The sequence below is a fragment of the Flammeovirgaceae bacterium SG7u.111 genome (assembly GCA_034044135.1).
Taxonomy (GTDB): domain Bacteria; phylum Bacteroidota; class Bacteroidia; order Cytophagales; family Flammeovirgaceae.
On the sequence record CP139021.1, the window covers coordinates 2,285,658 to 2,343,328 of the forward strand.

Here is a 57,671-nt window from a genome sequence, read left to right on the forward strand (position 1 = left end):
CCAAAAGTAGCTTTAGAATCGTTTTCTTTGTTCACTTTGTCTACTGTCTTACCAGAACCTTTAGCTCCACCAGCTTTCTTAGCTTGTGGCTTGCTAGTTGGTGCTTCTTCTTTGTAAGTATGTAGGTGAGATAATACGATACGCTTGTCATCTTTAGAGAACTCAAGTACTTTGCACTCGATTGCTTCTCCTATTTCAGGAATAGAACCGTCTTCTTTCTTAATGTTTTTATTGGTGCAGAATCCTTCGATACCATAAGGTAACTCAAGTACCACGCCTTTGTCATTTTTAGAAAGAACAGTACACTTGTGAGTTGAGCCTTGAGTAAATACATCTTCAAATGCATTCCAAGGGTTCTCTTCAAGTTGTTTGTGACCCAAAGCAAGACGTTTTTGGTCTACATCAAGCTCTAATACTACAACTTCCAACTCTTCGCTTACCTTGATAAACTCAGAAGGGTGTTTGATTTTCTTAGTCCAGCTCAAGTCAGAAACGTGAACTAATCCGTCGATACCTTCTTCAAGCTCCAAGAACAGACCGAAGTTGGTCAAGTTCCTTACGATACCTTTGTGCTGAGTGCCTACAGCGTATTTAACCAACAGATCTGAACGAGTCCAAGGATCTTCAGTCAATTGCTTGATGCCTAATGACATTTTTCTGTTGTCACGGTCGATAGTAAGAACTACCGCATCAACGTTATCGCTCACTTTCAAGAAGTCTTGTGGGTTACGCAAGTGCTGCGACCAAGACATTTCTGAAACGTGGATAAGACCTTCCACACCAGGAACGATTTCCAAGAATGCTCCGTAATCAGCTACATTTACGATACGTCCAGAAACTTTCGTTCCAACATCGATAGCTGTATCCAAAGAATCCCATGGGTGAGGCGTCAATTGCTTCATACCCAAAGAGATACGTTTCTTGTCATCGTCAAAGTCAAGAACTACGACTTTCACTGTTTGGTCAAGGTTAAGCAACTCTTCTGGGTGGCTGATACGACCCCAAGAAATATCTGTAATGTGAAGTAGACCATCTACACCACCAAGGTCGATGAATACACCGAAATTGGTCATGTTCTTGATCACACCTTCCAATACTTGCCCTCTTTCGAGGTTGTTCAAGATTTCTGCTTTTTGCTTTTCGAGATCTTTCTCGATAAGTACTTTGTGTGAAACTACTACGTTGTCGTTGGCATAGTTGATTTTTACTACTTTCAACTCCATTTTCTTGCCTACGAATACGTCGAAGTCACGGATAGGCTTCACATCAATTTGTGAACCTGGTAAGAATGACTCGATGCTGAAGATATCTACGATCAAACCACCTTTGGTTCTTCTCTTAACTACACCTTCAATTACCTCGTCATTTTCGAAAGCTGACTGGATATTCTCCCAAGCTCTAACTATTTTCGCCTTTCTTCTAGAAAGAACGAGTTGTCCGTTGGCATCCTCTTGGTCTTCGATGTATACTTCAAAAGTATCGCCGATGTTCAAGTCCTCAACGTCCCTGAATTCGTTACGAGAAACCAATCCATCCGATTTGAAACCGATGTTCAATACCACCTCACGATCGGTTACACTTACAACAGTGCCCTCGATCACCTCTTTTTCACTGATCTCGGTCAATGTATTGTCATACATTGCCAACATCCTGTCTTTTTCCTCTTGCGAATAGTCGGCTCCGAAGCCTTTTGGGTCTAGATCATCCCAATTGAAATCCTGCTCGCTGCTTTGTGATTTTAATTCTTCTGACATATAAATATGAAGCACTTATTACGCCCCGATCGTAGTGCCATCTGACCAGAGATTAGTTAAAAATGAAATTGATTGATTATTAAATAGTTAAATACCTTTAATGAAAAGGTGTGCAAAGGTAAGAATATCCTCAATGCTAGTCAATTAGCTATGCAAATATTTTGGCTGTTTTGGGAAAATAATTCCAGAATGGAGGGGGTTATCATCGTGTTTAGTTTTAAAACCTCAAAATAAGCTCTTTTTCGCCCAGCTTTCGCATTTGTTTTAAGAAATTGAAGGAAGTATTATCTTTTTAATAACTCAAGGACATTAGTTTTATAGAGCTTTCCTATTGGAATGGTATAAGCAGCTATCAATATTCTGCTGCCCTCGATACTGCTTATGTGTTTTTTTGCGACAAAAAAAGATTTATGAACCCTTATAAAACACTCTGGGGCGAGTTTCTTAGATATATCTGAAATTTTCTCTCTTACCACGATGGAATTATCTTTTAAAACCACCTTAGCATAATTTCCTGCCGCTTCTATATAAAGGATGTCATCTAACTTTACCTGAACATGTTTTTTATCGCTATAAAGAAAGACATGGTCAGAATTGCTATTTTCTATATGTTGGGTAGTTGATTGCGTAGTGTCGTTTACCTGAACAGCTTTGTTGACGGCTTTTAAAAACCGCTCAAAACTAAAAGGCTTCAACAGGTAATCGGTGATTTCTAACTCATAACCTTCCAGTGCATATTCTTTGTAAGCGGTAGTGACTATTACTTTGGGTTTGTTGGGTAATGTTTTCAAAAAATCAAACCCCTTGAGTTTTGGCATGTTCAAATCTAAAAACAGTAAATCTACTGTGTTTTCCCTTAAATAATCCAAGGCTTCAAAAGCATCGTAACAGTGCTTCATTAACTTCATGTTGGGTAGCATATCACAATACCCTTTGATTATCTCATGAGCCATGTGCTCATCGTCTATGATAAGATACCTAACCATTTCGCAGTTGCAATTGAGCCTTAAAAACCGATTTGTTAGTAGTAAATATAAGGGTATGTTTTTTAGGGTAAGCTAACTCTAGCCTGCGTTTTAAGTTTTTTAATCCAATCCCTTTTTCCTCGGCAAGCTCGTTTGCTTCAAAGTTGTTTTCTATTTCAAAATCAACAGTCCCATTTTTTTCCTGCAACTTAATGGAAATAAAGGCATTTTCACGCAAGTTTTCAACTCCATGTTTGAAAGCGTTCTCCAAAAGGATAATGAATATCAGGGGCATTATTTTGGCATCATCATTTATATTAGTATTGAATTGTATATCAATGTTTTTGTGATAGCGCATTTTATGTAATTCAATATAGTTTTTCAGGTAGGCTATTTCCTCTTCTAGGGGCACAAGTTTCTTTTCACCTTCATAGATACTATAGCGCATTAAGTCAGACAGCTTTAAAATGAGCGCTTTTGATCGTTCGGTATCTTTATCAACCATGCCGTATAAATTGTTAAGCATGTTAAAAAAGAAATGTGGGTTTACTTGACTTTGCAGGTGCAGCAACTCATTTTTTGTGTTCTCATTTTTCAGCCTCATGAAAGACTGTAACTGCATGATAATCCAGATGATTCCTGCTACCAGAAGAAGGGCGTAATAGATCACAACTATAATTCCGACCGCTGATGGATAATCTGCTAGAAATACGACGGATTCATTTCCGAGTATAATTGCTTCGTAGGCGGTTAGCCCTAAGGGAATAGCAATTGAAATGAAGACGAAACTTTTGGCTAGTAACCAGTTGTTTTTTTGTAAAGTAGAAATCATTCTGAAAGGTAATCTTTTTAAATAGGAGGCTGCTATAAAAAGTGATGAACGACTTCTGTTGAGGTTCATAAACCCTTCCAAAGGTGATGAAATAACTTCCAATGCACTGTAGGTAGTTGTGTCACTGTACCATCTCTGCTCATCACTAAAATTTACATCCCACCCTTCTTTGATGGACATTTGTTTTGATCAAAAAAACATCAATTAAAAATAAATAAAGATGAAAAAAAGAGTTTTCCGCTATGTAAAACATATAGTTGTCACCTTCGTCATTCTTGCTAGTATTGTTGTTCCAATTGGGCTTTACCACGGAGCAAGAGCCAGCTATGGGCATAATCCTTTGCGTTTGGTATTTGATGGTGAGGGACCGTATGTTTTCTATAAAAATGATAGTACGTTAAGCGTCAATTATATAAAAGGTAATAAAGACGAGGGTTTCTATTTGACTAAGATGGAGTACACCACTTCTGAACCAATTCCTGCTCATTGCTTTTTCCCTTTAGATTCTACCCATTTTGACTTTGCTATTCATACCAGCTTTGAAATACCTCAAGCTGTTTATACTGACAACAACAAAGTATTAGCCATCTCTGACATTGAAAGTGGGTATAAAACATTCCGAGATTTTCTGATTGGAAATAAGGTGATAGATCAAAAGCTAAATTGGATATTTGGGAAAGGGCATTTAGTGTTGGTTGGCGATTTTGTCGATAGAGGTTTTTCAACTACACAAGTGCTTTGGTTTATTTATAAATTGGAGCAAGAAGCTAAGTCACATGGGGGGATGGTGCATTTCATTATTGGCAACCATGAACTGAAAAACATGTATGGCGATTATCAAGCTTCGGCACTTAAATACACTTTTGTGGCAGGTATGTTGGGGAAGGCGCAAGCGAATTTGTATGATTCAGCTTCGGTGTTAGGGAATTGGTTGGCAAGCAAAAATGTGATTGAACGTATCAATGGGAACCTATTTATGCATGGAGGTTTGCATCCAGGTGTTGCCAATCTCGACATGTCTCTAGAGGAGGTCAATAATTTCTTGAGAAGTAGTTATTATACATCCCCTTACCCGAAGCCTGACAAAAGCGAGACAGAAATATTATTATCGTCAAAAACGGGGATTTGCTGGTACCGAGGCTATTTCAAAGATGGCTTGACACAGGAAGAAGTGGAGAAACCTTTGGAGAAGTTCGGCGCAAAGGCTGTAATAGTTGGACATACGCTCCAGTCAAAAGTAAAGAGTCATTATGAGGGAAAAGTAATTGGGATTGATGTGAAGCATTCCAAAGATTACCACAAAGAATGGCCAAGCCAAAAGTCTGAAGGTTTGCTCATAGAAAATGGTTTGTATTATCGAGTTTTTGATGATGGGGGGAAAGAAGAGTTATAAACCTTTCCTTGGTTAAACAAGCCAAAATGACCTACAAGCCCTTCTTAGTGAAAACAAGAAAGGTTTGTAGGTTATAAAAAAGGTGGGTTTCAAGAAATCATCACCTTACTCCTCCCACAAAACAGCATTGATTTTCTTTAGTTTGGCGGGTTCGATTTTTATGACTTTCCTATCATAGGTCATCAAGCCATTTATTTCCACTTCTACATCGGTAGTTTGGGTGTAAATAGCCCCAGAAAGTCCTTTGCTAATTAGTCTTTTTAGTTCTAGTACATATTCTGCGTAGCGTTCGGTGAGTGCTTCGGCACTTTTGAAACTGCGGTAGCCCCAGTTGTCTTTTTCCTGCCAAAGGTGACCTGTTACAGGCAAGCCGAGTCCGCCGTATTCCCCCATAACTATGGCTTGGTCTTTTCCAAAAATATCGGCTCGAGGCATTAGCGGGTCAGGGTAATTGTGCTTGTCCATAATGTCGCCTACCAAAAAATAATTGCCGCCACTGGCACTGTTTACCAGCCTGCTAGGGTCAAGCTTCTTGGTCCATTCGGTAATTTCCACGGTTTTGAACTGTCCCCATGCTTCGTTGAACGGCACCCAAACGACAATGCTAGGGAAGAAGCCAAAATCGCTTATAATTTCTTTCCACTCAGTGCGATAAATTTCTTCCGATTCGGGTGAACGTTCCTTGTCCCTTCCTTCAAATGAAGGATTGCCTAGCCACCTCGGGGATTCGCCTCCGTTGGGCATATCTTGCCAAACAAGCATCCCCATCTTATCGCAGTGGTAGTACCAGCGGGCAGGCTCTACTTTTACATGCTTCCTTATCATGTTGAAACCCATTTCCTTGGTTTTTGCGATGTCGAACTTAAGTGCTTCATCGGTAGGGGCGGTGTAGAGGCCGTCGGGCCACCAGCCCTGGTCCAGTGTTCCGAACTGGAAGAGGAATTCGTTGTTGAACATCAGTCGTTGCACGCCATCCTTGTCCGCAGCCATCGAGATTTTGCGCATACCAAAGTAGCTTTTTACCACATCTTTCACCTTCCCTTTTTGCAGTAGGGAAACTTCCAAATCGTACAAAAAAGGGGTATCAGGTGACCAAAGCTTCATGTCTTCCAAAGTCAATATTGCTTCTTTTCCTGCGTCTACTTCCGCCTCCGCAACCACTTGCCTTTCATTTATGGTTTTAATCTTTACTTTGTCACCGTCTTGAGCATTCTCCACCACTGCGTTGATGGTTATGGTTTTCTCATCTATATTAGGCAGGGTGTTTACGGATGAAATGTACGTGCTGGGAACGACCTCTAACCAAACAGTTTGCCAAATTCCTGTAACCGAAGTGTACCAAATACCTTTCGGATTGTTTACCTGCTTGCCTCTTGGGTTGGCGCCATCGTCGGTCGGATCCCATACTTTCAATACGAGGTCCTGCTTTTTACCACCAATAAGTTTATCAGTTATATCAAAACTAAACGGGGCGTATCCACCTCGGTGCTTACCGAGAGAAAGCCCATTTACATAAACTTCAACTTCCCAGTCAACCGCACCAAAATGCAGTAGCAAGCGTTCTTTTTTCTTTTTTTTAGGAACCTTAATACTGGTTTTGTACCAAAGGTTGTTTCCTTTCCCTACCGTTTTCCCTACACCCGAAAGAGCAGATTCAATAGGGTAGGGAACTAAGATTTTTCCATCGAAATTATCGGGTTCAAACCCTCCAACAGGAACTACAGCATAGTTCCACAGACCGTTGAGATTTGTCCAGTTTTCACGGGTCATTTGTGGGCGGGGATAAACGTTGAGTGGCATCTCAGAATTTAGCTTCCCAGCCCATTCACTCATGATTTTTCCTTCTACTGGTTTCCATTCCGTTTGGGCCAATAGGAGTTGGTGGAGGCTAAGAGCTAAAAGAAGAAGTAAAAAGGGTTTGTAGGGTTTTGTGACGCTCATGTTAAGGTTTTTGAGGTGAGAGAAAGGGAGTTGGTAAAAACAAGCGGGTGAAAAGGTAAGATAGAAAAGAAATCTCTTCTTTAAAAAGGACGGAGGGGATAGATAAAGAAGAAGTATAAAAAATGTTTGTTTAGATGTACAGGTCCCGTGTAGAAATATCATGATTTCCACACGGGGTCAGCTATTATAAATACTGGGCTTCTTGGTATTCCGATACTTATTTATTTACAGGCTTTGGCTTGGCTTACTATACTGAGCATTTCCCTGTCTATAAGGTTTCTCAAGAGTTTTTCATCTCCTTTGTTGAGCTGCCTTACTCTTTTCACTTTTGAGCAATATGCTTCGCAATTTGAGTTTTCGATATTAAGAAGGATGGAGCCTTTGGCTTGTGGCACGTAAACCGAAACCAAATCTTCGTCAAAAATCACTTTTACTTTTTTTAGGTCTTCTTCAGAAGTATGGGCTGTTGCCTGCATATACCTGTCATTTAGTACTTTGATGTTTATTTGACAGTTTGAGCTAGGAGTGTTTTGGCTAAATGCAGTGTAAGAAATAAGTATACTAATTGTCAGGAGAAATATTTTTTTCATGTTATTTCAATTAAAAGTTGAGATACAATTGTGTTGTGTGATTCGACTAGCTAACCGAAGCTTTTTTTGAATGGTTCATAAAATTGGAGTGCTTTTTAATTCATTAACACATCGATTGAAGCTAAATTGTTTGAGCTTTAATATAAGCATGGTTTTATAATTTCTTCACGAGGTTAAATAGGTGTGTTTTTTATGGTTAAAATTTAAGAGTAAATTAATTCAATCCAATATTTAAAACGTTTTACTAAGTTTGGTATACTTGATAAGTACAATTTATATTGTTTTGGTAATAAAAAAACACCCCTGTTTATTTAAGATAAAACACCCCTTTATTTTTTATGAAAGTTTGAAAAAACCGCATTTGGTTCTATTTAATTCAAAAAAAGGTTTGTTTAAAAATATAGTAGTTATACTTAAAAAGTACAATTATAGTCTGTGTGTGGCTTATGAACTTATTGTGAAAACCTTTGCACAGAATTACTGCCGTAATTATTAGCATTAGTTGTATAGAAAGCCATATCTTCAATTCATCGAATTAGTACCTGTCGACAATTTTACTAACTAGATCATCAGTTTTGTTCAGTGGGATTTTTATCAAATCTCAAGGGTGTTTGAATGGGATGGTCGTCCCATATTTTAAGAATAAAGTCATTAGTAAATCAGAAAGAAAAATGAAAAGACTATACCATTTTCTATTGGTGTTCTTCTTCCTATTGCCAGCTTCGGCTTTTGCCCAGGGCGGTATAGTAAAAGGAAAGATTATTTCATCAGACAATAGTGAGCCTCTCCCAGGGGCGGCTATAATTATAAAAGGTACTAGCAAAGGTGCTACTACCGATATAGACGGCAATTTCTCGCTAGAAGCTTCTTCATCAGATGTATTAGTTATTAGTTACATAGGTTATGAAACCCAAGAGATTCCTGTTGGTAGTCAAACTATGTTGAATATTACTTTACAACTTGATATTCAGGCATTAGAAGAGGTAGTGGTAATTGGTTATGGCACACAGAAGAAAAAGGAGCTGACCGGTGCCGTTGCCAATTTGAAAGGCGAGGAAATGCAAAAATATGCTTCTGCAGCCTTTGTGGATGCGCTCCAAGGACAGATGGCTGGTGTGAACGTACAGGCTAGCTCTGGACAGCCAGGTGCTGAGGCTAATATCCAAATTAGGGGATTGGGCTCGCTTTCTGCTGGTGGCTCAAGCCCACTTTATGTAGTAGATGGCGTGCCACTAGACGGTATGCCTAACTTGAGTTCTAATGAAATTGAATCGGTAGATGTATTGAAAGATGCTGCTTCTGCTTCAATTTATGGTACAAGAGCTTCTAACGGTGTGATCTTGATCACTACCAAACAAGGTAAGGCAGGTACTATGAAAGTGAATATGAATGCTTATTATGGTGTTCAGAATATTACTTCTTCATTGCCTCTGGCCAATACTACCGATGCTCTTTTTATTACTTATCTAGAGCAGATTTCAAAAGGGGAGACAAATACTTGGAATCCACTAGATCAAAACCCTAATGGCCTGTACTATGATACTGATTGGGTAGGAGATCTTACTGTGGACAATGCTCCAATCCAAAACTACAACCTTGGTGTTTCGGGTGGTAAAGATGATTTGACGTATAACGTAACTGCCGATTATTTCAACCAAGCTGGTTCGGTAGTGAACTCTAAGTTTGATAGGTTAAGCTTAAGGGGTAATACAAGGTTCAAAAAGAATAGGTTCTCCATGAATACAAACATGGGTATCACTATTACAGATAAAGACAATGCGCCTTGGGGTATTTATGAAACAGCTATTAAGCTCCCTCCTTACCAACAAGGTCTAGGTGATAGCGATGTGCTTGAAATAGAAGGGTCTAACCCAGATAACCTAGGTAATATGGAGCGTAAGCTGCGTAGTACTAACAACGAAAAAGGTAACGGTTTCAATGGTAATATTGATTTGAAATACGAGCCTATTGAAGGTTTGACTGTAATGGGTAGGGTAGGAGGAAGTATTTCTAACACTTTCATAAAGCAGCACGATCCGCAGTTCTTGCTAGTAGATTTGAATGGAGACCCTTTGAATGGGGGAACTGAGTTTGCAACATTAAAAAATAGGCAAACATATTTTCAGAAGTGGATTGCAGAAGCAACTGCTACATACAAAAAGAAGTTTGGCAACCACACTATAACAGCTTTGGTTGGTACTTCTAGAGAAGAATCCCAGTACAATTGGTTCGAAGCTTCTAAAAATAAGTTTTTGAGTAACGATATTCAAGTATTGGGTGGTGGTGCCGAAGTGAAAAGTGCAGATGGTAACAATTCAACCACTACTATTACAGGTTTGTTTGGTAGGTTGATGTACAACTACCGTTCAAAATACCTAATCAACTTGGTCTACAGGCATGATGGTTCTTCAAGGTTTGGTTCAAATAACCGCTATGCTGATTTCCCTTCTGTATCGGTAGGGTGGGTTGTTTCTGAGGAATCTTTCTTCCAAAACTCGCTTAGCAGCTACATTGACATGTTCAAAATCAGAGCAAGTTACGGTACTGCGGGCAACCAGAGGATTGGCGATTACAGGTACGATGTGTTTGTTGAAAACAATATTGACTACGTCTTGGGGTATTCAGACCAAACAGTTTATAATGGTGCTATCCAGACCAACTACGGTAACCCTGATTTGAAGTGGGAGACTACTATTCAGCGTAACATTGGTACTGATATTAATTTCTTTGGTGGAAAAATGGAGTTCGTGTTTGATTACTATCACACCAACAAAGAAAATATGTTGTTGAATGTTGTATTTGCCCCTTCGGCAGGTAACGGTGGTCAGAATGTTCCTTTCAATGTTGGCAATATGTACAACAAAGGTATGGAACTTTCATTGGGATACCGTAAGAGCACAGGCGATTTCAACTTTAATATTTCTGGTGTATTCACAAGAAATAGAAACCAAGTTACCAAGCTTTCTAACCCAGACGACCAAATTACAGGTGGTGTTCCTCTGATAGAAAGAGGTGGTAAATCAGAGCCTACTACGTTCGTAAAAGAAGGTTACCCTGCCGGGTCTTTCTTCTTAGTACCTACCGATGGTGTTATTAGTAATGAAGAAGAACTTGCCGAATACCAAACTATCGTATCGGATGCACGGATTGGCGACATGAAATACATCGATGTAAACGGAGATAGTTCTCTTACCGATGACGATAGGGTGTACATGGGGAGTGGACAGCCTGATTGGGAAGCTGGTCTGAATTTAGGTGCTAGCTACAAAAACTTTGACTTATCGATACAGCTATACGGAACATATGGAAGTAAAATCTATAACGGACCTAAGCTTTGGGCTTATTCTACAAAAAGACACCAAGACTTAGTGTATGCTTGGAGTCCTAACAACCCTACCTCTACCATACCAACTCCAAGGTCAGTTATCGAACATAATAACACAAGGTCTTTGAGTGACTATTTCCTAGAAGATGGTTCGTACCTAAGGGTTAGAAATATTCAAGTAGGGTATGCATTGCCTACCGATATGTTGAACAAAGCTGGTATCAACAGACTAAGGGTTTATTTAAGTGCTCAGAACCCATTCACCATCACAGGCTACGAGGGCTTCGATCCTGAAGTGGGTAACGATGGTTTATTCTTAAGAGGTGTTGATAGGGCTAATTACCCTGTTTCGGCACAATACAGACTTGGTGTACAGCTAGATTTCTAGTCTTTTCCGAGCAAAAATATAAACTCGGCACCAGCAGCTAACTTGCTTGATGCTGATAAATTCAAATTTCAAATTAATAGAAAGATGAAAATGAATTCTAAATATATCTTGTTTTTACTGGTGTCGCTGCTGTTGGGTAGTACAGCATGTAACGACTCCGAATTTTTGACAGAAAATAATCCAAATGATTTTACAGCGGCAGCTTTTTGGAAAACAAAAGAGCACGCTGTAGCAGGGGTCATGTCTGCTTATGGGGCATTGCAATTTGGTAATGTAATGGGCGGAAATGCTTCTACAAGTTTGATGGTAATGACCGACATGGTAAAGCCAAACCCTTGGAACAGTGGTGCAAAAGCACTTAATGACTTTTCTTTCAACGAGAGCTCAGGGTTTGTAAGAGATGCATGGAAAGATTTGTATGTAGGTGTATTCAGAGCGAACCAAGTGTTGGCTAATGTGCCTGACATAGCAATGGAAGAAGTTGATAAAGAACAAATTCTTGGAGAAGCATATTTCTTGAGAGGGTTATTTAACTTCTGGTTGGCTACTATGTACAACGATGGTGAGATTGTGCTGCATACTGAAGTGCCTTCTATTGACAATGTAGAAAAGGGCTTGTCTTCCAGAGAAGATGTGTATGCTGCTATCATTTCAGATTTTGAAAATGCAAAGGCTATGCTTCCTGAGAAATGGCCGGCTGAGCAAACTGGCAGAGCTACTTGGGGTGCAGCCACAGCTCTTTTAGGCAAAGTTCATCTCTATGAAGAAAACTGGGCACAAGCTGCAGCTAACTTTAAAGAAGTGATAGATAGGCCTGATCTTTACCAACTTACTGATGATATCAGCGATAACTTTAGCCTAGAAGGTGAGTTTAACTCAGAATCAATATTTGAAGTTGCATTTTCAGACGCAGCCAAGCCTGGTGCTTCAGGTTACACTGTTGACGGACCTAATGGCTCAGAATCTACTACCAGGCCTCGTATAATTGCTCCAGGGTTTGGTGGCGGATGGAGGGTTCAGGTTCCTACACTTTGGGCTATCCAATTGTACAAAGACGACCCTATCGACCCAGCCGACCCTCGTAACGTAGGGAGAACATATTCTCTGAGAGCTGTTGCTTCAGTTACTTTCAAGGGGGATGACTTGACGTATTACACAAAAGAAAATGCTGAAATCAACTGGGAATCAAGCAACCTTCAAACAGAAGGTTACATAAGAAAATTCCAAAACTGGGAGTGGGAAAGTGAAGATAAAACCCTTACAAGGTCAGGTATTAACGAAAGGATAATCAGGCTTGCCGATGTTTATTTGATGTATGCTGAGGCGGTATTGGAAAAAGATGGTGATGTTGCTACAGCTATTGATTATATCAATATGGTGAGAAAAAGATCCGCAGTTCTTCCATTGGAAGCAAGTGATTTTAACAAAGAAAGCCTAATGACTCATTTGATCAAAGTAGAAAGAGCGCTTGAGTTGGCTTTTGAAGGTCACAACATCAGATTTAATGATATTAGAAGAAAGGGAATTGGTAAAGCATTGTTCACAGAAATCTCACAAATCGATTTTGATTTGAATGGGGCGGTTGTAAAAGACTTTGAGCTTGCTGCTCAAAACTACGGCCCTGAAAAAGAGTACTTCCCAATTCCTAATTCAGAAGTTTTAGCTAACGAAAACCTACAAGGTAACGGTGGCGAATAATTTTAACCAATGAAAATGATGAAAAAGATAATATATAAACTTTTGATCGCATCACTTGGAGCTTTATTATTCCTGAGTTGTGGCGAAGATGAATACATTGCACCAACACAATTTGCCCACCCGGCAATTACGTCAACACCTACCAAGGTGAACCTTAATGGAAGCGTCTCTTTTGCAGATCTTGGCCAAGGAGTGCTTTCTAGGACTTGGACATTCCCAGAGGGAGTAGCAGATATTATAGATTCGGACGACGATATGTTGTCAACCAACAAAATCGTGCACGTCGAATTCATCAAGCCAGGTGAGTATGAAATCAATTATAAAGCTGATTTTGTAGTGGACTCAGTGGCTTTGGATACGATGATTTTGGTTACGGTATTGGATACGATTACTGCTAAGTTTACGCACAATCACTCTGATCTTTCTAAAGTAGAAGCTGGTTCTAAAATTCAGTTTACCAATGCAAGTACTGGAGATCCTGATACCTACGAGTGGATAATTGAAGGTGGAGATCCTGAGGTGTCGGCAGATGAAAACCCATTGATTACATTCAAAAAATTGGGTACGTTCGATGTGACTTTTATTGCATCTCGCGATAAGCCTTATGGAAGGGACACAGTGACGATGAAAGATTACATTACCGTAATTCCATCTTCTGAGCCTGTAACATTGAAAGGGATAAGTGTTACCAGAGAAGACTTGATAAAAGTTCAGTATAGCAGGGAGCTTCAGCCTGTGGTAGGAGAAGAAGCTAGCTTTAGCATTAGCTTGGCGGGAAGCCCAGCAACAGTAAGCAGTGTGAAATTAAGCTCTACAGATGCTTCAATCGTGGAAATTGAGCTTGCAGAAGAGATTTACAACACCGATGAATTGTTGGTTACTTATACGCCAGGTGGGCTTATTTCTACAGATTTTGTAAAAGCAAATGCATTTACAGATGTTCAACCTGAAATGTGGATGCCAAATTATTTCGAAACGTCTGGTGTTGATGTCGGTTTTGAAAATGGTGGTGCGAACTGGAAATTGCCACCTTGGTATGATGGAGGTTCAGGGACACTTGATGTAGATGCGGGAGCGGCTAACACTGGAAGTTTCGGCGCAAAGTTAACCCTTGATGCTGAAAGTAAATTAGGGGGATGGGAGTCAGAGCCTATAATATCTATTGAAGCTGGGATGACCTATAAAATCAGCTATATGATTAAGGTTGTATCAAGAGGAGGAATACAAGAAGTCAATATTAGGCTATTGGTTCCTGATCCTTGGAGTCAAGTAGCTCGAATTTGGCATGGTGATGGAAGTCTTAATGATACTGAGTGGAGAAAAGTGGAGAATATAGTTACAATACCTGCCGATGATGCCAGAGACCTGACAACATTAAAAATCGCTTTCCAAACTGGTGCAACGGCAGCTGGAGAGTCTGCTGAAATTTACATCGATGATGTTAGCTTCGTTCCTTGGGAAGTTAGATAACTTAAAATACTAGCTTAAATTAAGCTATTTTCTTTTTTTCATTTTATTTGTTTTAGGCTTCAGAAAGCGATCGAATACTACCCCACTTTGGGGCAGTGAGATCGCTTTTTGAGTTTGAGGCGATTGCTTTACCAGTCCGATATTAACTCATGAAAAAAACAATCTTCCTCTGGTTTCTTTTACTAACAGGAAACCTATTTGCACAATCAAACCTGATTCCCGACGCCAGCTTTGAGGTTGGCTACTCAGGAGGAACAAATAACGCTTATTACTATCACGAAAATAAAACGCTTTGGCGTGCTTGGCCTTTTATAGCTTTTGAGTCTACCTCCGAGTATGTTAATAGCGGTTCAAAATCTTTGAAAATAGGTTATGGAAATTACGGCAGCGTAAATTTCCAACCCACCTTCCGTTTAGAAAAATTTCCTCCTTTAGAGGATGCTACCTACATTTTTTCCTTCTACTACAAAACCGATGTAGACCGTTCGGCTGATTCGTTCACCATCAAATTTAGTGAAGGAGCTGAGCTGACTGGAAATATCAATTTCAAAACTACCATTGTGCCAATTGTAACTACTGCAAAAGACGGTTTTGTAAAAGTTGAAATTGAGTTTGAGACAGGCAAAGCTATGGCTGGGTTTATCCCGTTCATCGAAGTTCCTTTTATTGCCGAAGGAACATTTATGTATGTGGACGATTTTAGTTTGCTCAAAAAAGTGACCGATCCAAAGGCTTGGGAACCAACCCCAGCTACAGGAGCTACTGGAGTTGCCGCTGCTTCAACAACATTGAATTGGCAAAACGGGTTGGGTGCTGTGAAGCACAACGTTTACTTTGGCGAAGATAAGGGGAATTTGCAGCTTGTCGCAGATGGAATTACTTCCAACTTTCACGCACTGCCAAAGCTGGAAAACGAAAAAGAATATTTTTGGAGAGTTGATGAAGTAGATGCAGGCGAAGTAGTGACCACAGGTAATGTTTGGAGCTTCACCACCAAGACATATTACGATGAGCAAATGGAAATCATCAAAACACAAAGGGTAGTGTCCGATGATGTGGTCACGTGGAAACAGTTTGGTCCTGGTAATTCAGGCTTTGTGAATTTCTTGCGCTATCATCCTTTGTTGCCCGATTTCTGTCTGACCTCTCCAGATATGGGGAACACCTACCAAACAGAAGACAACGGCAAGTCGTGGAACACGGTAAAAGACGTAGATAGCATGTCGGATTTTTTCAGAATATACGATATGTATTATTCTTCTAAAACGGCAAAGTTTGCCATCGCCATAGAAAGCTCTCGTCTATATGTAAGTAACGATACAGCTAGGAACTGGCAGTTGGTACACAGTTGCCCTTGGTACGATACGCACAATGGAAGAACCGATGATTCCCGCTCTTGGTATAGAAAGGTTTCGGCGGTAACAATCGATCCTGCCGATGACAATACATGGTATGTAGGCGCTGGTAACTTTTGCCGTGGCCAGCAGCAGCTCTGGAGCTCAATAAAAGATGCTAATCAAGCCAAGCCTCGAGGCAATGACTCGGATTATATGGGCACTATTTGGAAGACTACCGATGCGGGGAAAACGTGGATTGCTCTTACCAATGGGCTAGATGCAAAAGCCCAATTTTCTAGAATAATTGTTCATCCTGAAAATAGTAATTTGATTTTTGCAGGTGCTCAAAACGGCTTGTTCTGCTCAACGGATGGAGGAGCAACTTGGTCGGATATTGGAGAGGGAAAATTGGATAACAATACCATCATGGATATGGATTTTTATTACAATTCTACAAGCAAAAAGTTTATCCTTTATGTGGCAGATCAGGTTCGGTATCACCCAGATGGGCAAACAACCAAAAGTGATGGAGGAATTTTCGGGTCTGAAGATAACGGGGACACTTGGGCAAACATAAATGGAAACCTTGGGCTAGATATTAATAAGTTGACTGGAGGAGTTCCCGATAACTACTACCAATACATAGCCAAGTGGTTTGGAATAAGTACTGCGGAAGCCAAATCTCAATATCCAACAAAGCCAACGGCAGCGTTGCAGTATTTCAATTCATTGAATGTAGATCAAAGTGAAGAAAATACGCTTTATGTAGGGTTTTACGATGCCCAAATCCAAAAATCGATCACGCCGGGGCGTTTGTGGAAAACGACAGATGGTGGAACCAAATGGATAAATACTGCCCGTGATTTTGCCCCAGCATGGGAAGCCGACAAGGCGTATTGGGAGGAGAGAGGAAACCCATATTCCGACAATATGGAGCTAGGTCACGCTCCTTTCAACCAGCAATGGGGAAGCAACTATCCGTTAAGGTCTTTACGGTACGCAGCAGTAAATTCGAGAGGTAATGTGATGGTCTTGCACGCACACAATACCTTGCTCAGTACCGACGGAGGTGAAAACTTTAAACAAGTAGATGAAGAATATACGAGCAATGGCAACATTATGGGGAATGGAAATAGCAACTTGCCAGGGCAATGCTTGTTCTTAGACAGGCGATTAGGCGAAGGAGTTGGCTATTTTGGTTCGGGAGAGCACCACTTGTGGAAATCAACCAATGATGGCACAAATGGAAGGCAAGCAGTCAAATATCTAGATGGTTCGCAGGAAAGTGTATTTGCCGTAGCCACCCACCCTTGGGATGAAAACACGGTTTATACCACTTCAATGCGCCAAAAGCATTTGGATAGGATATATAAATCGACCGATGGGGGCAAAACTTTCGTCGATTGGGGAAAAGCAACCGAGGCTTCCGAATGGATGCGTACTAACCACATCCGAATCGACCCTATCAACCCTGATTATATGTACTTTGGAGTTACCGAAGTAGCCGGCTCGGGTGGAGGAAGTGGAACGGATGGACCCGACAAAGACAAAGAGGGCGGTTTCCATAAATCGGTAAATGTTGGGAAAAGCTTCGATCCGAGCAACAGCGGCATGCCTGCAAAAGTTTGGGTAAGGGATATTGAGTTTGACCCACGTGACACCACAATGGCTTCTCTTTTTGTAGCAGCTCCGTGGAATCAAGAAACGCAGACGAATGGGGGATTATTCCACTCAACCGATAGAGGAGAAAATTGGGCTGAAATTCAGGTTTCGAATAAAATAGAAGGGGTGAATAATATCCAGTTTGACCATACGGGAAGGCTTTATGCAACAGCGGGTAGGAGGGCAGCCGCACTAAATGCAGGAGGCTTATTCTACAGTGATGATTTTGGGCAAACATGGACGCAGATTTTTGATGCTCCTTTCGTAGATAACTTTGCAGTTTCTCCCTTCGATCATAATGTTCTAATATTCTCGATGAGTAGGCTCACCAAAAACCCAGGCGTTTTTATAAGCTTGGATAGGGGGAAAACTTGGAGTAAAATCAATCAGCGAATCGGCCAGCCTGATGTAATCACCCAAGTAGAGTTTGATTTGCACGATCCTACTGTAATTTGGCTTTCCGTAATGGGAAGTGGCTTTTACAAAGGAAGTTTCCCCGAAGGGGCAGATAGAAGAAAAATAAAGGTAACACCAGAAACTTCAGAATTGGAAGAGAGGAGAACGTTGCAGCTTGAGGTGGATACGCCAAGCTTGGGTGGAACTTTGAAATACAAATCGGCAAATCCAAGTGTGGCAACAGTTTCGGAAAGCGGCTTGGTGACTGGTGTGAAAAAAGGAGCAGTAAAAATATGGGTAACTTCCGAAGATGGAAGGTTCTCCGATTTTGTTTATCTCGTAGTAAAAGAAGGTACTACAGACCCAATTCCTACCGGTATTGAAGATGGGCTAGAGGACAAGACCTTCTTGTTCCCAAACCCAGTTGGGGAGGGTCAGATACTGAAGGTAGAAACGGAAGGGTTGGTAAAAGCTATCAGCATTTTTGACCTTAATGGAAGTTTGCTTAAAAAGGTGAAAATCAACAATCAACCATCTGCCGAAATAGATACAAAAGGACTTGTTGGAGGAGTTTACATCATTCACTTCCAGACTGATAAATCCTTTTTTGTGAAGAAGTTTATGATCTTATGAAGTTGTCTAAAGTATAAGGGGCTTCGTAACCGAAAGATTTTAACTTTAGACAACTTCGATATACCTAATTACTCTACCCAATGGCTTTTCCAAAAGTAGTATTGATCTGTTGGGTAGAGTATTATGAGTTGCCCTTCGTGGATTATTACTAATCCTCTTGTGAAACTTTGGTATCTCCATATTTTTGATACTGTTTTGGACTTTTTCCAAACTTCTCTTTAAAACATTTTCTGAAATATTTGGGGTCCATAAACCCAACCTCGTACATGACTTCTGATACGGAGTGGATATTTTTTTTCAGTAATTGTGCTGCCCGTTTCAATCGGATATTTCTGATGAACGAATTGGTGGTATCACCGACCAAAACCTTCAGTTTCTTGTTCAGCTGCTCTTGCGAAAGCCCGCATTCTTGTGCTACCATTGCTACAGAGAGGTCTTTGACAGAAATGTTGTCTTCAACAAACTCTAGTATGCGATTTAGGAACTTTTCGTCAATTTTAGTGAGACCAGCTTCTGAAGGTGTAAGCTCTATAGAGTTTTGGAATTTTTGAATAATCTTAGTTCTGGACTCGATAAGTGCCCCCAACCTTGTTTCCAGTTCTTTGATGCTGAATGGCTTGGTGATGTAAGCGTCAGCCCCTAATGAGTAGCCTTTTAGTTTGCTTTCGGAGTTGTCTTTTGCAGTTAAAAGAATGACCGGTATATGGTTTATACGCTCATCTGACTTTAATTTCTCGCAAAACTCATACCCGTCCATACCCGGCATCATCACATCACTTATTACAAGGTCAATGTTGTTTTCAAGGCAAATACCTATGGCTTCACTCCCTTCCTGAGCTTTGAATATATTGTATGCTTCTTTGAAAGTCTCTTCAAGAAATAATAAGATTTCGATATTATCTTCAACAAGTAAGAGTGTGTGGTTTTTAGACGCCAGAGACTTGTTTGCACTCTTAGGTTCAATTATTTCAGGTGATTTCGGTCTGGTGTAATTTACCTGCTCAATATTGAAATCACCTCTAGTTTCTGTTGCCTCTTCAGGGCTATATGCGTTCTTATCCGTTGGTAAAGCCACTTTGAATACAGTGATGTTTTCTTCTTCGGTTTTGAAAGTTATGCTTCCATGATGCATCTCAATCAAGTCTTTTACATAAGAAAGTCCAATCCCTGCGCTTTGTTCCCCTTCTATTCTGGCGTATGCAAACCGTTCAAAAATATGCTCTTGAACATCCTTTGGAATACCTGGCCCATTATTTTTTACTAAAATCTCTATTTGCTCATTGTTTTTTGTTAATGCCAATTCTATTTCCCCATAGTTTGGGGTGAATTTAAATGCATTGGATAGAAGGTTAAAAACGACTCTTTCAATGATCTCTGGGTCAAACCAAGCAAGTAATTGATGATCACAGGTTACTTTAAACTCGATATTTTTTTGATTGGCCAATACATAGAAATTTTGACCTAGCACGGTAATGTAATTGCCAAGATCATTGTATGACACACAAAGTTTCATCTTACCTTGCTCCAATTTCCTAAAGGTCAAAAGTTGATTTATGAGGTTGAGCAGGGTTTTTGAATTACGAATGATAGGTTGGTAATACTTCTGGCGTTCTGCTTCGCTAAGTGTGGAAGAGTGGTTTTTTAGTCTTTCCATTAAACCAATGATCAAAGTCAAAGGAGTCCGGAATTCATGAGACACATTGGTAAAAAAGCGAAGCTTGAATTGATTTAACTCTTCGAGTTTTTTCTTTTCCATATGCTCAAGTTTGTATTCATTTTTCCTAGTGTTGGTTATGATTGTGTATTTTCTGAAAATCCACAATGCACTTATAAAAGCAATAGCATATATTACTATTGCCAAGGTTGAACCCCACCAAGGGGGGGCTATTACTATTGATATACTAAGTTCTTTGGTGCTCCAATATCCATCTTGGTTAGTCCCTTTCACCCTAAGGTTGTATTTGCCGGGCAAAAGGTTCGTGTATTTTGCAATTCTGTTGTCAGCCGAAGTATAAATCCAATCATTATCAAAGCCTTCCAATTTGTAGGCATATTTATTTTGGATGGGAGAAACAAAGTGAAGGGTGGAAAAGCTAATAGAAAAGCTATTTTCACTATAGCTGAGATCAATTTCTTCAACTGAATTGAGGTCTGCTTTCAGCACCACCCTGCCATTTAGCGTATCTCTTGGTGCAATGACCGTATTTAGGATTTGCAGTTGGTCAAAAACAAGGTCAACTTCAAAAGTATCTTGCACAACTTCATAGGGGAAAAATGTATTAAAACCATTTACGCCACCAAAGAGCAATTGACCATCAGCCCGCTTGCAGGCAGCTATCTCACCAAACTCAACATCTTGCAAGCCATCATCTACGCCAAAATTTTCAAATTCCATTTTGTCTGGTGAAAACCTGGTAAGTCCCATATTGCTTGAGCACCACATGTCTCCGTTATCATCTTCTATGATGGCCTTGATTACATTATTGGGAAGCCCATCTCGTGTTGTGTACGATACAAATTTGTGGTCATTAGGATTTTTTCCATCCAAAAGCTTATTAAGTCCGCCTCCTAATGTACCTATCCACACATCTCCTCTATCAGTCACATAAATTGGGAGTATGTAGTTGTGGCTTATGGTGGACTTGTCGTTTTCGTCGTGAAAAAACTTGATAAATTCGGGGTTTTTATGATTAGCCTGATCTGGAGTCAGTTTATTAACCCCATTGCCTGTCCCAATCCAAATATTACCTTTTTTATCTTGGGCAATGCTTCTTATTATGTTTGAGGAAATCGAGGTAGGGTCACTCTCGTCAAATTTAAAAGAATCTGCTTTAAGAATCTTTCCCTGAGAATCTATCTTATACCTAAAGAGTCCTTCTTCGTACGTGCCCAACCAAATATTCTTGTCTGCATCCACTAATATAGAAAATATTTGAGCGGGGATATTGATGTATCCTTCACCAGAAAAGAACTTACCTTTCTTTACATCACTCGATTTTCCATACTTGAAGGTAGTTGGGTAGCCAGAACCTATCAGTATTAGGTTTTCGCCTGGCGTCTCGTATTCATCAATTGCATATACAAAGTTTTGGAAGTTGTTTCTTCCAGATATGTTTATTCGTTTAAAGCCATTTTCGAAGTTTTTTCCTTTTTGGAGAAAGTTCAGTCCTTCACTACCCATAGTGCCTATCCATATATTTTCTTCTGAGTCTTCAAAAACAGCTCTTACTTTATTGTAAGCGATGCTTCCCTCGTCTTCAGTTCGGGTATAGTGGGTAAAGTTCTTCTTGTTGGGTTTGTAGATATTTACTCCGGCACCATCAGTCCCAATCCATATTAATCCAGATTTATCCTCCAAAATACAGTTGACAATATCGCCGCTTAGGCTAGAAGGGTTTCCTGGTTGATGTCTAAAGTTTTCTACCTGTTTCAGAGTATTGTTTTTAAATTCATATACAATTACCCCTTGGTGTGTGGCACACCAAAGTAGGCTGTCATCTACCGAAAGGATGTTCCGAGGCCTGATGTTGGCTACTTTTAAAAGTTGGGCATTGGCTCTGTTTATCTGTTCAAATGGAAGAAAAAATATTCCGTTGCCAACTATGAATAGCCCTTTGCTATTTTCTTGAATACTAAATACTTGGCGGAGCCCTTGCATTTCATAATGGATAAATTGTTCCTTTCCAGCATTTCGTGTATCATAATACCTGCTAAGCCCATCCTGGCTACCCACCCATATGTTTCCTTTTTCATCTTGATGGAGGGAGGTTATTCTATTATCAATCAACGACCCATAGTTTTTTGGGTCATGCCTAAATACTTCATTGCTTACAGTTTTCAATTCATAGTTAAATGTTATTTTGTTTAGACCACTTTTAGTCCCCGCCCATATGTGCCCTTCATCATCAATAAGCAGTTTGTTTATATGGTTGTCTGTGATGAGGTTTGGGTTGTCGGCGGTATTTCTGAAGTGAAATAGCAAACCCGTTTTTCGCTCATACATTGTTAATCCCTCATCGTCAGAGCCAACCCAAAGGTTTCCAAGAGAATCCTCGGCTATTTGCCTCATAAGGCTGCTGCGAAAAGAGTGTGGGTCAGCGGGATCTTTCCTGAATTTTTTGATAGAGTAGCCATCGTATCGGTTAAGACCGTCGTGAGTCCCTATCCATACATAGCCTTTGCTATCCTGAAAAATAGTGGTTATGTCATTTTGAGATAATCCATTTCGTGTGGTAAGCTGATCGAAGTTGTTATGATAGTCCTGAGCGTTGATGCCTAGGGCAGTCAACATACAGGTGAGAATCAGAAAATAATCCAGCAATTTCACAACAACCTTCTTCATATTTTTTATCATTTTCTTGATACATAAAATTCTATAAAAAGTACTGTTTTTTTGTGAGGTCCAGTCTAGAAATTTTTTGAGAGTCTCTGTTTTAATAGGCTCTTTAAGATAATGAAAAATGAAATAATGACCCCTAAATTAAAAGTTAATATACCCTCTTTTTTGTGTTGCACCCTTTTTTTGAAAGTATAAAATACCTCTTTTTTTTTGAATATGCTATTATTTTAAAATATCAAAATATTACAATATATATAAGTTTTAATATTAAAAAGCGTATTGTTTTTATTTTTAATATTTGATTAGTTCAATTTTTTTTAAATATGTTTTTTTAAAACGTTTGCACAAAATTACTTTTACTGCAGCTAGATTTTGTCGTTAGTAAATTTATACCTTCAACTCATCGAATTAGTATTTGTCGACAATTTTTTACTAACACGATCAGCTTGTTTAGTGGGGTTTTTCACTATAAAATAAAATTATAAGTGAATGATCTCAAGGCGTATTTGAAAGGGTATTTGCCCTTAAGTTTAAATAAAACATTCAAGTAAACTAAAAAGAAAAATGAAAAGACTATACCATTTTCTATTGGTATTCCTTTTCCTATTGCCAACTTCGGCTTTTGCCCAGGGCGGTATAGTAAAAGGAAAAATTGTTTCATCAGACAATAGTGAGCCTCTCCCAGGGGCAGCCGTCATAATAAAAGGGACTAGCAGGGGTGCAACTACCGATATAGACGGCAATTTCGCAGTAGAAGCAGCTTCATCAGATGTATTAGTAATCAGTTATATAGGTTATGAAACCCAGGAAATTCCTGTTGGTAGTCAAACTATGTTGAACATTACTTTGCAACTTGATATTCAGGCCTTGGATGAAGTTGTGGTAATTGGATACGGTACCCAGACAAAGAAAGAGGTAACAGGGGCTGTAGGTAGCGTAAAGTCTGAGGATCTTGTTAAAATGACAACGTCCGACTTGGGTACTGCTCTTCAAGGGCAAATTGCTGGTGTAAACGTTACGTCAAGTAGTGGGGCACCAGGTGCAGAAGCAAATATTTTGATTCGTGGTTTTAGCTCCCTTATGGATGGACAGAACAGTCCTCTTTATGTAGTGGATGGTATTCCGTTCGACAATGACCCTCAGTTAAGTATGGCCGAGATCGAGTCTGTAGATATCCTGAAAGATGCAGCTTCGGCTTCGATCTACGGTACTCGTGGAGCAGGCGGGGTAATTCTTATCACTACGAAGAAAGGAAAGGCAGGTGCCACTAATGTACAGGTGAGTGCAGAATACGGTATTCAGCGAATTCAATCCGAATTCAATAATATGTCAGTGGAAGAATATAATTATATTCATTCGTTGAGAGGAACTATAAATACCGGAAGGGTTCAAGGTGGAGCAGAAGAAGATATTCACCGAAATAAAAGTTATTTCACTAACAATACAGACATTGGAGAAGTGCTTTTACAGGACAATGCTCCTATCCAAAACTACTCAATTGGTCTTTCAGGTGGTAAAGAAGGACTAACTTATAGTTTTAACCTTAACTATTTTGATCAAGGTGGTGTTTTTTACAACTCTGGTTTTAAAAGATTAAACGTGAGGTCTAACAACGTTTATACGAAAGGGAAAGTGAAGATTACTACTGGGTTGATGTTCAGGACGGACGAAAGGCAAGTTCCTTACGGAGGTATGATGAACAGGATTTACGAGTATCGCCCATTCCAACCAGAAATCAGTTTGGACGATGATGCTCTCGGGAACGCTTCTGAAATCAGCTTGGACGATCCTACAGACGACTGGAAGCTAGACGAAGCGAGAAGATTGGCAAATGCTGCTCGATTGTTAAAAACGGATGAAACCAGAAGACAAAACAGCTTTACTGGTAATGTTCAATTTGACTACGAGGTGCTTAAAGGTTTGAAATTGACAACAAGGTTTGGAGGAACGGCTAATAATAGCAAATGGGATAAGATAATCCCTCGCTTTGATATCTTTAATACAGAGGGTGAGTTGATTACCAACCCTAATGCGTATACTTCAAATACTGTTACGGATATTCTCAATACAAAAATTACTTCTGAGTTTTTCGTGACTTATAACAAAAAGATTGGAAAACACAGAATCAGACTTCTTGGACAAACGTCTTTTGAAAGATCTTCAAACGAGCGCTTTCAATTAGAAATGAGAAACAATCTTCATCCAGCAGTAACTGTTCTTGATAACTACGAATTGATTTGGGATGTCGGCTCGGGAGGCCAAGATTATACAAGGGTTTTGTTGGGAAACACAGGACGTTTTCAGTACGATTATGATGGCAAGTATTTGTTGAGTGCTAGTGCTAGGTACGATGGCTCATCTCAGTTTAGCGATGGAAGAAGGTGGGCTTTGTTTCCATCTGTATCAGTAGGATGGTCTGTATCAGATGAGCCTTTTTGGCAAGGGCTGAAACCTTCGTTTAACTCTTTCAAACTAAGGGCTAGTTATGGTTCGACAGGTAATGACAGGTTCAGTACTTACAGTAACCAAACGGTAGTTAGTGCAGGTAACGACTTTGTTTTTGGAAGCAACAATGCTTCGGGTGATGTGAATGGTGCTGGAGTTGAAGAAGTTGCCCTAGGTACTACACAGTTGCAATATGCCAATGTGAACTTAGGTTGGGAGACCAATGTAGAGCAAAACTTTGGAGTTGACATGGGCTTTTTCAACGATAAGCTGACGGTAGCTGTAGATTTATATAAAAACGAGAAAGAAGACTTACTATACCAAGTGGTTAATCCTCCATCTACAGGTGTTTCGGGTGGAAATAGAAACACTATTTTTAACGTAGGTAACATGGAAAACAAAGGGGTTGAGATAGGTGCTAATTACAAGTATTTGGCAGAAAGTGGGTTTAATATGACTATTGGAGCTACTTACACCAACAACACTAACCTCATCACCAAGACTAGTCCTAACAACCCAATTATTTACTTAGACAATAGCTATATCTCAACTGCAGGTACAAGAGAACAAGTTAGTGTGCTTACTGAGGGCTACGAGGCTGCAGCTTTCTTCTTGAGAGATCCTATAGGTATCATTAAAACTGAAGAAGAACTAGAAGCTTACAGACGAATAGACCCAAGTGCACAAATGGGAGAACTTCAATATAGAGACGTTAATGGAGATTCGACCATAGATGCAAACGATAGGGTATATGCTGGAAGTGGAGTTCCTGACTTTGAAGCAGGCTTAAATATTACGATGGGCTATAAAAACTTCGATTTCACTATGCAGTGGTATGGCTCTTGGGGTGCAGAAGTGATGAACGGTAGCAAAGCGTATGCCTATCAGTCGGGTACACACAAGGATATTTATTATTCTTGGACGCAGCATAATACAGAGGCTGATGTTCCTTGGTACGACGGTAATAATACCAGGTCATACAGGGGTGGCTCTGCGTATTTTATGGAGAAAGGAGATTTTATAAGGTTGAGAAACATTGCGCTGGGCTATACAATACCTAAAAAGATTGCCAACAAAGCAGGGATCAGAAATGTGCGGATCTATGTGCAGGCTCAGAACCCGATCACCATTACTGACTACACAGGCTTCGACCCTGAAGTAGGTGGCAATGGCTTGAGCACAAGGGGTATTGACCAGGGAAGGTATCCAATGTCTTCTCAATATAAAGGTGGTCTTCAATTTCAATTTTAATTAAGAATCGAAATGAAAATATTACAGATAAACAATATGAAAATGTTGAGAGCAACCAAACAGTCAATCTCAAGAAGGATACTTCTTCTTATGGTAGCTGCATTTTTCGCTCAATCATGTGTGAATGAATTGGATCAGGTAAACCCAAATGCCTTGACAAATGATAGTTTTTGGCAAAATACGGGTGACCTCAATGCAGGTCTAAATGCCGCCTATGCGGTACTTAGGGATGAAAATATCTTAGCCATCACTTGGGATTACACAAGGACTGATATTGCTGTCCCATTTTCCTACAGATGGAGAAATATTGGTAACCCTATCTATGATCAGACATTTGATTTGACAACAACTCAAGTTCAGAACAAATGGAGAGCTTGTTTCAGAGGTATATTCAGGGCAAACCAGGTGATTGATGCTTATTATAATCTAGAGAATACCTTTACTTCAGAAGCTGCCGAAGAAGCGGGTATCAGAATTTTGGCTCAGGCCAGAACTCTTAGAGGGTACTTTTATTATGTGCTCCACCACTCTTACAATGGAGGTTCTGTGCCATTGTTCGAGTCTGTGCCTAAAGACATAGAGGAGTTTCAAAAGCCAATGTCACCTGCAGCTGATATCTTGAATTTTTATAGAGAAGATCTTCAGTTTGGCCTCGAAAACTTACCTACAACATACAACGATTGGAATTCAGAAGTAGGTGCAGGGAACTTGGGGCGTGTAACTGGAGGGTTTTGTGAGGCTTTGTTGGCAAAGAGTTACATAAACGAGAATGACTTCGAAACTGCCGAAACATTGCTATTGAACGTAATCGAAAACTATAATTATGCATTGGCTGACGATTTGGAAGAGTGCTTTACGGGTATTGCAGAATTTAACTCTGAATCTATCTTTGAAATCAACTTCTCTAGCGATGTAAACCCTCTTGGTAATGACGGGCAAAAGCTATCTCAGAGCGTTACGGACATGCTAAGCGATGCCAATATTATTCAGTTTAGCTCTTGGTTGACCTTGAAATACAGGGCAGAAAGACCTGACCCAATGGATGAGAGAAACTATGTTGATAGAAATATTTACCTAGACAATGGAGATCTTGACAGCGTACAAACTGATGTTCTTAGAATGTACAGCCTTCGTATGCATAACTCAATGTCTTCTGTAGATGACAGGGATTCAAAAATGTATGGCGTAGAAATGGCCGAATATGGAAGAAGCTTAACAGCCCCGCCTCATGCAAAGCAGTATCCTAATTTCATCAAAAAATTCACTAGCTGGAATCTTGACAACGGTGGTGCAAGTGAACCTGAGACCCCAGAAGCAGTAAGGAGAAGTGGGATCAATATCCCTGTTATCCGATTGGCAGAAATCTATCTCTTGTATGCCGAGTGCATGCTCGAAAAAGGAAGCCTATCAGAAGGACTCAGATATATCAACAGAATTAGAAAACGTTCCGGACTTCTACTGCTAGGAAGCGAGTCGGATGCTGGTGCAGAATACGCTGGAGTAGCTACCTATGTAAATGATATAGACTTAGATCCTTCAAATGGCGAACAGGCTGTGAATGTTACCAACCTAATGGAGCACTTGAGGTTTACAGAAAAGCCTTTGGAACTGTCGCTTGAAGATGACCGAACAATTGACCTGAGGAGATGGGGGCAAAGAGAGGGAAGAGATATTTGGAAAGAGCAACTTCAACACCTTGCCTCGTTTGAGTATCAGGCATGGCATTTTAAGAACAACACTATGGGTAAGAACCCTAATCGTTGGGCATGTTTCATTATGCCGGCAGGAGAGCTTCCTAGTTATGAATCCTTTAATAACTCAAGTATACCGCCTTATGCTTTTAGGCAGCCAAAGGCTACTCCAGAGGAGCATTTTGTAGGGCCAAACTTATCTTTGAACAACCCACACTTAGTAGACAACTTATTGGGTTCACAGAACTTTGTAGAGTCGATCCACTCGTACCTGCCTATACCTCAGGACGAGGTAAACTCTAACTTAAACTGGGATCAATAGGCAAGTAAGGTAAACTAAAGAACATACGATTATGAAAAATATAAATAAACATATAAAAATAATTCTAGCATCATTGGCCGCTATCTTGGTCATTGCGGGATGTAACGAGGAAAAGATCGAGCCTAACAAAGAGTTTACGGACTTGGCTCTTAGTTTTTCCACAGGACGATCTACTGCCAGGGAGTCGGCGGTCAATCAGTTCTACTCATTTATGGATATGTCCGCAGGCGGCACATATAGAGAATGGAGGATTCCTCAAGGAGCTTTTTTCTTGAAAGGACCCATCCCAAATAACTTGGAATATCATGATCAGTTCATTGTAAATCCTGGTGATACGATTTCTACTGATAGAACCATACACGTAATGTGGACTGAAGGAGATACTATTACTCCAGTAACATACTATGCAGAGTTTGAGGATTCTACCAGTTTCATTTTCCCATCGTATTGGGATACAGAGATAAATCAGGAAGTGAATGATACCATCAGTACTGTATTTGAAGGAGGCAAGTGGATAGCGGAGTACACGTTTACAATTGACGTTTATGATACAGTGGCAGCTACTCCAAAGATCATGTACATGGATCAGACCGAGATTGACTACGAAAATACCGCTTCTATTGAATTGACTTTTGGTGATACGCTTCTTTTTGAAGACTACAGCGCATTTGTGAACAATAACAATTCAAGGCCTGATAATACCGTATTCCGTTTGCACACCACCGAAGAAAACGAAGATGACAGAACGTATGTTCGGATTTTTGAAGACTTCCGAGATGGTGATTATGAGCGTAGAGTGATGGCTCCTTATGTATTTGAGAAACTTGGGGAATATCAGGTTGAACTGACCGCTACGAGAGATAGAACAGAACAATTGAGGGCTAATAGCGACACTTATAGCACCCCAATGATTATCAAAGTTGTTCCTAAGACTACGCTATTTGAAATTGAAGGCGATGTTGTGGAACTAGACGGTGATGTGATCGAAATTACATTGAACGATAAGTTGGCCAATGTTGCAGATAATTTTGCCACAAACTTTACGGTTGAGATTGATGGTAGTCCTGTAACGGTATCGTCTGTATCGAAAAGCTCTTCAAGTGCCAAAAAGTTGATTGTGACATTGGAAACACCACTTGTTCCTGAAGATGCCGGCAAATCGGTTACAATCTCGTACGACGGAGCAAACGCACTTCTTACTTCACTTGACGAACGTCCGTTGCAAGCGTTTACAGATGTTGCCATAGATGTATATGTTCCGCCTGTTGTAGCTTCATTTACAATGGACATGACTGAGATTGACCAAGGGCAAACAATCACGTTTACAAATACATCTGAAGAAGACCCTGATACGTATATGTGGACATTTGAAGGAGGAACTCCTGCTACTTCAACAGATGAAAATCCTACTGTAACCTACGCAGAGCCTGGTTTATACGACGTAACCCTTGTGGTAACTAGATCTGGCGATGGCAGCACCGACACGATGGTGATGGAAGATGTAATTCTTGTTAAGTCAAACAATTTGATTTTCAATGCTGGTACGGCATCCGATTTTGAAAGTGGGAGTGGCTGGTCCATTATTGAAGGAATAGATGCAGCAAATGTAGCCTATACAACTGCTGCTGGTGCAGGAGAAAGCATTGTTAGCTTGACAGTTCCTATGGGTGGCGATTTGAGTGGCGGTGGAGTACTTAGCTCCAACAAAATCAGCTCAATTCCTGCTGGAGATTATGTTTTCAAAACACGTTTCCGCAGTAACGGTGGTGGCTCAGAAGCTGCAGGAGGGGCACTTGAAATTAGGGCTTATATCCAAGACCATGCTACATTTACTCCAGGCCCTGGAAACGACGCAAATACTGCTCGCCAAATTATGGGTGTATTCAAGTTAGGAGGAATCAGCACAGCTGCAACCACTGATATCTGGAACAGTGCTGTTTTGACCGATTCCGATACTGATGATAACTGGGCTGACAGCGATGAATGGGTTGAAGTTGAGGTGGAGTTTACCGTACCAACCGAGCTGACAGATCATGCAGTGAAATTCCAAGTAAGAGTTGGTGCGGCACACGCCGCTACCGAGGATGCTGTAATTGAGCTCGATTACTTTGAACTTGTTCCAGCTAAGTAACCTAGATAAAGATTTAAATTTTCTTTTTTCATTTTATTTGTTTTAGGCTTCAGAAAGCGATCGAATGCTGCTCCCTCAATAAGGGGCAGCGAGATCGCTTTTTGAGTTTAAAGTGAAGTTTTCATTAGTTCTAGGTGGCAATGTAAAGACTTTTGTATAAGTAGGGGGAGAAAAAAGGCAGGTAAAAAAGGGCGAGCAGTACCTTTTCAAAGTAGTAGACTGTCCAATAGTAATATATGACTGGAGAGGGAATAGTAACTTCTCCGGAAGGTCGTTCATACGCCAATTAGATGGGGAGTGTTTAGGGAAAGCTTTGTGGGTTTTATACCTGTTTCAACTCTTTTTTGTGAAGAAATTTATGGTAAAATCAAGATGGTATTGCATCTTTGAAAGGATCTTTATGAATCTACTTGATAATTCTAGCAGTAGAAAATTTTAGGACTGAAAGTGAAGAGATTAGAAAAAATTAAACCTTCAAAAGGTTATTTTTCTAACTTCTAGCCTTCAGCGTCTAACTTCTTTTAAACTAGGTTTTCTAAGGTGTTAAATAATCTCATAAAGAACCTTTGGAATAATTAAACACACCGATAATAGCACCAAAATTTTTTAACAATATGAAAAAGATATTTTTAGGATTACTTTTTTGTTTGTTGCAAACCGTATTGCTTGCGCAAACCTTTACCGAATGGGAAAATCCGTTGATTACTGAAATCAATAAACTTCCTGCAAGAGCAACTTTTTATTCCTTTGACAACCAAGATGCGGCTCTTAAAAATGACAAAAAGTCCTCGCCTTGGTTCAAAAGCTTGAACGGGAGCTGGAAGTTCAACTGGGTAGCTACGCCAGAAGAAGCCCTCAAAGATTTTTATAAGAACACCTTCAATACGGATTCTTGGGACGATATTGATGTTCCTTCCAACTGGGAGTTAAGAGGACACGGTACGGCTATTTATACTAATACAACGTACCCTTTCGAAAACAATCTTCCTTTTATCAACCACAAAGACAACCCTGTAGGTTCTTATGTGAGGAGTTTCAAAATCGAGGAAAACTGGTCAGACAAAGATATTATCCTTCATTTTGGAGGGATCACTTCGGCGGCTTATGTATGGGTGAATGGCGAGTTTGTAGGCTACAGCCAAGGCAGTAGGTTGCCTGCAGAGTTTGATATCAGCCGTTTTGTAAAAAGCGGTGAAAATACCTTGGCGGTGAGAGTTTATCGTTGGTCCGATGGTAGCTACTTGGAAGACCAAGACCACTGGCGCTTGAGCGGAATCCATAGAGAGGTTTACCTCGAAGCCTTGCCAAAAGCCCGGTTCAATGACTTCTTTGTGAAAACAAAACTTGATGCTGAGTATAGAAATGCAAAGCTTCAAATTCGCCCTAAGGTGGTGAACAACTCTGGAAAGGATATCAATAACTGGAAACTAAAGGCAGAGCTTTTTGATACAGAAGGCAAGGGCGTAGGTACTCCTCAGGAAATTCCTTTGAAAAAAATCATCAAAGAATTTTACCCTCAGCGCGATAACGTCCCTTTTGCCCTCATGGAAATGGACGTTGAAAATCCTTTGAAGTGGACTGCGGAAACTCCAAATCTTTACAAAGTTCGTTTGAGCCTTTTCGATGACAAAGGCGAGTTGGTTCAATCTACATCAACAAACGTAGGGTTCAGAGCTTATGAAATAAAAGATGGAGAGTTTTTGGTGAATGGAAAGTCCATCAAAATAAAAGGTGTAAACCGCCACGACCACAATGAGCACGAAGGGAAAGTAGTTTCCAAAGAAAATATGCTTAAGGATGTGATGTTGCTTAAGCAATTGAATTTCAATTCGGTGAGAACTTCTCATTACCCTAACGATCCTTATTTCTACGAGCTTTGCGACATATATGGCATATATGTGATGGACGAGGCAAACCTTGAAACGCACGGAGTAAGAGGTGAGATTTCTAATATTCCTGAATGGAGCTATAGCATGCTTAGCCGAGCAATCAGAATGGTAGAAAGGGATAAAAACCACCCTTCTATTTTCATGTGGTCGTTAGGAAACGAGTCGGGAACTGGCCCTAACCACGCCGCAATGTCTGCTTGGATAAAAGAGTATGACGATACTAGACCTCTGCACTACGAAGGTGCGCAAGGTGACCCTACGCATCCAGACTATAAAAACCCTGCTGAAATAGGAGGAAAAGTAGCCAACCCAACCGATAGGTGGTATGTGGACATGCACAGCAGGATGTACCCTTCTCCTAAAGAGCTAAAAAAACTTTCTGAAATGACTGCCTTCGATGGTCGCCCAGTTCTGATGTGCGAATATGCCCATGCTATGGGGAACTCCTTGGGTAACTTCAAAGAATACTGGGATTTGATTTATTCTGACAAGCGTCTAATTGGTGGATATATATGGGATTGGATGGACCAAGGTTTGGTGAAGACGGATAAAAACGGGACGGAATATTGGGCATACGGTGGAGATTTTGGCGATAAAATCAATGATAATAATTTTTGTCTGAATGGAATAATCGCTCCAGACCAAACGCCAAAGCCGGGTGCGTTGGAGGCGAAAAAAGTCCTTCAACCTGTTTATTTCACTGATTTTGATTTTGCCAAGAAAACTGTCCAATTATCAAATAGACATCATTTTGTTGGCTTGGAAGATTATACATTATCTTGGGCTATCCTCGAAAATGGAAAAGAAATTGCCTCTGGCGAGCTGCCAACTGTTGTTTTACCGGCTGGTGAGAAGAAGGTCATTTCCGTTGAGCTAAAAGACTTTAAAACTAAAGCAGGAGCTGAATATTTAGTAGATTTCAGTGGAAAACTGAAGGTTGAGAAACCTTGGGCAAAAGTTGGGTACGAGGTTTTTTCAGCACAGTTTGCCGTTCCTCAAACTGTTTTTGGATTCATCCCCAAAACCTTGAACAAGAAAATAAACGTGGAAGAAGCAGCTGATGCTTGGAATCTTAGCGGGTCTAATTTCTCCGTTTCTTTCGATAAAGCTTCAGGATTGCTTTCTGGCTATAGTGCCAACGGAGTGGAGCTTATCCAAGAAAATTTGACCCCAAATTTCTGGAGACCTTCTACTGACAATGATAAGGCAGGAGGAAACCCTTATTTCAAAGAATCTAAATTCTGGGAAGAAAAGGGGCAAACCGCCACGGTAACTTCGCTGGACATACAGCAAGTAGCCGACCATACATTGGTAAAAACTGAATTGAAACTTGCCGATGTTTCAAGCTCGCTTTTCATCGATTACAAAGTTTATGGAAATGGCGTGATCAAAGTAGAATACAAGTTAAATGTGGAAGGGCAAGAACTCCCGATCATCCCAAGAATTGGCATGCAAGGTGGGTTCAATAAAAAGCTTTCTACTGTGGAGTGGTATGGAAAAGGACCTTTCGAAAACTATTCAGATAGAAGTTTTGCCGCTGAAGTGGGGATTTATAAATCAAGGTTGAGCGAACTGGACAAGTCTTACATAAAGCCTCAGGAATATGGAAACCGCACGGGCATGAGGTGGTTGAGCTTGACCAATACTAAAGGAAAAGGGCTTGAAGTAGTAGGGGTTGGGATGTTGAATTTCAGCGTTTGGGAATACACTCAGTCGAATATAGAAACGGCTGTCCATACCAATGAGCTAGTTCCTGCGGAGGCTTCAGTAGTGAATATCGACCTTGGGCAAATAGGGATAGGAGGGGACGACTCTTGGTCGAAACGGGCTGCCCCGCACGAAGAATACTTACTTAAGCCGGCTAACTATGAATATTCTTTCTTCCTGATTCCTAAAAAATAAGCTTCTATAAAATACATGATTAAAAGCAACTTGTGCAAGTTTTTACCGCTAGCACAAGTTGCTTTTTTTATAACTTCTCTTTTAGTTTCCCTGGTTGCTGGAAGTCCTTACCGGGGTGATGGTAACGGGACCAAGTAACCCTGAAGGTTGCCATTCCCAGTCAGATGCATTAAAGGGCTTATAGTTCAAGTCTACAAAATTTATTTCATGGTACTTGCGCCATTCTATCCCTTTCTTGTCCAAATCAATAATGCGGTTTGCCATCAGGTTAGCCACTTCAATTTTTAAGGTATTGCTTCCTTGCTTCAAATACGTGCCAATTTTAGCTTCAAACGGAACGTGCCAAAGGATTCCCACTTCCTTGTCATTTACCCAAACTCTAGCACTTTCTCTTACATCGCCCAAGTTCAACATGTATTCATCTTGGTTTTTATCAGCAAGTTCGAAAGTGGTGGTGTAAACGGCTTTTCCTGAAAAGCTCGATGCTATTTCATCGCCAAGGTCAGTCCATGAAGAAAGTTCGGTAAGCGTTTTAGGCTCGGGTAGGGTAGGGCCACCTTCTGTAAATTCGACCTTCCATTCATTGGAAAGGGTAAGGGCTTTCTCAGTATTATCTTCATATGCCCAGTTTTTAACCTCTTTTACCTTTTGGTTTACTGCTTGTAAAATCAGGCTGGCACCGGGCTCCATTTGTACATGAGTCAAGGTTTTCCCTTCTTTTATAGAGGTGGAAGATAGACCTATTTCTGAGGTTTGAGGGTCGAAAATAACCACGTCTTTGCTTTGGGCATTTAGCGGAATCCAAGCATCTATAGAGGATGCCGTATGGTTCACCACATAGTATAGCTTATCCCCTTCATAAGATTTTCGGATAAACTGTAGGCCAATATCGGTCAAGGCTTCTCTCTCTATGTTTAAATCTTCCAAGGTCTGCTGCATTTTAACAGAAAGCAATACTTGTCCTTTTCCCATTGGCATTTTCCGAATACCCTCAGTTTCTGTGGTAAATGCTAATTTGTCGAGAATGCTTTTTAGCTCCGCCCTTCTTTCAGCTAATTGGTTAAAGCCCGGAACGTCTTTAGGAAGTTCTTGAAAAATAACCGTTGCTCCATTTTCCGCCAAGGCTAATGCTTGCTTCAGCGTAACCAAAGGCATGAGTTCGCAAGCTGGCAAGATGAGTGTTTTGTAATGTTGCCCTTCAGCAGTAGCTATTTCCCCATTTTTCACCGTAGCATTTTTTAGCAGTTGGTCGGAAATGAAATCCATCGAATAGCCTTTTGAGTATAAGTCTTCCGACATCTTGTAAAATTGAGTTGGGTGCATCCATTCGTCAATATGGTGAATGCTCAATTGCTCCAACAGTTTTTCAGAATGTTGCCATACATCGTACACAGGCCAGTAAACTAAGAGTTCGTTATCAGGCTTGCTGCTTTGTAAGAACGATTGGCAACGGGCTATGTACTCGTGCAAACCTTGGCTATGGTCCCAAAAACTATTGGACGGAGCCATGTTTACGGAAGCATAAAAAAGCCAACCGGGCCAGGCTGCTTCTTTGGGCGAATAAGTAGTTCCATGATAAAATACATGGTTCACTCCTCCTAAAAATAGTTGCTCCACCGCAGGCTTGCATTGCGACAGCGGAACTTTGAAATGCTCGCCTTGCCAAGTGTAAGTTTCCGAAGCGACCAAAGGCTTCCCCGTCACATTTGCAGCCGAAGAGGCAAACTTCATCATGAACATGTCAGGCTCAATGTTTCTTCTGTCTACGGTATAGTTTGGTAAATTGGGGATTGGGAAAAAAGCAGAGCCAAACGTTTCTGTTTCGGGGATGTCAACGGCTGCATACAAATCTAACAGGTTTCCTGGTGAGCCATGTGCTTGGTTTCGGGCGATTGCCCCTTGTTCGTGTATCCATTTTGCCCATGGCTCGGAGAAGTTTTCGAGCAACATATCCGACATGGTTTCCCGGTAGTCAGACTTAATTCGGGCAATGGTATCGTTCTTTTCGGTGCTGATCAAAAGAGGGAGAAATTGACGTAAATCGTAGCCTCTTCTGGTTTGGAATTCTTCAAAAAACCTCGGAGAAAAATCTGCTCCATAGACCTCGTAGCTGTCATTAAAAAAGGAACGAACTCCTGTAGGTTTGTGGTCAAATGCCTTGTTGAATCTGGCTAAATAGGTATTTAATGCTTCTGCCGACATGTGGTCCATTGTATACCCTTCTCCGCCTGGAGCTGCTCTTTTTACTTTTTGGCGGGTTTTGCCCAAAAAAGCTGCATAAAGTGTCCATTTTCCGCTTTCGGGCGACCAAATTAAGGTGCCGTCTGCCTGTGTTTTATCGGTAATATTTACAGTTTCTCCTGTTTCAGAGTAGGCCATAAGTGCTAAAAGACCTACGCCCAACTCCTTTTGTTTGGGCTCATCTACTGTTATTTTTTCTGATAGCTTCTGTCCGGCAGAAAGCTGGTATTGTTGCACAATGAGTTTGCTTGCCGCTTCCTGCGGACTGATTTGCGGTCCACCAAACGGCCAACCTGTTCCCACGGTCATATCTACCCCCATGTCCAGCTCCTTTGCTTTTCTTACAGAAAACTCAAGTTGGGCCATCCATTCAGGAGAAAGAAAGTCGATGTACTTTTCTTCAAAACCAACCGCTCCATATATTGGGGCAATTTCTACCCCGCCTATGCCCACTTTTGCGTAGCTTTCAAGTAACTGTGATGTATTGACGCTATCCACTGCGCTACCCATCCACCACCAGCGTGCCCAAGGCTTCATTTCATTCGTTATTTCAGGCCAGTCTGTAACAGTTGGTTGCTCAGGTGCTTGTGGATTGCAGCTCGCTAGCAAGAACCAAATCATGATCCATTGTAGGTGGATTGTTTTCTTTTTCATATTTATAAGTTTTATCTCTATCGAATGGGCTGAGGTTATTGAATTTCCACTTCTATTGCTTTCCCATTTTTTTCTCCCAGATGAATGTATATAGATTTTGTGTTTGCTTGATAGTACCAGCTTTTGCTTTTGGTAGAAGGGTCATTGAGTTTTTCAAGCTCTTTTCCATTCACCTTCACCATTTTTGGTGTGTTTTCCGCATGTACTTGTAGTTGATATCCCCTTTCAGCAATTTGGAAGTCACCTTTAGGGGTAGAAATGTCTATTTCTACTTTCCCACTTTTCATTGTATTTGTTATTTCGGTAATAGCAAATTTTCCCTCTCTATAGTCCAAACTTCTGCCATCATCATCGTACAGGGAAAATTTACTTGTGATGCCTTCGGTAGGGTAGATGGCTACTTGAATTTCCTTCGCTGGGATTTTGCCTATAAATTGAGTTGGCTTTTGCATAGGAACAATTGCTCCTCCCTTTACGAAAATAGGAAGTTGGTCGAGTGGGGTAAGTACATTGAGGTATTGTTTTCCCTCGTATTGTTCACCAGTCCAGTAATCGAACCAAGTTCCTTCGGGCAAGTACACTACCCTGGTTTTTGCGCCTTTTTCGGTCACAGGGCAGATCATTAAATTTGCCCCAAACATATACTGATCTCCAATTTCATACACATTTATGTCATCTTGGTACTCCAATACCAGTGCTCGCATAAGAGGCATTCCCGTTTGGTGTGCTTCATAAGAATGACTGTAGATGTACGGAATAAGGCTGTACCTGAGCAGGTCGAATTTCTTGAAAATAGTCAATGCTTCTTCTCCATAATTCCAAGGCTCTTTGTAGCCGGGATGGTCCATGCCAAACAAATGTGCCACAGGGCTGAACATTCCAAACTGGCACCATCTGATGTAAAGCTCGGGGTCGGCATCATGTTCAAAACCACCCATGCAGTGCGCCCAATTGCTTACGCCCGAAACTCCAATATTCAGACCTGCTTTTATTACTGGGGCAAAATATTGCCACTCACTTGGCCAATCGCCTGCAAAAATATATGGGTAGCGCTGAATGCCGGCATAGCCCTCTCGGGTCATGTTCATTCCTCGCAAACCGTTGTGCTCACTAAATTTTTCGTAAGGAGCTTTGGCATAAGCTATTGGGAATACGTTGTGAAGTTTTTGAGCTTCAGGGCTTGTAGGCCCAGTTTTGTCACTTTCATTGGCTTTCCTTCCAAAGGCGCTTCCTTCGTCCGTTTTGAAGAACATGGCCTCAAGCGATGCTACTTTCATAGCACCATTTTCCCACCACCAATCAACTGATTTTTGGTCGAAAAAATTGACAAACTCTCCAGGGTTGTCTTCTTCTGGATAGACAAATCCTTTTTCTCTTGCTTGGTCTAGTAAGTTGAGCGTGTTGCCATTGTCAAATCGAGGCCTGATATGCACCCCAACCATGTTCAAATCCATGGCATAAAGGCTATCGAACATCGCTTTTGGATGTTCGAAGGTGGGTCTCCACTCAAAAGTCGTAGCTCCTTTGCCGCCACTTTTCCCGAAAATTCGCCAAGTAGAATCCAAGTGCAATACATCTAGGGGAATGCCCAATGCTCTGAACTTACGCGCAAGAGCCACTACATAATCGGTAGAGGTCATTTCTTCATGCCCCCATGTTCCACCGCTGTAAGTGCCTACTTGCAAGCCGTAGCCAAACTTGGGCATCATGGGCGATTTTCCTGTAATATCTGTATAATGATCGAGGATGTCGCTGAAGCTTGGTCCGTACATAAAATAATAATCCAGCTCGCCATTTTTTGCGCCAAACGAAAAGCTTTCATTGTTGCTGCTCCCCATGTCCCACTCCGTTTCGTAGGAATTGTGGAGGAAAATCCCATACCCTCTGGTACTCATGAAAAATGGGATGGGGCTGTAGTTTGCGGCAAGCACATTGTAAGCCCCGATTATGTGAGGTCTACCAATACCTCTCCCAACAGTTAGGTCAACTTTTTTCCCTCTTCTATCAAGGAAATCCATCCTCTCTCCAAAGCCGAAAAAATGCTCGTCGGGGAAAAGCCGCTTTTGGGCTACTACTTTTGTTCCTTGGGTGTAATGCCCTTTTGGGCTGGTTTGTGTTTTGTCTGTGGAGAGAATGTTGCCATTATGGTCGGCTATGCTGATAGAAAAAGGTGCTTTTTCTATGCTTATTTTTAGTTTTTCGGTAGAAAAGGCAAAATTATTTTGTTCTTCTTGAGCCTCAACTTTTACGGGTGGCCAGTCGTATTTGATGACCATCCAAGGCTCGTCAGCTTCAAATTCTTTGCTCCAACTTGTTCGTATGCGTAGTATTTCATTAGAGCAAAATTCTAATTGTACCTCTGCGTTTTCGTATGTAAAAGAAAAGGTGTTTCCTTCTTGTTTGAAACTCGATTGATAGTTTCCTATGCCTATTTGGGCTTGTGATGAAAAACATTGGGTAAGGAGTAGTCCTATAGTGAGTATTGTGAAATTGAGTTTCATTTTATGTTTAAATTTTCGAATTATAAAAAGCGCAGGGTTGCCCTCTTGTACTTTTATGGATAACTATATATGAAAAAAAAGGGAGAGGATTTATCTCCCCTCCCTTACAAGCTGTTCAATTAATTTGAGCGAAAATATTATTCTTAATAACCAGCATTTTGTTCGTAAAGCCCAATTTTTACATCTAACTGGCTTTGGTGAATAGCATAGATAATATCGTTTTCATTGATATTATTAATGACACCTGAAGCGTCGTCAACAGCTTCCCATGCCCTCATTACCTCTAGCACTTTGCCAGTCCTAACAAGGTCATGCCAGCGCAAACCTTCTCCGGCAAACTCCTTTGCTTTTTCAGCCAGCAACATGTCCAAATCAACATTTGAGACAGCATCTAAGCCTGCCCTTGTTCTTACTTGGTTTACAATCTGATCAATCTCTCCTTGGCTTCCGCCTGTTTGCAGCAATGCTTCGGCTTTCATCATCAATACATCCGTGTATCTTATTACTGGGAAGTTGATGCCCCAGTTGAAGCGATCTGCAGGGATTTGTGTCAAGTCTAGGAATTTTGCAAACTGTGGTGCATTCACTACGTTTCCGTTGGCATCTTCGTAGGTCATTAAGAAAGTTGCATCAAGCCTTACATCATTGTCATCAAAGGATGCCATAAACTGGTTGGAAGGCCTGATGGGCGAATCGCCAGAAACACCACCAGGGAAAGGCATGGCTACTTGGCCAAAGGCTTCATCGTACATGGTAGTAGGCAAGATCGTACCTATTCCCCTATCACCAGTTGCACCATCGTTGATGGCTTGTATGTCAAATACAACATCAGGGTTGTTTTCATTAGTATAGCTAAAAATGGAGGTATAATCAGCTACCCAGCTAAATTCTCCTGAATTGATTATTTCATTTAACAAAGTCAGGGCATCGTTGTACTTGTTTGCAGCCATTCCTGGGCCATCTATGCCAAAGGTAGGTCCTGACATGGTAAGATAGACTTTTGCCAACATGCCTTTTGCGGCAAATGAAGTAGCCTTTCCTTTTATACTGTAAGAAGCTGGTAGTTTACTTGCAGCATCGGTCAAGTCAGCCATGATGAGGTCATACACTTCAGATACAGGTGCTCTCGGTATTTCCAATGCTTCAGACGGGGCGATGGCGTGGTCAAAAACTGGCACTTTACCAAACCAACGTACCAAATCGAAGTAGAAGAAGGCTCTTAAAAACTTTGCTTCGCCTATCATTCTATTTCTGGTGGTGGCATCTGGTACGAGTGACTCGTTTATCTGGTCAAGTACGGCATTAGCTCGCAATATACCGTTGTAATTAGCATCCCAAGCTTCTGCCATGAGACCATTTGTAGCCAAGGTTCTCTCAAAATTATTTACTGGATTCCAAGCCCTTACCCCGGTTCCTGGAGAATAAATAAGGTCGGAACGAACATCTGAAAGATAAAACTGCCTTACCTCGTAGCCTCTTAATCGGTTATAAGTGGCAGTTACCGCTTGCTCGAAGTCATCGGTATTTCTATAAAAATTTGCTGCTGTGTTCTCTGAAATAGGAGCTTGGTTTAGCTGGTTTTCACAGGCGCACAATCCTATCAATAGTGATATATATATGAATATTTTATTTTTCATTTTCTTTCTTGGGTTTTAGATTAAAACTTAAGGTTTACACCAAAAATCATTGATTTAGAAAGCGGGAATGCTCCGTAATCGTCTCCATTGTTGTTAACAGCTTCTGGATTGAAACCTCCTGAGTATTTATCGCCCCCAAACCAGTTTTCTGCAGTAACATACACTCTTGCGCCTGTCACTACTTTCGAGGTAAACAATGAGCCTAAATCGTATCCCAATGTAATGTTTCTGATCCTCCAATAGTCGTTATCATACAACCAGTCGGTGTTTTTAATTCTACCAAAGCGAGATGGGGATTTCCTTACCTTGCCCTCTATGTCTGCTTCGGTAATAGAACCATCTTCTGTCCATTTTACCCTATCGCGAATGTAGCCTAAGTGGTTGTCTCCACCTCCTTGACCCGTCCTGTTCATTGCTCTGCCGAACGTAGAGTAAATCACACCGCCGGTCTGACCTTGGATCAAGATAGAAAGGTCAAAGCCTTTGTAGCCAAAGTTGTTGGTGATGCCCCATACATAATCGGGGTTAGGATGGCCAGAATATGTGCGATCGTCTGCATCAATTTTTCCGTCCCCATTGTTGTCAAGGTATTTTGGGTCACCAGCTTCTTGGTTGCCATACAATGGGTAGCCGTTAGCGATATCTTCTGAAGTAAGGATGCCGATATCTTGTACCACATAAATGGTGTACATAGGTCTGCCCACTTCCAAGATATTATGTTGGATATCATATGCTCCGCCTAAAATTGGAGTGTTATTAGGACCTAGTTGCTTTACTTCGTTGGTATTATGGCTCAAATTAAGGTTTGTGCTCCATGTAAAAGAGCCAACCAAGTTGCGTGTAGAAAGTTCTACTTCCCATCCTTTGTTCAATACCTCTCCTATGTTAGTAAGTGCTCTATTGAAACCACTTGATGTTGGAACAGGTATGTTTAACAATAGGTTGGTGTTGTTTTTTGTGTAGTAATCAAAAGATGCAAAGATCCTGTTTTCCAGTAAGCCTAGGTCGAAACCTATGTCAATCGTCTCAGACTCTTCCCAGCTAAGGTTAGGGTTGGCAAAGTTTACAGGAGTAGTGCCATTTGCCAACGTGCCTCCGTAGCTGTAGTTAGCTGCGCCAATTCTGGCAATTTGGTCGTAGTCGCCTACGCCGTTGTTACCTGCTATACCCCAGCTGCCTCTCAGTTTCAAGTCAGATATAAAATCTACATTTTCGAAGAAGGCTTCTTCCGAAATTCTCCACCCTACCGAAGCCGATGGGAACACACCCCATTTGGTGTTTTCGCCAAATTTAGAAGAACCGTCTCTCCTAAGACTTGCTTGGAACAAGTAACGGCTATCGTACCCATATTGAACTCTTCCAAAGTAGGAAATTAATACGTTTTGGCTTTCGCCAGTGCTACCACTATAACTGGTAGCTGCATTTAGCGTGTTTATTTCATCCGAGCCAAAACCTGTTCCTCTTAAATCGAAGTTTTCGAATTTGTAAGTGCTATACGAATATCCCGCTAATGCCGAAATATTATGCTTATCGATGGTTTTGCTGTAGCTAAGCGTACTTTCCGTTACTAAGTTTTGGCGAGTATAACCTCTATACCTGCCACTGGCTGTTCTGTTTCTGGTGACGAAAGCAGGTGTCCAGTCTTTGCGGGTATTGCTATGGATATCATAGTTGATACTTTGCTTAAACCTTAAACCTTTGATGATTTCATATTCACCAAAAAGGGTACTGATGTTTCTGAGTGTCTTAGATTGTCCAATTCTTTCTTGAGCTACTTTTACTGGGCTAGACCTTGAAGTACCCCAAGCGTACCGAGGATTATCTCCTATGTTAGTACCATAAATACCCGCGGAAGATTCTACAACAGGAGAAGAGCCTACCACAATATGCGTAATGGCATCTTTTCCCTCTACTCCCGGATCATCCGCTATGCTGTAAGAAGGGGATAAGTTTAGGCCAAACCTTAGTTTTTTGTTTGGTGTAAGCTCAATATTAGCCCTTGCACTGTACCTTTTGTATCCAACGCCAATAGCTATACCATCTTGGTCGAGATAGTCCGCAGAGATATAATATTTCACAACTTCAGTACCGCCATTTGCAGATAACTGATAGCTCTGCATTTGTCCTTTTCTGAAAAACTCGTCTTGGTAATCAATATAGTCCAAGCCTTCGTGGTTAGGGTCGAGCCACCTATCGTCGTACATATATTTGGTATTTATATCTACTGGTTGCCCCGTTATTTGTTCTAAAAGGGCTCTTCTTTGCTCGGTAGTTTGGCTCGAAGTAGCTCCGCTTCCTCCATGATCGTTCACCCAAGCATAATTAATATGCTCAAATTGCCTATCTACCCATTCTTCAGAACTCAAAATATCCAGTTTTTTTACTGTTTCGCTCCAGCCTGTGTAGGTGTTAAAGCTGATTTGTGGCTTGCCAGATTTACCCTTTTTGGTGGTGATCAATACAACACCGTTTGAACCCCTTGAACCATAGATAGAAGCGGAAGCTGCATCTTTCAATACTTGGATAGATTCAATATCATTTGGATTTAAGTTGTTCAGCGGGTTGCCATTTCCGAAACCACCGCTGCTGCTCTGGGGAGAAACTTCCAATGGGAAACCGTCTACAACATAAAGAGGTTCGTTGTTGGCTGAAATAGAACCCGTTCCTCTTACTTGGATACTAAAGCCTGCTCCGGGCAAACCACTGGTTTGTTTTACTCGTACACCGGCTAGCTGGCCCACCAACACTTGATCCACTTTATTGAGCGGACGTTCTGTTACATTTTCAGCGTCCATAGTGGCTATAGCTCCCGTAATATCCGCTTTTTTCTGCGTTCCATACCCAATCACCACTACCTCTTCCAGTTGTTCCAAGTCTACTGTCAATGAAATGTCTATTACTGTTTGGTTGGTGACGACCACTTCTTGGTTTTTGAATCCTATGTAGCTGAATTGCAACGTTTGCCCTTCTTTCGCATTCAATTTGTATTTGCCATCTATATCGGTAACCGTGCCCATGCTCGTGCCTTTTATCAAGACACTTACGCCTGGTAAAGGCTCATTATCTTCCGAGGAGGTAATGGTACCCGTGATCAATTGTTGAAGGACAGACTCTGTTTTTATAACTTCCTTAATTGCCGGGGTAAAAGCTTTTTGTTTCCTGACATGGATGTTTCCATCTATTCGGGTAAATTGTAGGCCAGTGTCTTTGGCAATAGCTCTTAGTACATTGCCTAACGATTCCCTCTTAGCAGAAGTAGATACTCGTTTATCACTTTTTACTATTAAGTCATCATAATTGAATTTAAAATCGGTGTTAGCCTCAATTGCTTTAAATGCCTCAATAACTGATACATTTTGGAGGTCAATACTGATATAAACATCTTCTATACTCACTTTCTGAGCGACGCCATCTTTCGCAAGCATCATGCTAGACAGAAAGCATTGGATGATTAAGCCAAAAAAAGTAAGCTTTGACATAAGTAAAATTTGTCTTAGTATTTTCAATTTCATATTTTTAACTGTTTTTGGTACAAAAAATACTGAAAATCAATGCCTTTAAAAACTGGTGATAGAGCGTCCAAACAATATTTCCACGTTTTTGAAGGCTTTTTTATGGCATAGGTTTTTATGCCATATTCGCCGAATAAACCCTAACTTGTATTGCATATTATCATTGCTAAAAAGGTTGGTTAATAAATAGTTATAAAATTATCTTCCATAGTATATTTAATTCCTGTGGCTAGTGAAATCCCATCCAATACCCTTTCTAGGCTTTTGTTTTTGAATGAGCCGTTGTAGCTTATTTTTACCTTGCGCTTCACCTCAAAGGTGACCCCGTACCATCTGGCAAGGGTTTCTGTTATTTCTTCTAAGTCAGCTTTCTTAAAAAAGAGGGTACCATCTTTCCAAGCTATCGTATTGGCATCAAATAACCCTTTTTCTATTTCAGCCTCTTTTTTGTGGTAAATAGCATTTTCTCCTGGTACTAAAAAGACCTTGTTTTTAGTTGTTTTCTTTTTGTTATTAGAAGAGTTTACAACGACTTTTCCACTTGTGAGTGCAACTTCAATGGCTTGTGATTGTGGAAAAGCCTTTATGTTAAATGAAGTGCCCAAGGCGGTTGTACTTATATTGCCAGTTACTACTCTGAACGGACGGGTGGTATCTCTGGCTACATCGAAATATGCTTCGCCGGTTAGGTAAACTACTCGTTCGTCATCTGAGAATTGAGTGGGGTACCTTAAGGTGCTTTCTGCGTTGAGCCAGATCTTGGTTTTGTCGGGTAGGGTTAAAATTGATTTCCTTCCTGCCGTATTCTGCTTTTCTTTAAAGACAGTAGCCGATTGTTGCATCTCTTCCGTAGATTGATTTTTCTGGTAGAGATTGATTCCAGCCCAAACTAATAGAGCTAGGCTGGCGGCAACCATGTATTTCCATACAGGGTAATTTGTTTTTTTGTAAGAAACTTGAAATGGAGATGCACCCTTTTTAATGGAGGCTTTTATTTTACGAAAAGTGGTTTCGCTATTTATGGGAGGAATGGTAGATGTGCTGGGTTCGGTATCCCAGTTCTTGTCCATTATTTTTTCTACAGCGTCTTTATTAGCTGGATCTTTCATCCATTTAATAATGGCAATACTTTCCTTTTCAGTAGCCTGATTATTCAAATATTTCCATATTTGATACTCTTCCGTTTTCATATTTTTAAATATTCTTCACGCTCACTTGCAGGTGATTGTGATCTAGTTGTTAATCATGTGGGTTCGAAGCCCCATCTAATACATATACAATCGAGGAGGGAAGAGGTACGACTCTGCTTTCGTCTTTTTTTTAAAAAATCATCAGAAAGATCAAAATGAAGCTGTGGGGCACATGGGTGTGAGTAGTTAAATATTGGCGGATATCGTTCAAAGCTTTTGTCATCTGGTCTTTGACAGTTCGGATGGAAATGCCTAGGCTGTCGGCAATTTCTTGGTGGCTTAACCCTTCGGTTCTGCTCAAATTGAAAATCTCTCTTTTTCTAGGGGAAAGCTTTTCTATAGCTTCTTGGGTGAGCTGTTTTAGTTCATTGTATTCAATTTGTTCTTCCGTATTGAAGCAAATATGGGTTTCGTGAGCTTGGATATAATTCAGGTAAAGTTGGTGGTAATCCTTCTTCTTAAATTGGTTGTAGATCAGGTTTCTGGCAATTGTTCTTACAAATCCCTCGAAGGAGAGGTCTTCGTTCAACTTATGCTTGTTATTCCAAACCTGAACAAAAACATCATGCACTATTTCTTCAGCGTCCTCTTTTACCTTCAAATAATTGAAGGCAAAATAGAATACTTTCTGGTAATGTTTGACAAATAGTTGTTTAAACGCAACCTCATTACCAGCCTTTAGTTGTAAGACGAGTACTTTTTCTTTTTCCATATTTACGCTCAAGCAAATAGATTGAGAGTATGTCTGAATTTTCAGAATTCAAGTGAAACAGATAAAATTCAAACATACTCTTATTGCAAACTTTATACACTGTTTATCAGTGCTCTTATATTTGAGATAATTGTTTGCCAACCATAAGTACATTTTTAATATAAGCGCGGTTTGTGGCGCTAAGGAAAAATCTTAGCCGATTAAGTTGGATTGATCTTGGTTTTGTCGGTTTGTACTTTCTAAGTTGACTATTTTATGTAAGTTAAGACAAGTTCTTTGCTACTTGGTAAGCCGAATTAGCTATATTTTTCTCGAATTGCAAGCCTTCTATCTCCCATTTGTAGATACTATGATAGTGAATTGAATTTGTATTGCCAAGGTTTTCTTTATAATTGTATTCTATACATTTGAATAATGCAATTCTATTAGGTGCAATCAAAAACTAAATCATAACTCTACACAATACTGTTCAAATAAAAGCTAAAATGCCACAATAGATTTTAAGAAGGGTTTACCTCAGTATAGCAATTTATGAAATAATTCTGGTTACGTAATTATTTGATTTTGATGAATATACACCCCATTTCGTTCTTAAGTTAGTTGAGGAAGTTGTTGTAAAAAATGTGTTTCATGAATGGAGCCGAATCTTCAAATTTCTTCCTATTTCATAAAAAATATTCTTGAGGCTTTGTAAAAACACTAGTCTTAGTTCTATTTTTAGCGGTCTTTTTAGAGTTCTATTTGTTCTAACAAATTCAAAAAATAATACTATATTCAAACTCAACCTAAAAAACTAACCTTTGCGCAGTAGAGTTAAAATAACGGATTTAGCAGAAGAATTAGGAGTTTCTCCATCTACCATTTCTCGTGCACTTAGTGGTGATCAGCGGATCAGCAGCAAAACGAGGAATGCGGTGTTTGAACTTGCTGAGAGATGGGGGTATAATCCTAATCCATTTGCCATTAATTTGTTGAAAAACAAATCAAACAACATTGGCCTGATTTTGCCTGAGTTTACTCATCATTATTTTTCGAGGACATTGTTTGGGATAGAAGAAGAAATAACCAAGCATGGATATCACCTTCTTATTAACACACACAATGGTAATTATGAAAAGGAAGTAAAAGCATCTAAAATTTTAAATGGAATGATGGTAGACGGGCTTTTGGTGTCGTATGCCCGACATACTACCGACTTTGACCATTACAAGCGGATAACTGAAAATGGGGTTCCGGTTGTATTTTTCGATAGGCTTTGCGAAGACTTGGAAGCTTCCTACGTGATTACCGATGACTTTCCCGGTGCAAAAAGTGCTATTGACTATTTGGTGAAAACCGGTTGTAAAAAAATAGCCCACTTCAAAGGTCCAGAAAATTTATCAACGAGTTTTACCAGAAAAACGGGCTACATAGAAGGACTGAAGCGGAACGAACTTCCAGCAGATGAATCTCTCGTGTTTCCATGGAACGAAGATCACGATGAATACCTAACACAAATGGCTGCCTTTATGAAAGAACACCAGCCTGACGGGGTTTTCTGTTTTAGCGATTACATAGCTTACGATGCGTTGATTACGGCTCAAGAATTGAACATAAAAGTTCCTGATGAACTCAGCATTATTGGCTTTGCCAACGAACCTATTTCAAACTATTCTAGGCCTCAGATTTCTACCGTATCGCAACCTGCAGAGGACATGGGCAAGCGCGCTGCTGAAATATTGATTTGGCATATCGACAACCCCGAATCGGAAGACACTTTTGATGAAATGGTGCCGACAGAACTGGTATTGAGGCAAACCACCAAAAAAATAGAAGAAGAGCCTCAGGGCGAATAATTTACCCTTTCTCAATTGAAGAGAAAAGTTTGAAGAAAAGCAGTTGTTTTACCAAAACAAGGTAAATCGACTGCTTTTCTTATTTTATCACTTTCTGCACAAACGTTTGACTAAGAATTCACCATTGTTTTGAATAATCTTGGGTGTTCATTCGGCTTAGAACTTCACCTTCTAACCATTACCCAAAATTCAAAAAAATGAAAAGCACTATTTTTTTTCTTCTTTGCCTGTGCCTTTTTGTACAGCAATCTATCTCCCAATCATTGCCCCAAGGCTACCCCCAAACGGCTAGGGCGAAACTCGGTATAAACCAAGGTTGGAAATTTCATTTGGGCGATCCGCAAGCGGCCTATTTTGAAAAAGACTTTGACGACAGCAGCTGGGAAACGGTAAACGTTCCTCATACGCTTGCGCTCACTTCTTTGGCGCTCGATGGACTTCAAGATGACAAAACCCAATTGATTTTTCACAGAGAAGTGGCTTGGTACAGAAGAGATATTGAAGTAAGTAATAAGCCAAATCGCAAAGTGTTTTTAGAGTTTGAAGGTGCTCACCAAATCACCGATGTGTGGGTAAATGGAAAGCATGTGGGGCAACATGCCGTGGGCGGATATACGCCTTTCCACTTCGATATTACCGATTTTGTGGAAAAAGGGAAAAGCAACCAAGTGACGCTTTTGCTGGATAACCGCAGAAATGAAGTAACTCCTCCCGATCCAGGCCCTTTCGATTATGTAAAGTTTAGTGGCTTGTACCGTGATGTTTATTTGGTAGAAACCGACCTGATGCACATCACTTTCAACTGGGAAAAACTGAGTGCGGGAATCAACATCACAACGCCAACTATCGACCCTGTAAATAAAAATGCTACGGTAAATATCAAAACCGTGGTGAGAAATGAATATGGGCAAACGAAAGAATGCCAAGTAGTTACCCGAATTGTCAATAAGGAAGGGATTGTGGTAATGAAGCTGAAAAACAAGGCACTGATAGGTGCTGGTGGAGAAGTTGAGTTCAACCAAATAGGTAGTTTGGAAGACGATGTGCAGTTGTGGGGAATAGACAATCCATACCTTTATAGGGTGAATTCTATGGTGGTGATGGATGGAAAAGAAGTCGATTGCTTAGAAAACAAATTGGGCTTGAGGAAATTCGAACTTGACCCCGAAAGAGGCTTCATGTTGAACAATGAACCCATCGAACTGATTGGGATGAACAGGCACCAGCATTACTCTTACATAGGCGATGCGCTGCCCAATTCACTTCATTACAAAGATATGCTCCAGTTCAAAGAGTATGGTTTCAACATCATGCGGACAGCGCATTACCCACAAGATAATGCCATCATGGATGCCTGCGACGAACTAGGTATTTTGGTTTATGAAGAAGCGCCAAGTTGGATTTCGATGTCTACCAACCCGAAGTGGTGGAGTAACTTCGAAAAAGCAGCCCGAGCCATGGTTCGAAATCATCGTAATCACCCATCCGTAGTGATGTGGGGTGCGGGAATTAACCACCGTGGCTATGTTCCTAGAGTTCACAACACCATCAAGCAAGAAGATCCTACAAGGCTAACTGCTTCGCAAGGTTCTCGCTGGACGGGCTGGCAAGCCTCAGGCCTCACCGATATTAATGCAAATATGCTCTATGGTCCATTTATTTGGGACAGGTCCGAGCCTATGTTTGCTATGGAAGGCAGGGTAGGGCCAACGGGTGTTGCTCCTCACAAAAGGGATGAAAAAATGGTGGGCATCATTTCTTGGACAGCCCATGCTTACTACACTTTCCACCCAACGCACTCAAAGGCAAATAGCAAAATAGATAGGACAAGAAGTGGTGCTATGACGGCATTTAGGTTTGTTCGTCCAGAAACGGAATGGTACAAAGCAGAAATGTTTGAAGAGCCTTTTATCCATGTAAAAGAAGAATGGAGAGAAGAAACAAAATCCATTACGGTGTATAGCAATGGCGACGAAGTAGAGTTGCTGGTCAATGGCAAATCAATTGCCCGCCAAAAGCCAAGTGCCGATACGCTTTACTTAGGTTTGGACCACCCTCCGTTCGAGTTTTCAACTGTTGAATTTGAAAAAGGAGAATTGAAAGCCGTAGCCTATAAAGAAGGAAAAGTACTTGCCGAAACGGTGGTAAAAAGTCCTTTGAAACCGCATGCAATTAGGTTAGAAGTAGATACGGTAGGCAGAGAATTTACCGCCGATGGATCCGATATTTTGTTGGTGTATGCCCATGTGGTAGATAAAAATGGAACTACAATTTCGGGGACGGATCACTTGATCAGCTTTGGGGTGGATGGCGATGCCAGTGTAGTTGGGGATGGCGCTGAGATCAACGCAAACCCAATGTTTACCGAATACGGAGTAGCGCCTGCGCTTGTAAGGGCAGGTACGGAAACAGGGGAAATTACCATTTCTGCTAAGGCGAAAGGTTTGAAATCTGCCACTGCCACGGTGACTACCCAAACCTTCCAAGCTGATGTAATTGCTTCAGAAGCTACCCCAATTTATGACTTTGAAAAAATCAGGGTTGACTTTGGCGCAGAAGACCAACTTTTGCAATTCGATTGGCTTGGTTGGAATGGAAAAGACAATGCAAATTCCATAGCCGAAATGGATGCTTTTGGAGGGATAAAAGCTACGCTTGAAACAGGTTCTTCGAATGGTGTGATCAGGTGGTTGGGCGAGATGAACGTGATTGGAAAATACGGTTTTGCTTATGCCGATGGCGTAATTTGTATGGACGATGACGGTTTGAAATTGAGCTTTGAAAACTTGCCTGAAGGAAGCTATAAATTGACCACATGGCACCATGCCCCCAGGAGCAATTCGGACGAGATGGATCCTAACAAGGAAAAGCTCAAAACGCTGACCATTCACAAGCTTCCTTACGAGAAAAAAATCACCATTAGTTCGGAGCAAATGCTAGGAGGTTCTGAAGTAGACGCTACGGTAACCGAAGGACAAAATATGCAGTTTTCTCAGCCATGTATTTCCGAGATCATTCTCCATTCGGATGGGGAGCACCCTGTTCTTCTTCACTTTAAAGGGAAAGGTAAAAAAGGTGTGTGGCTAAATGCTTTTGAACTGAGCGAGTGGTTTTAGGTCGAGATATTGCAAAGCAAAGTAGTGTTAGTATGGAATGTATTGAAAATCAATTCTATATATGAAATTGTGGGTTTGTTAAGAGCGCTTTTGTGCAAACCTTTGACTGGATTATCAGTCGGATTCTTGGTAAATCGGACTTAATTAGAAAGCTTAAAATCCGATAGGAAACTACTATGTTGATAATTGAATGATAGAAATATAGTAGCATGAATTAGTTCTTAATTTAAGTAAAATGAAAATAGATAGCCATCAACATTTTTGGAAGTACACCGAAGAAGAATTCGGTTGGATTTCAGATGAGATGGGCAAGATAAGGAAGAGCTTTTTGCCTTCAGACTTGGAAGGCGAATTGGCTAAGTCGGAGTTTGATGGAACTGTGGCCGTGCAGGCAAGGCAGTCACTCGAAGAGAACGATTTTCTCTTGGCTTTGGCTGAAAAATATGACCTTATAAAAGGCGTAGTTGGATGGGTAGACCTGAGAAGCGGGGCGCTTGACGGGCAGTTGGAAAAATACAGCCAGCATCCCAAGTTTAAAGGGGTGAGGCATGTGGTGCAAGACGAGCCTGACGATCGTTTTATCTTAGGAGAGGCTTTCAACAAAGGAATAAGCAAGTTGAAATCATTTGGCTTGACCTATGATATTTTGGTATTTCCCAAGCACTTGCCTAATGTAGCCGAATTTGTGGCATCTCATCCCAATCAACCTTTCGTAATAGACCACCTAGCAAAGCCAGATATAAAAAACAAGGAAATTAATGCTTGGGCAGAAGGTATGCACGCCATAGGCAAGTATGCTAATGTGATGTGCAAGCTTTCGGGCATGGTAACCGAAGCGGCTTGGAATGCATGGAAAAAAGAAGATTTCTTACCCTACCTCGATGTGGTTTTTGATGCTTTTGGAGAAGATAGGATAATGATAGGCAGCGACTGGCCTGTGTGTTTGGTAGCAGCAAATGACTATCAGGAAGTGATGGAGGTCGTTCTTGATTACTTAGGGAAAAAAGGTGAAAGTGTTGTTGAAAAAGCCTGTGGGCTAAATGCCGCTCGTTTCTACGGGCTTTAATGGATGTGAAATAATAGAGAGAAGGCTCTTGTCGTGAGTTTCTTCTTTCATTTTTTAAATAAAAAAATAGATAAAGAAATATAACCGATGAATACGATAATACTACAAGAAGCGGGAAAGCTTGAATACAAGCAGATAGAGTTGGATAAGGGTTTAGAAAGCGATGAGGCTTTGCTAAAAGTCCATAGGGTTGGGATTTGTGGAACAGATATGCACGCTTTCCGAGGTAAACAACCATTTTTTTCATACCCAAGAATTTTAGGGCACGAGCTAGGGGTAGAAGTAGTAGCCGTAGGTGCTGACGTTACCAATGTAAAAGCAGGCGATAAGTGCTCAGTAGAGCCTTATTTTTACAAGGAAGAAGATCAAGCGCCTCGCCGAGGCAAGCCAAATTGTGCGGAAAATATTTCAGTATTTGGTGTGCATGCCGATGGCGGTATGAGGGAATTTATAAAGCTGCCTGCAAAGTATTTGCATTCGTCATCTAAATTGACTTTCGACCAATTAGCATTGGTAGAAACCTTAGGAATTGGTTGCCATGCGGTAAACAGGGCAAATGTACAAGCCGATGATTATGTGTTGGTAATAGGTGCGGGACCAATCGGTTTGGCAGCTATGCAGTTTGCCAAAATAGCTGGAGCGAAAGTAGCCGTAATGGACATAAACGATGGAAGACTTGCCTTTTGCAAAGAACAAATGAAGGTTGATGCTACCATCAATGTATTGAACACCGACCCTGTTGCCGAACTAGAAAAGGTGTTTGGTGGAGATTTGCCAACAGTAGTAATGGATGCTACAGGTAACCAACAGTCAATGGCAAATACGCTTGAGTATGCAGCACATGGTGCTAGAATTGTATTCATCGGGCTTTTCCAAGGCGATTTCACGTTCTTCGATCCGCTTTTCCACAAAAAAGAGCTTTCGCTGATGGCTAGCAGAAATGCGCTGAGCAAGGACTTCGACCAGATCATTGAGCAAATGGAAGCTGGCTTGGTAGATACTACTCCGTGGATTACCCACAGGGTAGCAAGCGAGAATTTGGTGGAGGAGTTTGAAAGTTTCCTTAACCCTGAAAATGGTGTGATAAAGGCAATGATCGAGTTTTCATAACGGTGAATTTCTTGAAAATGAAAAGACTTAAATTAGAATACTAACGCAGATGGAAAAAATGATAGATAAAGTAGTAGAGAAAAAAGTGATGCTGCCATTTGTGCTAGTAACAACGCTTTTTGCTCTATGGGGATTTGCTAATGATATTACAAACCCCATGGTATCGGCTTTCAAAACGGTGATGGAAATCTCCAATATGGAAGCCTCGTTGGTGCAGTTTGCCTTTTATGGAGGTTATGCCACCATGGCAATTCCTGCCGCCATTTTTATTAAGAAATACTCTTACAAATCGGGTATATTAATGGGCTTGGCCTTATATGCTGTTGGTGCGCTGATGTTTTATCCAGCTGCTAGTACAGAACAGTTTTGGCTATTCCTAGTGTCTTTATATGTACTTACATTTGGATTGGCTTTTTTGGAAACAACAGCCAATCCATTTATGCTTGCTTTGGGAGCAGAATCTACCGCTACGCGTAGGCTGAACCTTGCGCAGGCATTCAACCCTATCGGGGCAATTATGGGGCAGTTTGTTGCTATCAATTTCATCCTTTCAGGATTAGAGTCTGCAAAGCTTGGAGCAGAAGGATTTTCTGTGTTGGCAGTAGCTGAAAAAGCAGTTGTTCGTACCCATGACCTTATGCTGATCCGTAACCCATACGTGGCGCTCGGGCTGTTTGTATTGATCATGTTGGTGATCTTCATCTTTGTGAAAATGCCAACCCGTGGCGATACAGACCATGAGTTACACATTGGTGCCTCTTTCAGAAGACTAGGGGCTAATTCCAAATACCTTTTTGGCGTAGTAGCACAAGTGTTTTATGTAGGTGCTCAGATTATGTGCTGGACATATGTAGTGCAGTACGGAGAAAATTTGGGGCTTACCAAAGCAGAAGCGCAGAGCTATAACCTCATAGCTACATCGTTGTTTTTTGTCGCTAGGTTGTTAAGTACCTTCTTACTAAAATATGTAAGTGGAGCCAGATTGCTAATGTTATTTGCGTTAGGTGCAGGTGTTTGTATGCTGGGTACTATGTTTATAGGAGGTTTTGTAGGGTTGTATTTCCTTGTAGGTGCTTCTGGGTTTATGTCATTGATGTTCCCTACTATTTACGGTATTGCTTTGGATGGTCTAGGAGATGATGCCAAACTAGGCTCAGCAGGCTTGGTGATGGCAATTGTAGGAGGAGCGATTATGCCACTCTTACAAGGTTCTATGATGGACATTGGTGGCCCAGGTTATGACGACACCCTGATTTTAGGTGTTCCCGAAGTGAATTTCTCCTTTATACTTCCATTGATATGCTTTGTAGTTATTGCTGTTTATGGCTATAAGTCATATCACAGAAGAGTAGCGTAAAGCTACTTTATCAAGCTTAATGTAACCGACTAACACATGAAAAGAATAGATTCATTTAAAAGGTTTTGCAACATCCTGTCGGCAGAAAAAGTACTAATGTACAAAGAGGTGATTGCAAATAAAGAAGCTTTTGAGCAAGCTGTTGACAGAAGCTTGTTAGAAGAACTGGGTATTGTCGAATTGAGCCTCTATCAGGATGAATATGAGGTATTTGTGATAATGGATACAGAGGCAAGCTTTGAATACAAGAAGTATGTAAAAAAGCTTGATAAGCTAGAAGACCAAAGTATCTTGAAAGGTATTACAACGTTCGATACGCCTCATCAAGATGCTACTAGGTGTCATGGTTTTTTGGAGAGGATTTATGAAATGGACCAGGTAATGGCTTTCAGTCCCATAGGTGGTCAGCTTAAGTTGAGGCACCCGATAAAGTACAGGCGGTTTGTAAAGGCGTTGGAGTTAGAGGCTGACGAAGACTTGCTTGTAGAATACAAAAAAGTACATGGCATAGGAGCTGCATGGCCAGAAATTACCCAAGGTATGAAAGATATTGGCATATTGGATATGGAGCTGTACCTCAAAGGCTTTAAAGCTTACATGATCATGGATACACTCAACGATTTTGACCACGAAGAAGCCATGGGTCTATTGGCTCAAAAGCCGAGGCAGGACGAATGGGAAAGCCATGTTTCCAAGTTCCAACGAACTTCGGACGATGCCTCTGCCAAAGAGAAATGGAGAGTTTTGGATTTGATATTTCAGCTTCAAGAAAGCACAGGAGTACTATATTTAGACAACTTGATAAAGATTAAATGAATATGAAACGATTTTTTACATTGCCCTTGTTAATTGCTGCCGTTTTCAGTTGTACAGCTCCCCAAAAAAAAGCTGAAGAGACTACGGTAGCGGCAGAAGGCTACGAAGAGAACTGGGAATCGATAAAGAAATATGAGATTCCGGAATGGTTCAAAGATGCCAAACTCGGTATTTTCATTCACTGGGGACCTTATGCTGTTCCCGCATCAGTTTCCGAATGGTATCCTCGTTTGATGTACCAAGACCAGGTGCAGGTAAACCCTAAAGGCGACACGACTAAAACAGAGCCTACTCAGGTATATCTCGACCATGTAAAAAAATATGGTCCTTTGGACGAGTTCGGTTACAAAGATTTTATTCCTGATTTCACGGGCGAGAATTTCAATGCCGAAGAGTGGACAGATATTTTCATAAAAGCAGGTGCCAAATACGTAGTGCCGGTTGCCGAGCACCACGATAGCTTTGCTATGTACAATTCCAAAATCACCAAATGGAACTCGGTGAACATGGGACCTAAAAAAGATATTTTGGGTGAGTTGGCAGAAGCTGGTAGGGCTAAGGGCTTGAAAATTGGCGCTTCTTCTCACTTTGCCTTCAACTGGGATTATTTCAACAAAACTGGCGATGCGGTCAATCCTGAGTACAGTGATTTTTATGGCAGAATCCACGAGCCTTATGCTCCTGCCGATGAAGAGTTCTTGGAACTTTGGTGGGCAAGAACAAAAGATATCATCGATAACTATCAGCCAGATATTTTGTGGTTCGATTTCGTGATAGATCGTCCAGAATACAAGCCTTACCACCCAAAGCTTGGTGCATATTACTACAACAAAGGTTTGGAATGGGGCAAAGAAGTTGTGCTTCAAAACAAAAACTTTCACGGGTTTGAGTCATTTCCTCCAGGTACTAATGTGTATGACCTTGAAAGGGGAAAAATGGCTGATATCCGCAAGGAAGCTTGGCAAACTGATACTTCTATTGGTAAAAACTCTTGGGGTTATGTAACCGATTGGATTACAAAAACTCCAAACACTATTGTAGATGACCTGATTGATATTGTGAGTAAAAACGGATGTTTGTTGCTCAACATAGGGCCAAAAGCAGACGGTACTATTCCCGAAGATCAGAAAGAAGTATTGATGCAGCTTGGAGGCTGGTTAGAAGTGAACGGAGAAGCTATTTACGGTACAAGGTACTGGAATACGTTTGGCGAAGGACCTACCGAAGTTGCTACGGGTCACCATACAGAGGGTAAAAACAAAGAGCTGACAGGAGAAGATTTTAGGTTCACCCAGAAAGACGGCGTAGTGTATGCCATTGCCATGGACTGGCCAGAAAAACCAGAGGCGGTTGTGAAAGCACTTGGTTCTAAAACCGAGTTCAACGATAAGAAAATCAAAGCTGTTTCCCTACTTGGCAACGATGTTGAACTTACCTGGGAACAGACCGAAGACAAATTGACGATTAATATGCCAGTTGAGAAAGTAGGCGATTATGCCTTTACTTTCAAAGTTGAGTTTGAATAAAATTGGCAATTTTTTTCTAAGCTAGAAAGTTCATCTTCAAGTAA

The 57,671-nt window shown here is 40.8% G+C and carries 28 protein-coding genes (1 of these 28 only partly in view); 16 read left to right on the forward strand and 12 right to left on the reverse strand.

The window, feature by feature from the left end; translation table 11 throughout:
- From rpsA to R9C00_09040, 3 genes are all read right to left on the reverse strand, one after another.
- A protein-coding gene (gene rpsA / locus R9C00_09030) for a 30S ribosomal protein S1 (GenBank protein ID WPO37591.1) crosses the window boundary here: on the reverse strand, nucleotides 1-1,754 show its 5' portion. Its footprint begins 61 nt before the window's first position; the window shows 1,754 of its 1,815 coding nt (coding positions 1-1,754); its start codon is at nucleotides 1,752-1,754; its stop codon lies off the left edge, out of view.
- A gap of 284 nt (nucleotides 1,755-2,038) precedes the next feature.
- On the reverse strand, nucleotides 2,039-2,740 hold the full coding sequence (locus R9C00_09035) for a LytTR family DNA-binding domain-containing protein (protein ID WPO37592.1): 702 nt from the start codon (nucleotides 2,738-2,740) through the stop codon (nucleotides 2,039-2,041).
- Nucleotides 2,733-3,731: a histidine kinase gene (locus R9C00_09040; GenBank protein ID WPO37593.1), complete on the reverse strand. Its 999-nt coding sequence runs from the start codon at nucleotides 3,729-3,731 to the stop codon at nucleotides 2,733-2,735. The genes R9C00_09035 and R9C00_09040 overlap by 8 nt, the downstream gene beginning before the upstream one ends.
- A gap of 40 nt (nucleotides 3,732-3,771) precedes the next feature.
- Here R9C00_09040 and R9C00_09045 point away from each other — a divergent pair, with 40 nt between their 5' ends.
- Nucleotides 3,772-4,944: a metallophosphoesterase gene (locus R9C00_09045; GenBank protein ID WPO37594.1), complete on the forward strand. Its 1,173-nt coding sequence runs from the start codon at nucleotides 3,772-3,774 to the stop codon at nucleotides 4,942-4,944.
- 105 nt (nucleotides 4,945-5,049) lie between these two features.
- Here R9C00_09045 and R9C00_09050 read toward each other — a convergent pair whose 3' ends face one another.
- Nucleotides 5,050-6,885 (reverse strand): glycoside hydrolase family 2 TIM barrel-domain containing protein, encoded by a 1,836-nt coding sequence (locus tag R9C00_09050; protein WPO37595.1) that lies wholly within the window; start codon nucleotides 6,883-6,885, stop codon nucleotides 5,050-5,052.
- A 221-nt stretch (nucleotides 6,886-7,106) separates the two neighbouring features.
- Nucleotides 7,107-7,475, reverse strand: a complete 369-nt coding sequence (locus tag R9C00_09055; GenBank protein ID WPO37596.1) for a hypothetical protein — start codon at nucleotides 7,473-7,475, stop codon at nucleotides 7,107-7,109.
- A gap of 671 nt (nucleotides 7,476-8,146) precedes the next feature.
- On the opposite strand from R9C00_09055, the gene R9C00_09060 reads away from it, so the two are divergent.
- The 4 genes from R9C00_09060 (at nucleotide 8,147) to R9C00_09075 (ending at nucleotide 18,384) form a co-directional block, all read left to right on the forward strand.
- Entirely contained in the window at nucleotides 8,147-11,188 is a 3,042-nt protein-coding gene (locus R9C00_09060; protein ID WPO37597.1) for a TonB-dependent receptor, read from the forward strand.
- 84 nt (nucleotides 11,189-11,272) lie between these two features.
- Nucleotides 11,273-12,886: a RagB/SusD family nutrient uptake outer membrane protein gene (locus R9C00_09065; GenBank protein WPO37598.1), complete on the forward strand. Its 1,614-nt coding sequence runs from the start codon at nucleotides 11,273-11,275 to the stop codon at nucleotides 12,884-12,886.
- Between the two features lie 15 nt (nucleotides 12,887-12,901).
- Nucleotides 12,902-14,356: a carbohydrate binding domain-containing protein gene (locus tag R9C00_09070; GenBank protein WPO37599.1), complete on the forward strand. Its 1,455-nt coding sequence runs from the start codon at nucleotides 12,902-12,904 to the stop codon at nucleotides 14,354-14,356.
- 149 nt (nucleotides 14,357-14,505) lie between these two features.
- The gene (locus R9C00_09075) at nucleotides 14,506-18,384 is read left to right on the forward strand and encodes a T9SS type A sorting domain-containing protein (protein WPO37600.1); all 3,879 of its coding nucleotides are present in this window, start codon (nucleotides 14,506-14,508) and stop codon (nucleotides 18,382-18,384) included.
- Nucleotides 18,385-18,532: 148 nt separating this feature from the next.
- Here the strand turns inward: R9C00_09075 and R9C00_09080 are convergent, their stop codons facing one another.
- Nucleotides 18,533-22,726, reverse strand: a complete 4,194-nt coding sequence (locus R9C00_09080) for a two-component regulator propeller domain-containing protein (GenBank protein ID WPO37601.1) — start codon at nucleotides 22,724-22,726, stop codon at nucleotides 18,533-18,535.
- Nucleotides 22,727-23,287: 561 nt separating this feature from the next.
- Here R9C00_09080 and R9C00_09085 point away from each other — a divergent pair.
- From R9C00_09085 to R9C00_09100, 4 genes are all read left to right on the forward strand, one after another.
- Entirely contained in the window at nucleotides 23,288-26,419 is a 3,132-nt protein-coding gene (locus R9C00_09085; protein WPO37602.1) for a TonB-dependent receptor, read from the forward strand.
- Between the two features lie 36 nt (nucleotides 26,420-26,455).
- On the forward strand, nucleotides 26,456-28,432 hold the full coding sequence (locus R9C00_09090) for a RagB/SusD family nutrient uptake outer membrane protein (protein WPO37603.1): 1,977 nt from the start codon (nucleotides 26,456-26,458) through the stop codon (nucleotides 28,430-28,432).
- A gap of 31 nt (nucleotides 28,433-28,463) precedes the next feature.
- The gene (locus tag R9C00_09095) at nucleotides 28,464-30,563 is read left to right on the forward strand and encodes a PKD domain-containing protein (protein ID WPO37604.1); all 2,100 of its coding nucleotides are present in this window, start codon (nucleotides 28,464-28,466) and stop codon (nucleotides 30,561-30,563) included.
- A gap of 614 nt (nucleotides 30,564-31,177) precedes the next feature.
- The gene (locus R9C00_09100) at nucleotides 31,178-34,354 is read left to right on the forward strand and encodes a glycoside hydrolase family 2 TIM barrel-domain containing protein (protein ID WPO37605.1); all 3,177 of its coding nucleotides are present in this window, start codon (nucleotides 31,178-31,180) and stop codon (nucleotides 34,352-34,354) included.
- 81 nt (nucleotides 34,355-34,435) lie between these two features.
- On the opposite strand, the gene R9C00_09105 is transcribed toward R9C00_09100, so the two are convergent.
- The 6 genes from R9C00_09105 to R9C00_09130 form a co-directional block, all read right to left on the reverse strand.
- On the reverse strand, nucleotides 34,436-37,249 hold the full coding sequence (locus R9C00_09105) for a glycosyl hydrolase (GenBank protein WPO37606.1): 2,814 nt from the start codon (nucleotides 37,247-37,249) through the stop codon (nucleotides 34,436-34,438).
- Between the two features lie 35 nt (nucleotides 37,250-37,284).
- On the reverse strand, nucleotides 37,285-39,750 hold the full coding sequence (locus tag R9C00_09110) for a glycoside hydrolase family 31 protein (protein WPO37607.1): 2,466 nt from the start codon (nucleotides 39,748-39,750) through the stop codon (nucleotides 37,285-37,287).
- Between the two features lie 143 nt (nucleotides 39,751-39,893).
- A complete protein-coding gene (locus R9C00_09115) occupies nucleotides 39,894-41,387 on the reverse strand; it encodes a RagB/SusD family nutrient uptake outer membrane protein (protein WPO37608.1) in 1,494 nt (497 codons plus the stop codon).
- Nucleotides 41,388-41,407: 20 nt separating this feature from the next.
- On the reverse strand, nucleotides 41,408-44,899 hold the full coding sequence (locus R9C00_09120) for a TonB-dependent receptor (GenBank protein ID WPO37609.1): 3,492 nt from the start codon (nucleotides 44,897-44,899) through the stop codon (nucleotides 41,408-41,410).
- A gap of 179 nt (nucleotides 44,900-45,078) precedes the next feature.
- Nucleotides 45,079-46,089: a DUF4974 domain-containing protein gene (locus tag R9C00_09125; GenBank protein ID WPO37610.1), complete on the reverse strand. Its 1,011-nt coding sequence runs from the start codon at nucleotides 46,087-46,089 to the stop codon at nucleotides 45,079-45,081.
- Nucleotides 46,090-46,219: 130 nt separating this feature from the next.
- On the reverse strand, nucleotides 46,220-46,801 hold the full coding sequence (locus tag R9C00_09130) for an RNA polymerase sigma-70 factor (protein WPO37611.1): 582 nt from the start codon (nucleotides 46,799-46,801) through the stop codon (nucleotides 46,220-46,222).
- A gap of 800 nt (nucleotides 46,802-47,601) precedes the next feature.
- On the opposite strand from R9C00_09130, the gene R9C00_09135 reads away from it, so the two are divergent.
- The 7 genes from R9C00_09135 (at nucleotide 47,602) to R9C00_09165 (ending at nucleotide 57,627) form a co-directional block, all read left to right on the forward strand.
- Entirely contained in the window at nucleotides 47,602-48,636 is a 1,035-nt protein-coding gene (locus R9C00_09135) for a LacI family DNA-binding transcriptional regulator (GenBank protein WPO37612.1), read from the forward strand.
- A gap of 197 nt (nucleotides 48,637-48,833) precedes the next feature.
- Nucleotides 48,834-51,752, forward strand: a complete 2,919-nt coding sequence (locus tag R9C00_09140; GenBank protein ID WPO37613.1) for a glycoside hydrolase family 2 TIM barrel-domain containing protein — start codon at nucleotides 48,834-48,836, stop codon at nucleotides 51,750-51,752.
- Nucleotides 51,753-51,987: 235 nt separating this feature from the next.
- Complete coding sequence (locus R9C00_09145; protein ID WPO37614.1) at nucleotides 51,988-52,818, forward strand: amidohydrolase family protein; 831 nt, start codon at nucleotides 51,988-51,990, stop codon at nucleotides 52,816-52,818.
- Nucleotides 52,819-52,905: 87 nt separating this feature from the next.
- The gene (locus R9C00_09150) at nucleotides 52,906-53,928 is read left to right on the forward strand and encodes a zinc-binding alcohol dehydrogenase family protein (protein WPO37615.1); all 1,023 of its coding nucleotides are present in this window, start codon (nucleotides 52,906-52,908) and stop codon (nucleotides 53,926-53,928) included.
- Between the two features lie 49 nt (nucleotides 53,929-53,977).
- On the forward strand, nucleotides 53,978-55,285 hold the full coding sequence (fucP, locus tag R9C00_09155) for an L-fucose:H+ symporter permease (GenBank protein WPO37616.1): 1,308 nt from the start codon (nucleotides 53,978-53,980) through the stop codon (nucleotides 55,283-55,285).
- 36 nt (nucleotides 55,286-55,321) lie between these two features.
- A complete protein-coding gene (locus R9C00_09160) occupies nucleotides 55,322-56,101 on the forward strand; it encodes an L-rhamnose mutarotase (protein WPO37617.1) in 780 nt (259 codons plus the stop codon).
- Nucleotides 56,102-56,103: 2 nt separating this feature from the next.
- On the forward strand, nucleotides 56,104-57,627 hold the full coding sequence (locus tag R9C00_09165) for an alpha-L-fucosidase (GenBank protein WPO37618.1): 1,524 nt from the start codon (nucleotides 56,104-56,106) through the stop codon (nucleotides 57,625-57,627).
- The last annotated feature ends 44 nt before the right edge of the window (nucleotides 57,628-57,671 follow it).

Coding starts and splice junctions, on each gene's coding strand:
- R9C00_09165 (WPO37618.1), top strand. CDS start 56,104: ATGAAACGATTTTTTACATTGCCCTTGTTAATTGCTGCCGTTTTCAGT.
- R9C00_09095 (WPO37604.1), top strand. CDS start 28,464: ATGAAAAATATAAATAAACATATAAAAATAATTCTAGCATCATTGGCC.
- R9C00_09065 (WPO37598.1), top strand. CDS start 11,273: ATGAAAATGAATTCTAAATATATCTTGTTTTTACTGGTGTCGCTGCTG.
- R9C00_09125 (WPO37610.1), bottom strand. CDS start 46,089: ATGAAAACGGAAGAGTATCAAATATGGAAATATTTGAATAATCAGGCT.
- R9C00_09075 (WPO37600.1), top strand. CDS start 14,506: ATGAAAAAAACAATCTTCCTCTGGTTTCTTTTACTAACAGGAAACCTA.
- R9C00_09040 (WPO37593.1), bottom strand. CDS start 3,731: ATGTCCATCAAAGAAGGGTGGGATGTAAATTTTAGTGATGAGCAGAGA.
- R9C00_09115 (WPO37608.1), bottom strand. CDS start 41,387: ATGAAAAATAAAATATTCATATATATATCACTATTGATAGGATTGTGC.
- R9C00_09090 (WPO37603.1), top strand. CDS start 26,456: ATGAAAATGTTGAGAGCAACCAAACAGTCAATCTCAAGAAGGATACTT.
- fucP (WPO37616.1), top strand. CDS start 53,978: ATGGAAAAAATGATAGATAAAGTAGTAGAGAAAAAAGTGATGCTGCCA.
- R9C00_09105 (WPO37606.1), bottom strand. CDS start 37,249: ATGAAAAAGAAAACAATCCACCTACAATGGATCATGATTTGGTTCTTG.
- R9C00_09100 (WPO37605.1), top strand. CDS start 31,178: ATGAAAAAGATATTTTTAGGATTACTTTTTTGTTTGTTGCAAACCGTA.
- R9C00_09120 (WPO37609.1), bottom strand. CDS start 44,899: ATGAAATTGAAAATACTAAGACAAATTTTACTTATGTCAAAGCTTACT.
- R9C00_09145 (WPO37614.1), top strand. CDS start 51,988: ATGAAAATAGATAGCCATCAACATTTTTGGAAGTACACCGAAGAAGAA.
- R9C00_09080 (WPO37601.1), bottom strand. CDS start 22,726: ATGAAGAAGGTTGTTGTGAAATTGCTGGATTATTTTCTGATTCTCACC.
- R9C00_09035 (WPO37592.1), bottom strand. CDS start 2,740: ATGGTTAGGTATCTTATCATAGACGATGAGCACATGGCTCATGAGATA.
- R9C00_09060 (WPO37597.1), top strand. CDS start 8,147: ATGAAAAGACTATACCATTTTCTATTGGTGTTCTTCTTCCTATTGCCA.
- R9C00_09050 (WPO37595.1), bottom strand. CDS start 6,885: ATGAGCGTCACAAAACCCTACAAACCCTTTTTACTTCTTCTTTTAGCT.
- R9C00_09055 (WPO37596.1), bottom strand. CDS start 7,475: ATGAAAAAAATATTTCTCCTGACAATTAGTATACTTATTTCTTACACT.
- R9C00_09070 (WPO37599.1), top strand. CDS start 12,902: ATGATGAAAAAGATAATATATAAACTTTTGATCGCATCACTTGGAGCT.
- R9C00_09110 (WPO37607.1), bottom strand. CDS start 39,750: ATGAAACTCAATTTCACAATACTCACTATAGGACTACTCCTTACCCAA.
- R9C00_09085 (WPO37602.1), top strand. CDS start 23,288: ATGAAAAGACTATACCATTTTCTATTGGTATTCCTTTTCCTATTGCCA.
- R9C00_09160 (WPO37617.1), top strand. CDS start 55,322: ATGAAAAGAATAGATTCATTTAAAAGGTTTTGCAACATCCTGTCGGCA.
- R9C00_09140 (WPO37613.1), top strand. CDS start 48,834: ATGAAAAGCACTATTTTTTTTCTTCTTTGCCTGTGCCTTTTTGTACAG.
- R9C00_09150 (WPO37615.1), top strand. CDS start 52,906: ATGAATACGATAATACTACAAGAAGCGGGAAAGCTTGAATACAAGCAG.
- R9C00_09130 (WPO37611.1), bottom strand. CDS start 46,801: ATGGAAAAAGAAAAAGTACTCGTCTTACAACTAAAGGCTGGTAATGAG.
- R9C00_09045 (WPO37594.1), top strand. CDS start 3,772: ATGAAAAAAAGAGTTTTCCGCTATGTAAAACATATAGTTGTCACCTTC.